This window comes from Maribellus sp. YY47 (genome assembly GCF_023111095.1).
In the GTDB taxonomy this organism is placed as follows: Bacteria; Bacteroidota; Bacteroidia; order Bacteroidales; family Prolixibacteraceae; genus Draconibacterium.
The window spans coordinates 1-57,671 of record NZ_JALGYW010000009.1 but is presented as its reverse complement, the minus strand read 5'-3'; the positions used below and the strand labels follow the sequence as shown (position 1 = coordinate 57,671).

The window sequence follows — 57,671 nt, the reverse complement described above, 5'->3', positions numbered from 1 at the left end:
AATTTTGAGTTCGAGAACAAGCAGTTATACATTGCCGGTTACGGATTAATTGTTTTCATTATCCAGGTAATTGTACAAGTTATCTTTCATACTTATCTCCTTCAGGATAGGGCGGACGAGGAATACAATCCGATATGGAATTCGCTTTATTACTTTTTACTGGTTGCTTTAACCAGTGTTGCTTTTGTCTTCTATCTCAGGTATGTGGGAAATACAAGCATTACGTTTAACCTGGTTCTGCGGGCTGTGGTAATTAGTGTGAGTGTGCCAGTTACCTTGCATTTGAAAAATACTCTCTCGTTCATAAATGGAAAAAACAAGAAACTGTTAGACGAAACCAGGTTGATGAAGGACCAATTAAATCAATTCACTGAACGCAATACCAACAAATTTATTGAACTGAGTTCTGATAATGAGGGAGACAATCTGATAATTCAGGTATCAGAGATAGTTTTTGTTAAATCGGCTGATAATTATGTGGAAGTTGGATTTAAGGAAGGAGGAGAGGTTCGAAAAAAGATGATCCGAAATACCCTGAAGAACATCGAGAATCAACTAAAGGAATTTAATGTTTTTACGCGCACACACCGCTCTTGCATTGTCAACATGCAGCACATCGAAAAGTTAAATAAGAATTTTAATACCTATTGGTTAAGCCTTGCCGACACCCAAGAAACCGTTCCTGTTTCGCGTCAGTATTTAATGGCGGTAAAGGACTTGCTGTAAGGCAGGGGCGAATGACATTCGTCCGGGAAGTCTAACACTTGTCCTCTCAATCCAAATTCTATCCCAAAAAAACTTTCGCCAGTCCCTTTCATTTTATCCCGGTAAAATCCCGTCGTAAATTTGGATGATCTTCTCATTTTCTGAGAGATACAAAAATAAAATCAAAAAGCAACCTGTGGATTGGAATGAGCCAATCCATTTAAAAAATGATTGTATGAGAGTGTTAATGATATATCCAAAATACCCCGATACTTACTGGAGTTTTAAACATGCGTTAAAGTTCATCTCCAAAAAGGCTGCCGTACCTCCTTTGGGCCTGATCACTGTTTCGGCTATGTTGCCGGAAAGCTGGCAGAAAAAGCTGGTTGATTTAAATATTGAAGAGCTGAAAGAGGAAGAGTTGGATTGGGCTGATTATGTTTTTTTAAGCAGTATGTATGTTCAGAAAGAATCGGTTGCTGATATTTTGGCTCGTTGCCGGGAACACGCTGTGAAAGTAATTGGCGGAGGACCGCTGTTTACGCAAGAGTACGACAGTTATCCACAAATAGACCACTTTATTTTGAACGAGGCAGAAATTACGCTGCCTCTGTTTTTATCCGATCTGGCAAACGGAACTCCTTTAAAAAGAATTTACAAAAGCGATGAATTTGCCGATTTATCGGAATCTCCAGTACCGGACTTTTTCCTTCTGAATAGAAAAGCTTATGCTTCCATGAGCATTCAGGTATCGCGGGGATGTCCTTTTTCATGTGATTTTTGTGAAATAACAACATTGCTCGGCCATAAAGTAAGGATGAAAAGCAAAGAGCAGATCATTAAAGAACTGGAGACCTTGTACAATCTGAATTGGCGTGGGCTTATATCGGTAGTCGATGATAATTTTATCGGGAATAAGAAAGTGATAAAAGGTGAGTTTCTTCCTTCTATGATCGGGTGGATGAGGCAGCATCGCCATCCGTTTAGCTTTAACGCACAAACATCGATAAACCTGGCCGATGACGACCGGCTGCTCACAATGATGCGGGAAGCAGGATTTACCTCCACTTTTATCGGGATTGAAACACCGGTGGAAGAATCTTTGCAGAGTTGTCATAAAATTCAAAATGAAAACAGGGATTTACTCGAAAATGTAAAGCAAATTCAGAAAGCGGGCCTCCAGGTGTCGGGGGGATTTATTGTAGGTTTCGACAGTGATACTCTTACCGTGTTTCAGCGGCAAATCGAGTTTATTCAGAAAAGCGGCATTGTATCGGCAATGGTCGGGTTGCTCAACGCACCCAAAAATACAAGGCTGTACAAACAAATGGAAGCAGAGAATCGGTTGACGGTTGACCCAACCGGAAGTAATACTGATTTTACGATGAACTTTATTCCAAAAATGAATAAAGAGAAACTGCTCGATGGATACCGGCACATTATTGCCAACATTTATAAAGAGAAGCCTTATTATAAGCGAGTCAGGGAACTGTTTCAGAATTACCAGCCGGTAAAAATGGGTAAAAACGGTATCGAATATAACCGGATTAAAGCCTTTGCCAAGTCAATTTTTGTGTTGGGGCTGTTAAACAACGGCAGGCTGGAATACTGGAAGTTTATGGCATGGACGGTACTGAACAAACCCAAACTAATGGTCGATGCAATTACTTTTTCTGTGTATGGTTATCATTTCCGTACGGTTTACGGACTTCGAAAAGTACGAAATCCTAGCAATTACAATAATCAGGAATAAATGCAGCTGGTTTGAAACTCTACATTAAAAATATGGTTTGTATTCGCTGCCAGGCGGTAGTGAGGGGAGAATTAGAGAAGATTGGCCTTCGGTATTCGTATGTTAAAATAGGGGAAGCCGAGATTGCTGGAAAAGCCCGGCCTGAGCAGTTAATTCAATTGGCATTAGCTTTAAAAAAATCAGGGCTTGGTTTAATGGATGACAGGAAGAACATTTTGGTGGAGAAAATTAAAGGCGCAATTATCGGTTTGGTTCATTACACCGAAGAACAGATTAGGGTAAATCTTTCCGATTATCTGAGCGAGAAACTGAACTACGATTATACCTATTTGTCCAATCTTTTTTCGGAAGTGCAGGGCATGAGCATTGAGAAATTTTACCTCACACACAAAATCGAAAAGGTGAAGGAGTTGATTGTTTACAACGAACTAAATCTTACAGAGATTGCTTACAAGCTTCATTACAGCAGCGTTGCTCATCTGTCAAACCAATTCAGGCAATACACCGGGTTAACGCCATCCCGTTTTAAGAAATTGAGGCACCCGGAACGGCTTACACTGGAAAATGTGTGAGTAATTCAAATTAAAAATGAAGCAGAACTCAATTGTTTTGGTTAACTTAAACGGTAATAAATAAAAAGCGAAGGAGGGACATTTGATCAACGATAAGAAATATTATTTGGAAGAGATCTTTTACCGGTTTATCCAGCCTTATTTTTCGATAGAAGATTATATTATTTATTTTGAATGGGATCGTATCTCCAGAAGCTATCGGTATGTAGTTACCCGCAATGGGAATAAAAATAAGTTCATTAGTTTCTACCTTCGCGAATCAAAAAGTATTTCTGAGTTCGAATTGGTTGTGATATATACCAGTGTGGGAGAATTTAATTTTCACAATACTCAAAAGATCCTGTTTTTGCTGGGCTATGATAACCTGGAGCGGTTTAATCAGTTCTACCAGGAACTTATAGAAGAGCTCAACGAAAAGACAGTGAAAGATTCTCCATTTGATTTCTTTATTCCTTTTTTTATGGTTGATCGTGGAAAACAGGAGTAAACGCAAAACGTATTTATACTCTGAGTTATAGAAAATTGACGGGATCGATCAGGATAATTTCTCTAATCTTAATTTTAAAGGCTTATTTTTTCGGTACTCTTTTCGCATAAAAAATGCGGAGGAGAACGATAAATGCTGCCAGTGGTAGTAGGATATCGATATACCTAAATGATTCAAATGCAAAATAAGCGACGATCCATAGAAGCACCAACAGGCCTGCAATAATGTATAGCGAGTTTTTCATGGGATGGTAATTTTTGAGCAATAATTGTATGCCCGATAACTTATTGAAGATACTTCAATACGGGGAGTAAAGTGTTACACAATTCGGGGGAATAGTTACATCATTCACACATTCCGCGGTAATAGCTCAGTTAAAGAAATAAACGAATGATTTTAGCTTGTCGGGAGTCGGGACTGAACGAGTTTTTTATGGACCTTCTCATTCTTTAGTGTCAAATTTACTTCGTCAACATGAGTGTGTTTTTTTGATAATCGGATATTATGTTCGAAAACAAATGCCGGTTAAACAAATACAGACAATAACGGATTTTTGTATACGGGTTTAACTCTTTTTTCTCGATCTCAGCAATTTGTTTAACGGTTGGCAGATGAGTTTGCAGGGCATCGTTTAATTCGCTTTCCGTAAACCTTTTTTTATTACTGAGGATTTCCTGGACGAATCCATCTACCTTGAATTCAATAAAATTATAGTCGGGAAAATATTTTAATGCAACAAACAAAAAGCGGAAAACATCGAGTGGCATGTTTTTCTCAACAGTGAGACCTTTTTTTAAGCGGTTATTTATTCGTTTTTCTTCGTTGCTGATTTCATCGTTTATCCGTAAAAACTCATCATCAGCAATCTCAAACAATGCCGACAGCCGGTTTATCCTTCGCTTCAGACTTTGCGGGATACTCTTTTTGTATTTGATTTTATGGTCCAGAACACTCCAGGCATCCTGGATAATGGTCCTGATTTGAAGTTCAAACTGAATATTTGCAAAGCGAAGGTATTCGGTTTTTTTCGCGTATTTCGCATTCAATTTAAGGTCCAGATGCAAACTTTTATAGCCAAACTTATCATCGGTGCTTTCCATCTGAATCGTTTTGTCGGTAATGGAAACCTCTCTGAAGTACTTGTTTAGTTCTTTTCGGATAATACGCACATCTTTAAGGTACGGGCAAACAACGCGTATTCCCACAAAGTCAGATAAGAAATTAATGATCTTGTAATTAACGTTCGAAGGGGGAATAAGCGGTAGATACTTCCGTTTAAATTTGCTTAGGCATTCTTCGTATTCTTTAATCCTGCCTGTAACATTCTCAACGTTCGGGAAGGGGGCAATGAGTTTTGTGAAGGCTGACAATGCCAAATGGTAAAATTCAAGATTAGAATCATAATCGTTTTTGAATTCATTTATTTTTAAATCGATATCAGACATAAACCGGGTTGATGTGTAACCTGTATTTCCACCGAATGGCAGATAAGAATCTTTCATCTTCCCACATTGAGCCATTTGAAAAAAGATGAAAAAATCCCGCATTAAGCGGAATTTTAGATCTATGATGTTTGAACGAATTAACCTCGTTTAACATTTACGGCGTTTAGTCCTTTTTGTCCATTTTGCAACTCAAAAGTTACAGTATCGGCTTCTTTTACAAAATCAACCAATCCTGATGAATGGACAAAATACTCTTTCTCTGAATTTGCATCTTTGATAAAACCAAATCCTTTTGCTTCGTTAAAAAACTTTACAGTTCCTTTATTCATGATATTATATTAAAAATATTAGTAACGTCTTCTGTTAAAACCGCCGCCACCGCGGTTATCTCTGCCACGGTCGTTTCTTTCTGTTTTGGGGCGGGCTACATTTACAACGATAATTTTACCGTTAAACTCTGTTTCATTTAAAGCCTCGATGGCTTCTTTACCTTCCGCATCGTTCATTTCAACAAAGCCAAATCCACGCGATTCTCCGGTGTATTTGTCCATGATAACGTTGGCAGAACTAACTTCTCCGTATTCTGCGAATAATTTTTTTAAGCCTTCACCTGTTGTGTTATTACTTAAATTTGATACATAAATATTCATCTGTTTTTTATTTAAATGGTGAATAAAATTTTTACTTAACGGGTTCGATTTTTACAGCATTTGTGCCTCTGATTCCTTTGATCAGTTCAAACGAAACCCTGTTTCCTTCCGTAATGTCGGGATAAGCATCGGTAATATGGAAAAAGTATTTTTCGGTGTTGATTGCATCTTTTATAAAGCCATATCCTTTGTCTTTTTTAAAATACTCTACACGTCCTTTTAAAATCACTGCTTCCTCTTCAAGCTTCTTGGGAGTGGATACGGCTATTTTTGTTGCATCCACTTTCTTTTTATTTGGATCGGGTTGGGTATCGGTGATTACCCCGTTTTCGTCCACATAAGCGATCATATCGTCAAGTGATCCGCTGCCACCGCTGGCCTTGCGTTCCTCTTTTCGAAGCTGTTTATCCTTTCTTTTCTTTGCTCTTTTTTTCTCCAGTTCTTTTTTGTTAAAAGATATTGATGATCTAGCCATTCATATTTATTTTTAATGTTATTCCTGATTTACTGTTCAAATACCGGGTTCAGTTTTTTCCCCGTTAATCGCTGGATGTCGCGCACCATTGAATGTTCGTCCGGCGAACAAAACGACAGGGCTGTTCCGCTTTTCCCGGCTCGTCCGGTACGCCCAATCCGGTGTACATAAGTTTCGGCCACATCGGGCAGGTCGTAGTTGATTACGGTCTCCAGGTTGGCAATGTCAATACCCCGGGCGGCAATGTCGGTGGCGACAATCACCCTTGTTCTCCGCGACTTGAAGTTCTCAAGCGCCCGCTGTCGTGCTCCCTGCGATTTATTGCCGTGGATGGCCTCGCAGCCAATTCCGTTCCCATTCAGTATACGGGCAATTTTATCGGCACCCCGTTTGGTACGCGAGAAAACCAGCACCGAATTATTCTGTTCGTTTTTCAGCAGGGATACAAGGAGTTGATTTTTCTTCGGTCGTTCCACATAGTACAGGTGTTGCTCAATCATCTCGGCCGTTGAGGCAACCGGATTTACCTTTACCCTAACCGGGTTACGCAGGATCGATTTCGAAAGCGTGGCAATGGTAGCCGGCATGGTTGCCGAAAAAAACAAGGTTTGTTTTTGTTGGGGCAACATGGGCAACAGGCGTTTAATGTCGTGGATAAAACCCATGTCGAGCATGCGGTCGGCTTCGTCCAGTACAAAATGGCAGATGTGTTTAAGCGAGATGTATTTCTGCTGGATGAGGTCGAGCAAACGTCCGGGGGTGGCGACCAGAATATCGATCCCTTTTTGCAGCTTATCAACCTGCGGGCCTTGTTTTACGCCGCCAAAAATTACGGCATGGCGTACACCGGTGTATTTTCCGTAGTTGTAGATACTTTCGCCAATTTGAATGGCCAGCTCCCGGGTGGGAGTGAGGATCAGCGCCTTAATTTCGCGTCTCTGTCCGTTTGAAAAAGACCCGCTGAGCTGCTGAATAATGGGAATGGCGAAGGCAGCGGTTTTCCCGGTGCCGGTTTGGGCCAAACCCAGTAAGTCGTTGCCGCTGAGTGCGGCCGGAATCGCCTTCTCCTGTATCGGAGTAGGATTTTCGTAGTTCTTGTTGATTAGAGCTCTGAGTATGGGCTCTGAAATATTTAATTCTTTAAATGTCATAATTTTAATGGCTGTTTCATATACAGCTTTCTTTTAATTGTTAATAGGCGTAAGGAAAAATGCAGCGATTTCAGGAATTTAATTCAGAAACAGATTATTTCGAAAAATGCTATTGCACAAAGCCGTCTTTGGATAAACGGTTTTGCACAATGGCAAATCCTTACTAAATGTTGAACACTGTTGTTCAGACACTTGCTTTTTTGCGTTGGGCCGGGATCAGTTCAGGTGAGTGCGTGGACCACATCAGATCAAAGGGCATACCACGGCCTGAGGGTGTTAATACGGTGTAAAACGATTTTGTCATATTATTTAAAGTGTGTCACGATGTATTGCGTAGCACACTTCGCGACTTGTTAATCTAAACAAGAAAGTTGATTTTGTATGTCGATTTGACGATGAGAAGATTCGCTAACCAGCGGCGAAGCAAAGCATTGCTAATGTCGATTCAATAAAAACCCGATTGTCGAGGGGGCAAAGGTAGGAATTAATTCCGGATAAAATACTTATTTACAGATATTACTGTCTTAATTTCACATTGGGTGACTCAACGGTTCTTTTTTAGGAGAATGCGGTTCAGCTTTTTTATGGCTAGCCCGAGGCGTATTTTTATAAACCCAGAGATGGGTAGAACAGGCCATTTCGCTTCGCAATTACAACAAATCGAGTATGTTGGCCTTGTCCGTCAGCTGACGGACGAAAAGCGAGTGAAGGCGGCGTTAAAAGAGCTCGGCTGTTTGACCCCGGGTACTCGGGGGAGTTCCGAACTCTTAGCCGGCAACACGTACCTGCCTGCCGGTAGGCAGGGTTTTTTCGTGCGAAGCGGGCGCAGCCTTGGCTTTTCTGTTTACTCTTTGTGCCAAAACAAAGAGTAAAATCCGGCTGATAAGCCAGAAGTCAGTAAAAACACTCGCCACATTCGAAACGTTTCTCTTTATAGACGATTTAGGGCCAGAGTATTACTGAGTAAATAATTTTCCCATTGGCAAATTTTTAACAGAACGGACATTTGGGGTATCAGCAAGCGAAATTTTTTGCCTAGCAATGGTACAATGGCGAAAATTCTTCATCTTCGTAAAAAATAGACGATGATACTTTTGTGGTTACTTATATTGGCCGGGTTTGCGGTACTTATACTGGGAGCCAACTGGTTGGTGGATGGCGCTTCGGCGCTGGCAAAAAAATACCGGGTTTCCGATCTGGCTATTGGGTTAACCATTGTGGCTTTCGGAACTTCGGCGCCCGAGCTGGTGGTTAACCTGGTGGCTTCTTCGAAAGGTTTATCCGACATTGTGCTCGGAAATATAGTGGGCAGTAACAACTTCAATTTATTCGTAATTCTGGGTATATCGGGCTTGTTGTATCCCATAACGGTTCAGTCTTCAACGGCCTGGCGCGAAATACCTTTGTCGATTGCAGTATTGGTATTGCTCATTTTTCTGGCCAATAATTTTTTTATTGGAAGCGCAGCGTTATCGCGTATCGACGGCGTTATTCTGCTGGCGCTGTTTTTTGGTTTTCTGTATTATGTGTTCAGGCAAATGAAAGCCGAGAACCCCGAAGAATCGAAACCGGTGGAGTATTCGGTAAAAAAGATAGTACTGTATATTGTATTGGGTTTGGCCGGGTTGATTGCCGGCGGACAACTGGTGGTGAACAACAGTGTTAAAGTGGCTTCGTTGCTGGGAGTGAGTGAAAAAATTATCGGTTTAACCATTATTGCTGCCGGAACTTCGCTTCCCGAGTTAACTACTTCGGTAGTTGCTGCGCTAAAAAGAAACAGCGACATTGCCATTGGGAATGTGATTGGGTCCAATATTTTTAATGTACTGCTCGTGTTGGGGGCCAGCGTGCTGATTCGTCCGGTAAAATACGCCGTTTCGTTTAATACCGATTTGGCCATAATAACCGGGGGAACGGTATTTCTTTTTGTGGCCATGCTTACCGGGAAAAGGAAAACACTCGATCGTTGGGAAGCAGCCCTGCTACTGGTCTTTTTTATGGTTTACACAGTATTTTTATTTCAACAGGAAATAGGGTAGGGCAATGTGCTCTTTTGCTGTATGGGCTTTGGAAATATAAAAAAGCACCTCTCTCACAGAACGCCTTTCATCGGATTAAGTTGCCGCGCGTGTTATGCTTCACCAACAACCGGACTATTTTAGTCCGCTGAATTGCTTCTTCCGGCACGGGCGGGCTGAGCGTCTTTGTAGTATTTATGTGCTGGTTAAGTTCGCTGATAAATGCCTGCAATTCGGGAGTATCCATTTCCAGTTCAACCAAAGCATTGGCACGTTTAACCAGTTTTCGTAAGCAGGGGCGATCACGTTGCGGGCCGCTTTTTAATCGCCACTGCTTTTATTGGCCAGTTTCACATTTCGTTCATCGAGCAGGGCCACAAAATCGATGTTTTACTGTTTAGTGCATTTACCCAGTTTGTGAGGCCCATTGTGGAGCAGAATCCGGCATTTTTCGGTTTTTCCAGGTGTTCGATCAGGTTGGTAAGGGCTGTCCACCACTTGTGGCGAGCGAAAACATACTTTGAAAGCTATAATTGTCACCTGTGTAGACTCTTGTTATCAACAGCTTAGATGATTTTTGGGGTTGTGTTCTTTGGGTAAGCCTTTACCGCCGCTGATGGCAAAGTCTTATCCCGGTACAGGCTACTCAATAACATGTTTTACAGTGGAAGCACTTATTCTTTTTATGTTTATTTTTAGAGAACCGAAAAGTAAAGACCTTGAATACTCGCCCGCAAATAAAACTCGAATATGGTACTCACCGCCAGGAGGAATTCGTTCTTGTGCGCTTCGAATACATTCAATCTCTAATAAACCAATTAAAGGCGAACTTCGACGCACGTTGGAGCCGATCTCACGGTTGCTGGCTGATTGCAAGGAAGGATTTCGATCTGGGCCGTTTTTTCGGAAGCATGAAAGAGTTGGGCTACATTGATTATTCGGCGCTGAAAATAAACAAAGAGTCTGCTTATAAGTCAGTGGTAAAGCGTGATTATTCTCACCGGGAAACTCAAAAACTTCCAAACGGTTACCTCGAAATGCTGCAACAAAAGCGATATAGTGAAAATACGATTAAAACTTACATCGCTTATTTCAAGGATTTTATCTACTATTTTAATGAGAGAGAGCTGGCAGAAGTGAACGGCGAGGAAATTAATGCCTATTTGCTGGAACTGATTAATAAATGGGAAATTACGATAAGCGAACAAAACCAAAGAATAAATGCCATCAAATTTTATTATGAAAAAGTACTCCGAAAAGCACGGCAAGTATATGAAATAGAGCGTCCGCGAACAGAAAAAATATTACCCGATGTACTCAGCAAAGCTGAAGTTGGCTCCATATTAAAAGCCACCAACAATATAAAACACAAAACACTGCTCTCGGTAATTTATTCATGCGGACTTAGAAGAAGTGAGCTTATAAATTTGAAAATCGCGGACGTAGACTCTAAACGTATGATGATAAAAATAACAGGTGCCAAAGGTAAAAAAGAGAGGTATGTTCAGCTCTCGGCGGGATTATTGGATTTACTGCGTCTGTATTATAGCGAATACAAGCCCAGGATATGGCTTTTTGAAGGGCAAAAAGGTGGGCAATATACAGTAGGAAGTATTACGAACGTGCTAAAAACAGCAGCACACAAAGCAGGAATTTTAAAAAGGGTTTATCCCCATATGTTACGGCATAGTTTTGCTACCCATCAGCTGGAACAAGGAGTTGACATACGTTTTATACAGGCCTGGCTGGGGCACGAAAGCGTAAAAACCACACAGCGCTATACGCATGTTTCGGAACATAATTTTAAGAACTTTAAAAACCCGCTAGATGAACTACTTTAGTGCAAAACTATACATACACACCGAAATTGGTGTTATAAATACAATCGACAATAAGGATATAAATGCAATTGTGTATTTCCACATACGTTGTGCGTCATGTTGAAAAAAACGTTACTGCTAAATTTGAACATAAATAAAACACAAGAAAATTGAGTAATCGAGATACAATATTTATTGGACATGCCACTCCTGAGGATAATGAATTTACTTTATGGTTACAGTCAAAATTAATTGGCGAAGGTTATAAATGTGAATGTGATTTATCTTTTCTAATTGGTGGCGAAGCTGATTATTGGAAAAGTTTGCAAGATTTTCTTGAAAATCAAACAATAAAATACATACTTGTAGTCTCAGATATCACTTTTGAAAAAGGAGGAGTCCTAGATGAGTGGGAACAATGCAAAAGTATTGAGAAACAATTCAACCTAAGAGATTTTATTATTCCAGTCAAAATTGACAAAGCACCTTTTAATGCAAGAATAGGACTTAACCGAAGAAACATTGTAATTTTTGAAAATAATTGGGCAACTGGTCTAAAAAGACTTCTCAAAAAACTCGGGAAAGATAATGTTCCAAAAAACGATGAAAACACAACGCCACTATCAGACTGGTATGAAAATGTTTACACGAACTGGTCTGGTGTTGATAAAAAATATAATGACAGGTTTTATTCTAACTGGATTAAAATTCCACGAATACCTTCAACTATTTATTTTTACAAATTCCATAACGAAAAACAAGCTGGAGAAGTATTGAAAAATAATATGGTTTATCCAGCATATAGGCATGGAAATATAATTGTTTCATTTCAAAAAAGCCTTGATTATTATCTAACGGACAAAGGATTTGAAGTAACCCCATCTGAAATAATCTCCAAAAATACAAGTGATGCGTTCAATTGGTACGATGATGATGAATTTCCAACCTATCACGATTTTAGGAGATTGCTTGTACGACTTGTAAACACATGTTTTGACATGTACCTACAAAGCTTGGATTTACAAGAGTATGAGCTATCAAACTCAAAGTGCTACTATTTTGAGCATAAAGAAAACGAAAGAGTAAAAGGCTCTTTTAATGTTGGTGCAAATACACATAAAATTGGAGTAACAGGTAAATATTATGACGATTTCTGGCATTATGCAATTAGTTTTAAAACATTACTTGCTCCTGAATTTTGCATAAGTATTAAAAATCATATCATTTTTACCTCAGATGGAAAAAAAGCATGGGATGATAATAAAAAAATGCACAGTGCAAGAAGACGGAAAGGAAAAACCATGTATAATAAAGAATGGAGGAATCAGCTTTTAGCCTTCTTATCTTCACTTTCAAATAATGATAATTCTATAATGTCTGTAATTGTTGCAGAATCAGAAACAATCGAACTCTCTACAACTCCAATACTCTTCAAAGCTAGTTTTGGTTATGAAGAGCCAAATGATGAAAAACGATTAATGCCAATTGATAGTTATCTTGAAGAAGAAGAATATTATCAAGAATTGGATAATGCTACTGAAGATGCCTAAACTACGCCACATAAAAGAACCTTTTTTATTATTTAACTATAATCAAAAAGTAGTTGACCCTCGTGATGGACTTTCTTTATTTGGTCCGTTTAACAAAGACAAAATAAATAATTTCACAATTGGAATAATTGGGACTCCTTTAGGGATTAAGAGAATGAAAAATTGGATTGCTAAATTCATGAAGCCAATATTCCCTTTGAAAAAGGATGTCTCAAAGCCAATTTATCCTGGTTTCGAATCTATTTTTGGAGTTACTATTAATCTTAATTCAACCATTGAATTAGAAATTGAAGAAGATAAATTAAAACTTTTTTATCGGTATTCAGACAAGCATGTAAGAGTTGCGAATATGGTTGATTTATATGTTAATAGTTTAGTCGATTATAAGCATGATGATGATAGACCGCCTGTGAACCTTTGGTTCGTGGTCATCCCTGATGACGTTTATTTGTATGGTCGTATAAAATCAAAGTCGGCGGCAGATACAATTAAAATTGGGATAAAAGACAAGTACGCACGTACAAACAAAGGTTTGTTTGATGACATTGACCCTGAATATGTGAAATTAAAAGAATGCTACGATTACGAAAATCATTTTCATAATCAATTGAAATTAAAATTGCTGAAACACGAAGTACTGACACAAATAATAAGAGAATCTACAATCGCATATAATGAGCATCCATACTTAAACAAAAATGGAATGCCCAAAAGAGATTTATCTTCAATGGAGACAGATATTGCATGGAATATTGCCACATCTGTCTACTATAAAATTGGTGGATTACCATGGAAATTGGGGAGTATAAGGAAAAATGTTTGTTATATAGGCTTAGTTTTCAAAATTGATGAAAGACAATTAAATAGTAAATATGCCTGCTGTGCTGCTCAAATGTTTTTAGATAGTGGAGATGGAATGGTTTTTAAGGGAGCAGTTGGACCATGGTATAATGAAGACACAAAAGAATACCATCTAACAAAGGATGCAGCTTATGACCTTTTAACAAAAGCATTAAAAGCGTTCACCAATTCAAATGACAAGAATCTACCAAAAGAGATTTTCATTCACGGCAAGACTCAATTTGACAATGAAGAGTGGGAAGGATTTTGTGAAGCAGTTGAGAGTCATGAGATTTCACTGATTGGAGTAACCATAAAAGATGAGAAAGTATTTAAGTTATACCGTGATAAAAATTTTCCAATCTTGCGGGGAAGCTTTTATGTGAAAAATAGAAATAATGCATATTTATGGACTAAAGGTTTTATCCCAAGAATACAACAACCATTAGGAATGGAAACCCCAAATCCTTTGACAATAAAATTAGTTAGAGGTAAAGGGAATATTAAAATTGAAACTGTTTGTTCTGATATATTGGCATTAACTAAGTTAAATTACAATACATGTAAATATGGCGATGGATTACCAGTTACATTAAAATTTGCAAATGTGATTGGAGAAATTCTGACCGCTGGTAAAATTGACGATTTAAGACCGGCATTGCCTTTTAGATATTATATTTAATTAAAAATAAAACACGAACGCACAACAAATTGTAAATTGCATTGCGGGGTTCGTGCGGTGTCGTTCGCTGGATTCTCGCAACATCGTTCCGTCCTACCGGACAGGAACGCTCTCCGAAATCCGCACCGACAACTTACAAGTGACCGTTAGGCACAAGGTTAAAATGACACTCAAAACATAATGATTACACAAATTGAGATTATTGATTTTGAAAAAGTTTTCGAGGGTGAAAACAGTGAGGACTACCTGAAAAAAATTGAAGATATTCCTAAAAGATTATTGGTCGAGGTTGCATCCTATTTTGTAAGTGCTAATCCAGATAATGAATTAGTTAAGGACTACAAACATTTTTTATCAAAGTTATTTGGGAAAGAAAACAATAAGCTCGCGAATGAAATCAATGATAAAATAGTCGAATACAAAAAGGAAAAATCAAAAAATGTTGGAATATTAAATCCTCGTACTAGTCTTAAACTATTTGAAACTGTTTTGACTCAAAATCAAGAAGATATAGAAATCAGCGACAAAGACCTTGAAATTCTGATATTTAAAATTTATTTGGCATTAAATACTCAACTGAATAAAAATGACAATTTAATTATCGAATCAACCAAAAAGTTTAGCCAATACCCTGATTTAATCTGCCTTGCCATCGGTAACTCTTTACCAATTTCGGATATCTCAAATTATAATTTAAAATCAGTATTTGTTGGTCAAATTCTAAAAGCAATATTCTTATTTGAGTTTTTAAGTACACAAGATTCATCGCAAACTCTTTTAGAAAATTTTTATGCGAGATTTAGGGTCACAGATTATAAAGGTTTTCTTCAAAAAATATTTCCAATTGCATTCTTCGTAATTTCAGCTAAACATGAGGGGTCGATGACGTTGGAAGTAAAAAAAGATGAAAACTATGAATCAAACATTGACTTTCTTGACAACCTCGTAGTTTCTAAAATCGATTATGTGGATAATGACATCGACTATTTAACACTTCGAGCCAATCCCTTATATAAATTAAGCGATACAAGTTATCGTGTAATATCTCCTCTATTTGCAATTGAAAAAATATTTAATGGGCTCTATTTCTTACTAAAGGAGATTAATGATGCATTCGATAAAACATCACAAATCAAACTTAGACAGTTAATCACTTTTGAATTTTCTGAAAAATATTTGCTGTATAAAATTATCGAGCGGACTTATGAAAAGAAATATTTCAAATTATCGGGAGAACAAATGAAAACTCCTGGAGCACCAGATTACTACATTCGAAATGGGAACAAAGTATTTCTTTTTGAATCAAAAGATATATTGATAAGAGCTGATATAAAAGAAAGCTATGACTTTGAACAGTATGAAAGAGCCTTAAAGGAAAAACTATATTTTGAGACAAATGGAAAAAAGGAATCTCCGAAAGCGGTTCGTCAACTGACTAATTTTGCCAAAAGCCTTCTTAATGGTAATTTCAATGAAGACAAAAATTACAAACCGAATTCAATTAGAATCTATCCAATAATTTTACTTCATAATAGGCAACTTGACATTTTGGGATTAAATAACCTTATCAACATCTGGTTTGAATTAGAAAAAGACGAAATTGAGAAAACTGGATTATCAACCAAAAATTTTAGGAAACCAACAATCATACATATTGACACTTTATTAGTTATGCATGAGCAACTTGCTAGTGGAAAGTACCAATTGGATGAATTACTTGATGAATACCAAAACGTAATTAATGGTAATCAAATGAAAAAGAAAAAATTTAAAACGGAGCAAGAAATGATGCAGGCTGTACAAGACCAACTTGCTTCATTTAACATGTTTTTTGATATAAAATATGGATGGACATTACCATCATTATTTGAGGAAAAAGGAATTGAAATAGCAGAAAAACCCAGTGCCTAACAATGTACATATTGCAGGGCGGGGTTCGGTGGTACGCCAACTGCGGATTCTCGCATCGCAGTTCCATGTCCTTCGGACAGGAACGCTCTCCGAAATCCGCCCCGACAACATGTACCAACCGTTACCACAAATTTTAAATGAAAGAAATGAAAAAGAAAATACCACTTATCGTTCTCGAAACTTTAGAAAAATATGTAAAATTAAAAGGTGAACAATTTGAGGTTATTTCGCCCGACAAGTTTCTTATTAAAGTGGTTGACAAAGACACCGATTCCGATTTCTATTTTAATATTGAAGACTACAAAATGGAAAACGGATTAAAACTTCTCATTGACTGGAAACCAGCAAACAAAGAATCAATCTCAAATAGTCGTGCGTGGAGAGATGGGAAACAATTAGATGGTTTTTTTAGTAATTGGGTAAGTCTTTTAAAGAGATATGAAACTGTAAATTCATTTTTTGATGACCCAATTTTAGAATCATTTGCTGAAGAATATTACGCTGAATTTGAAATCATTGATGAAGATGCAGAAACAAAACCGTTGAATTCAAAACAAATTTTAATGCTTGATGAGCATTTAGAATTTATTAAAAAGAACATTGAAAATTTTAAGACAAAAAATAATGAAGAGCAGTTAAACGAAATAAAGCAAGATATTGAGACATTAAGAGAAAAATTGACTTCAAAATCAAAAAAATGGGTGATAAAAAATCTTTCTATTATTTGGGCAAAGATTACGAAACAAGGAACGTCATTTATGAAGGAATTTCTTAATGAGGCTAAAAAGACTGCAATAAAGGAAGGATTGAAACTAATGATTGAACTTGGTTCAAATATGATAAACTAAAAAATAAACAAACTATGACCGAAAAACAAGTAAACTCAATTATTGGAGTCATTTATTCTATTGCTGCAATAATGGTTCTCGCTGGCGCATTTTTTAAAGTTCAACATTATCCAAATGGACTATCAATATTGTTATATGGGTTTATGCTTGGTACAGTGACCAGTACTTTCGATACGATTAGATTAAAGAAAAAAATTAAACACTGGAAGAACAACTAAATCAAAAAAAGGAATAAAAAACGTGTGGTAACAAGGTACATATTGCAGGGCGGGGTTCGGTGATACGCCAACTGCGGATTCTCGTTTCGCAGTTCCATGTTCTTCGGACAGGAACGCTCTCCGAAATCCGCCCCGACAACATGTACCAACCGTTAGGGCTAATTATAAAGACGCAACTAATGAGAGAGTTAAATCATCTTACTGAAAAAAATCAACTATGAAAACGACTGGTAATTTAAATCTTGCTTTAATCTTTCTCTTTTTGACAACATGCTTTTCATGCTCAAAAGAAAATGAGAATGAACCTCCGACTTTTAGTAAAGAAATTCTTTATTATTATGGAGATAGTATCATTCATTTAGACATTAATCCACAAATGATTCTTGTAGCTTTTAACGAAGCTGACTATTCAAAAAATCAGGCGATTATGACACTTGAGCAGTATTCAGAAATTGACTTAGAGAAAAGTACTATAGAAAATTATTACCGAACTTATATTTTTTTAAAAAGCGGAATTACTGAGACAGAATATCTAAACTTACTAAAAAGACTCAATTCAATAGCTTCAGTTTATTATGCAACACCTTCTTTTTTTACTGACGGAGGCATTGGATTTTTGACTAACAAATTTTTCATTAAATCAGCAATGACAGAAACTGATTTTGACGAATTTCTTGCGGATAACTCATCAAAATTCACTATGGAAAAAGAGTATTCATCAGGAAACTTACTATTCACTGTCAACAAAATAGAGGACGGTTTCGATGCGATGAATCTTGCAAATGAAATCAATGTATTAGACGGAATAGATTATTCGAGCCCAAGTTTTTCTTATTTACTTGACCAAATGGAAAATGAATGAAATAACTAGCCCTAACAAATTGTATATGGCAGGCGGGGGTTTTAGCGGTCTGACAAGTCAGACCTCGTACCCACTTTCCTGCGGGTCTGACAGGATTTCTTTTCGAAATCCCGCCCGACCACATACAAGTGACCGTTAGCAGCAAACATAAAATCGCATTTAATGAAAGTTACTTTACTATTAATCGGAATACTGCTTTATCTAAATTGTAATGCATGTAGATGCCCAAAAGAAGAACGGGACAGTACTGTTCATAAAGCGATACTCAATTCAGACTTAATTTTTACTGGAGAATTAATCTCATGCGAATACGATGACCCATTTGTTAAAGCCTATCAATTCAAAATCAATGAACTTTTCAAAGGTGACTATCAGCATGATATAATTAATGGATGTATAACAGGAATGTGCTCCGAAATTCCAAAAGAACCTGGACTATGGATAGTTTACGCATCACAAATAAATGATTCAACAATTGAAATAAATAATTGCAGTCCGACAATTTCTCTGACAAGAACAAATATTTTAATTCCGCCAGCTTCAATATTTCCTGAGTTTAAAGACCAAACTTCAGATTCATTAAAAGTGAAAATTTATAAACTTGAAAGAAAAATTGATGGATTAAATTATTGGTTGTCTGACTTAGAAAAACTTCGAAAATATAAGAAAGAACACAGTATAATAATCGAGACAAGAAATGAAAACAGACAAATCTATTTGATAGCTTTTCTTGCATTGATGAATTTAGTCTTACTGACAATCGTATTTATAAAAAAAAGAAAATAATGTCAGCTGCTAACACAGTACATATTGCAGGGCGGGGTTCGGTGGTGCGCCAACTGCGGATTCTCGCATCGCAGTTCCGTGTCCTTCGGACAGGAACGCTCTCCGAAATCCGCCCCGACAACATGTACCAACCGTTATGGGTAAGTTTAAAAAAGAAAAACCAAACAATAAAAACCAAAAATTATGAAAAATTCAATTCTCTTTCTGGTTTCATTAATTTTCCTTTCTGGTTGTGTTTCAAAGACCAGTTACACTGATTTAGAGAACAAATGCAAATCGATGACTGAAGAAATAACGAAACTAAAAGCACAAATCGATGAATTAGAAAATGGAGAAGAAAGAATAGTAAATCTTGCAAAAAATTCAATCGATGACGGCAAATATTTGTTAGCTGATAAGTATATAAAACAGCTATCTGATAAACACCCTGAATCGAAAGAAATAGCATATTTTAAAAAACTTCAACCAACAATCGACAAAAAAATTGAAGAAGAACTTGCTATAAAGGAAAAAGCACGACAAGACAGTATTAAACTTGCAAACATTAATAATCTGGGGTCATGGGACATTGGATATTATGTTGATGATTTTGGAGAACGAACTGGTGAATTTTTTGTGTCAATGTTTGTCAATGGGACATTCAGTAATTCTGCAACGACAAATTCTGACCTAAAAGTTAGATTTATGATTGATAAAAATAGTTCTCGTATCCAACTTTATGAATATGCCAGAGACCATCCTGTAAAAGGAGAAGGATTCATTTACTTTAAAATAAGAGACAAAAACAATAAGGAATTCGAAATACGTGCTTACAATAGCGACCATGGAAATACTACTATTGAAGACGAATATGACAAGAAACTGAGAAATATTTTACTTAATGGTGGTGAAATAAAGTTTGTAGCAGAAGCTGACAAATACGGTTCTCCAAGTACCTATAAATTTGCCATTGACAATGCTGATTGGTTTGAGAATGCGATTACAAAAATGAAACTTAAGAACGAGGAAAAGAAATAACTTGAAAATGAAAAAAACCAACCCATAACAAAGTACATATTGCAGGGCGGGGTTTGGTGGTACGCCAACTGCGGATTCTCGCATCGCAGTTCCGTGTCCTTCGGACAGGAACGCTCACCGAAATCCGCCCCGACAACATGTACCAACCGTTATCGGCTATATTAAAAATAAAATACTATGGAACCAATTACACTAACCTTATTAGGTTTCCCTTTAAGCATTTTCGCAAATATTACATATGACCAAGCCAAAAAGATAAAAGAAAGACTTGGCGGGAAGGTTTCACTTGAAAAATTGTATTTAGATTCATTTTATAAATCTATTGATACTCACAAACAAAATTATGATGAATTTGCTCGTCAGGTTACTAATAAGTTCAAGAAAGCAATTAGAAAGGATGAAGAAAAGTTTTTAAGAATAATATGTGACGAGAGATATTTTTCTTTTACAAATTTTACAAAGAGTGACTATATCGAAAAAATATCCGAAAATATTATTCAAGAATATGATCTTCACTCAAACTATCCTAAAGTAGTAAAACAAATATTAGAGGATTGTTTTAGCTATTATATAAACTCATTCTTTAACCTAATAAATGAAAAAGATGGAATAAAAACGATTTTAATAGAATGTCTTAAACTTGATCAGATAATTGATTTACTAAAAAAGATTGATCAACAGTTAATTAAAAAAGATGAATTTGATGAGTTAAGAAGAATTGTTTTTGAAAGTTATACACAAGATGATAGGCTGTATCAAAAAACAATTAAAGATTATGACAATTACATAAATAATAAATTTAAATTTCTCGAGTTAAGAGGCTTCTCTCCAAAAATTGCAGGGAAAGAAGTGCAAATGGAGTTAGATGACATTTTCGTTCCTCTTTCAATAAACAAACAGACCGATTTAGTACCAAATATCCTTGACGAAAATTTGGAATTAGGAGAAGATAAAAACACTTTTAAAAGTATTGAAATTTTAAATCATAGAACTCTTGTAATTCTTGGCGATCCTGGTTCAGGGAAATCAACCCTTCTCAAATATTTGTCTACCCTTATTAGCACACTTAGAGATAGCGAGCATATATTAAAAAATATAGTACCGGTTCTCTTTAGACTCTCAGACTATTCTGATTATTATAAAAAATATAAAAAATCAATTTACGAATTCATTACTAATCATATTGATATTCAGTATCAAGACATATACAAAGAAAGTTTTGAATATTCGAATTTGCTAATATTAATGGATGGGCTGGATGAAATAACAGAAACTTCATTAAGGCTAAAAGTAACAGAACAGGTTACGGATTTAATAGCTAGGTACCCAAATAACCGGTATTTTGTTACTTCTAGAATTGTTGGATATCAAGAAGCAAAACTAGGACCAACATTTTCGCATTATAAATTATTATCATTTAGAGAAGAAGAAATTGAACTGTTTGCGAACCAGTGGTATAAAAGTATTGCAGATCATACTGACAAAGATTATGAGCATGCAGATTTATTGGCGGATACTCTTTTTAATTCTATAAAAAGAAATCCCTCTGTACTAAAATTGGCAACGAATCCATTGCTAATGACCATTATTGCAATGATACATTACCAAGGGAAAAAGCTGCCAAGTAAAAGAATTGAATTATATGAAATAAGTACTGATACTTTTTTAGAGCATTGGGTTCATCTTCGCATATCGGATGAAAGTCAATTAAAGGATAAGTCAGAGATTTTAGAAATATTAGCACCAATTGCCTTCGAGATACATAAATCAAAGTCAAATGCGTTAATAGAAGAAAATGAGTTTAAAGATATCTTTTTAAAAGTATATCAAGAGATTCATACCAATTCAACCTCTTCAGAAGCAAAAACTAGTTGTAGAGAGTTTATCAAATTTATCCGCCAACAAACAGGATTCATTTATGAAAAGGGTGTTGATGACCAAGGAAATAGATTTTATGGTTTTATGCACCTTACGTTTGAGGAATACCTTAGCTCAATTGAGTTTGTTTCGTTATGGAGTGAAGAAGAGTTAGATTTAAAAGACTATATTTTCCAATCACGTTGGACAGAAATAATAAGGCTTTCTGCGTCACAAATTAGGCTATCTTTTAAAGGGAAAGCTGGTCGCACTCAAACATCAAAATTTATAAAAGACATTTTGGAAGTTGATGATAACTTTCCAGATGCTTTCCGTCCACTTCAACTTGTTTGCTTAATAGTTGCTGATGATATTGCGATTAATGATTCGATTTTTAATGAAATCCTTGATAAAATATTCTACATTTTATCAAACTTCAAATATCAGTCGTTAATCAATTCTTTTATTGAAGTATTTAGAGAATTATTATTGTCCGAAAAACAAAAGTTTATCATTGAGAGAATTATAAAAAGTTTAAATACAGATAACGATCTGTTATATGACAACTTGGTAAAAGTTTTAATGCATAATCATGAAATTCCTGAAATTAGAAAAATACTTATTGAACAAATTCAGAATACTTCGAAGCAAAAGAGGATATTTTATTTATTTATATACAATGAATCATTACTTAGGGATGAGTTTTTCAAGCCACTCTTTTTTGACTACCTAGATTCTCTTTCACCTAGCAGTATTAGCAAAAATGATTTAAGGCTTATAAGAAATTACTTATTATCAACAACAGGTATCCGATTTTTTTCAGGCTTGAATGATACAAAAGCAAATTTGATTAAATCAACTTTAAAAAGCTTTGCAAAAAATAAGCATTACAACACAGTCCTCAAAATATTCTTAGAAGTCATATTATCCGATATTTCTGAAATTTCAATCCATCTATTAGATGAAATAAAATCATTTACAAGAAATGATTTCCTGAACAAATTATTAATCTCAATTAAATCAAAAAAGGAAAGTATTTTAGAAAATAGAAGCTCCTCTAGTACAATGTGGGTAAGTTTAAAAAATTATGATGGGGTTCTGAAAGGATATAGGGATAACCTACGATTATATTTGTGGGATAAAAAGTTTGAAACATTTCATGTTTTCAACTTTGAAGAAACAAAATACAATCATTTTTTAGAAAAAATGCAGTGTATGTTGTCTTCTGAGGAAATTGGACAATTAGAATTTTCTATTCTATACATAAATGGGCCAGAGGGGACAGAACTCGATCTTGAAAGATTTATCAAATACTCTGCAACAGATAACACTAGGTTACTTGACTTTTTTGGTTGGGAAGATTTTCCATTACTTAATATTCACAAAGAACCTCAAATACTTTCAGAAGTTATTCTTAAACACCCGTTAAGATATTTATCTAATGGATCACCAATAAAAAGGAAATACAAGGAAAAAGTTGAACTGACGGAACCCGATAACAAAGAAATTTTAGCGCCAATAAGATTAATTTCTTTACAAAGAGCAAAACTTGCTTATAATCAAGAATTAATCGAAGAATCACTTGAGTTTTACCAAAGCTGTTCGTCAGATTTAAAGGAAGGTGTTTTTGAAATTCTTTACCGAGTATTGAATCCAATAAATACAGCCGATAACAATGTGTAAAAATAATAGCCGGGTCAGTAATAATTTCAGGTATTGTAGCACGCTTCTACTTTTTGTAACCTGACAGGAAAGTACCACGCAGTCGGCTACTATTCTTACACCAACCGTTAACGGTAATGCTGAAAAAAACTCTTGCCAAATGAAGAATTTTATTGAAGAAATTGAAAATCAAACGAAGGTCTCAGAACATGACATTTCGGATATATTGAGAAAATATGTTCCTGAGAATGATGTGATTCCATTTGAACTACACGCAGAAGCATTAGCTTTCGGTTTTGTAGAGAATCTCTCTGGAGAAAAAAATGAATGGAATACATACTACAAACCTATGATTGTTTGGAAAAATGATGATGGTTCAATAACTGAATCTCCTTCAATTGCCCAAGTTAATCAGGACATATTAAACTATTGGCATAAGCGAAAAGACGAAAGTCGAAATCCATTACTAAAAGCTCGTTATTGTGGTTTAATTTGGGATTTTACTAAAAGCGTCACAAATAACAATCCTGAATACAAAGTTGGTATCTCATACGTAGAGAGCCTAATAAATACCGTAGAGAACAGATTATTTCATTATGAGATTGAATTAGTTATCAAAATTAAAAGAGCTGTTAATGTTGCATGTTCATTGAATCAACCAGAACTAATTGAAAAAGCGAAAAAAATTACAGTTGAACTTGAAGAGGAATTTTCAAAAAATGAGAAAAATAATTTGTGGGGATTCTCTTTTGACTACTTGCTTGGAAATAAGAGAATAGTTCTTACAAGCGAGGAAGAACTTGGAATTATTAATAAATTACACGTTCGCTTTAACAAATTATCATCAAAAGATAACCTAAATCCTTGGGATGCAGAGTATGCTGCCAAAAGACTTTGCGATTATTATAAGAAAAAAAATCGAACAGATATTATTAAGGAAATCATGCTACAACTTGGTGCAGCTTTTGAACTAAAAGAAGCAGATAGTAGTGCGATGCAAATTTCTTCATGGCTAAGGCATTTATACAAAGTTTATACAAATTATGGTTTAAATGAAGAAGTAAAAAACTTGTTAAGAAGATTACAAGAGCTTGGTCCTAAGATAAATGATGAACTCTCACTTACGGAGTCATCATTTAATATTCCCAAAGAAAAAATGGATGGTTTTGTAGACTTAATGACAACTGAAAGCAAAACAGAAATTATAAACAATATTATTAATCGATTTATTCCTAAAAAAGATGAAGTAAGAGAACGCATGTTTGAGATGGCTAAAAAAACACCATTTAATTATATTGTTCCAATAACACTTCAAGATGCCAAAGGGAGGGTTGTTGCGACAATCGGTTCACTTGAAGATGATATTGATGGGAGACTAATTATGGAACTTTCTGAGGATTTATCTTATGAAGCCATTTTTTTAAGACATGTATTTTATAAAATAACAAGCTCCAAATTATTAGACACAAATGATATTTTGGAATTCATTGAAAAGTCACCAGTTTTTGAGGAATCTAGACTCAAAATTATAGCGCGTGGACTCGATGCATATTTCAGCGACGACTTAATAGTTGCAATACATTTACTAATTCCACAAATTGAAGAGGCTATTAGAAATCTTATCGAAATGTCTGGAGGAATAATATTCAAGGCTGCAAGAGACAAAGGTGGATTTCAATTAAAAACATTTAATGAGTTGTTAGGAGATGAAATAGTTAAAATGGTATTTAATGAAGATATTCAAATTTATTTACGTGTTCTTTTTACAGACCAAAGAGGTTGGAATATAAGAAATGATGTATGCCATGGAATTTGCGATATTAATTCATTCACTTATCAATCGATAGAGCGGATTATTCATATTTTAATGATATTAGGAGTATTAAGAAAAAAATAAGCACATACCGTTAACACAGTACATATTGCAGGGCGGGGTTCGGTGGTACGCCAACTGCGGATTCTCGTTTCGCAGTTCCATGTCCTTCGGACAGGAACGCTCTCCGAAATCCGCCCCGACAACATGTACTAACCGTTACCACACATTTTGAACGAGATGCAGAAACTAACATTCATATTATTAATAATCCTGTTTTCTACAAGCATTATCTACTCTCAGGATTTTAAAGAAAATTCAATTGGAGTAGCTACAGTAAAACTGGACTTAGAAACAGAATATGAAATTGAAATTGTGTTTCCGTACAAGACAATTTCTAACTATGAAATCGAAAGACCGATTCTTGAATGGAAAGACGTAATTACCAAGTTTGTAAATAACTCACCAATTACATTGTTTGACGACAAAGGAGAAATAGCGACATTAAATTTTAAAGACTCAATAAAAATTGAATTTTGGTGTGAAAATGATGGTGGTATTCAATTCAGACCAACATTTACGACAAGGATAAAAAAACAAAATTTAAAGAGAGAATTAAAGACAAACCTTCAAGTTGACAATGTTTCGTGTTTTGTAATTACAAACTTAAATAGAGAAAAAATAGAGCCAATTTCAGAGAACATACCAATTGATAAAATAAAACTAAAAGGAGATTTGGATGGAAACGGAAATTTAGAGGCGATAGTTTGGGCAGAGACAGACGAAACAGGAATCTGTGATTTGTCTTTTCATTTATCCTTTGGAGAAATGGACTATTACATAAACTGTTGTGGACCATAAAAACTTAAAAGAACATGCAATTTCATTTCAAAATAATTCTCATTGTAACAATAACTATTCTTATTGCGAGGGAATTACATGCTCAAGAGACAAAGAATAGTTTATCAAAATGCAATATTGAAATTGTACTTGAAATGAGTGAAAACATCGAAAACTGTAATGACGAATTGATAGTTAAATTTCTGCAATCATTTGGAAGAGAGTGTAAGAACAATGTGGAATATAGTGAGTTCAGCAATGAAGTTTTGTTTAAACTACTACAAAGTCAACCAGAACAATTTTCCAAGGTGCTGACCAAACATAAAGACAGCATTGATTTTGATTATCTAATCCAGGAAATTGAAAATCCCTTACTTGATTTGGTTGACCTTGAAAATATTCAAGAAAGAGTAGTAAAATCAATAAATGACAAAGAATTAAAAAACAAACTGAATACAGCTTTAAATAAAGCAATAGAGAAAAATAAATAAAAAACGTGTGGTAACAAATTGTATATGGCAGGCGGGGGTTTTAGCGGTCTGACAAGTCAGACCTCGTGCCCACTTTCCTGCGGGTCTGACACGATTTCTTCCAGAAATCCCGCCCGACCACATACAAGTGACCGTTACCGCCAAGTTTAAGAAAAATAAATTGGTGGTTATTTGACAAGTCCGTTCTTTGGTTTTCTGCTCGCCCCGAAAGTTGCTGTCACAAAACTTGCAAATAAAGTTTAGTGCTGTTGCCAATTTTTGCAGTTTGACAATTTGTAAAACCGTTTTGCAACCTGACTGTGAAGCACTTTTTAGGAACAGCCAGTAGTTATTCAGGCTGTTTGAATTTTGGCTTTTCGGTACTTAGGCTGGAATAAAAAAAATTGGCGGACAGTTTTGTACTCGCAAGTTTTCCGCCAGCGGCATAAATTAGGAATGGTTAAGCTCACGTTTCAAATTCCTAATCGGCGGCAGTTACTTGCAACCCACAAACAACTTTGACTTTTGGGGGTAAGAAAATTTTAGATACCAAGTGGTTACTTGGAAAATTTATGTGGAAATTGATACTTTTATACTGTTAACAAACTGACGATGAATAAAAACCAGGCGGTAACAAAGTGCAAATGTAATGCGGACGGGCGTAGTTTTTCAGCGTTTTCGCCCTGTTCAACTACCGCCAATCCGTCTTTGACGGATGTCGGTTTTAAAAATATGTTTAATAAAAAGCCGGCTTGGCTCTGTGGCAGCTTGACAATGATGTTTTTCAAAGTCCCGCACTCCACTTGCACTGGCCGTTGGGCGTCATTTTAAAACAAATAGCTTATGGATAAACAAACACTGATTAATTTAATACCTCCAACAATAACCCTAATAGTAACTTCTCTATTTGGATTATTCGTCGGTATATTGGTTGAGAGATTCAAGAATAGATTTAGAACTCTCAATTATGAAATAAAAACACAAAAAGTAACACCGCCCTTATCAAATAATCTTGGTGGACAATTGAGAATAACACTTAATGAAAGAGTTGTAACTACATTGAAAGTGGCAACAATTGAATTAGAGAATAAAAATTCAATTGACCTTGAAAATTTATCAATTCGTTTTACTTTAGGACTCGGAGCAATCTTTCAGGGCAACGAGGGATTTATCGTTAGTAGCTTTTCACCTCTGCTCTGGACCCAACAGTTCTCAAATAGTTTTAACGACGTATTGAGCCATTATTCAGAACTTCCTGACGACCCTGATAATGAAAATCTAAAAATAATACCTAGAGAATTTCAACCGAGTATTGACTTTGTTACCTCTAATCGTGATTATTTTATTCCTGTTTTAAATAGAGGAGACAAGGCAATTTTCAACTTTTTAATAGAAGACCCCATTGATGGTACGAATGCAGGCATTTATCCGACAATCGTACATAAATCTGTAACACTAGTTGAGAAAACGAATGAAGTTAAACAAAGACAAAGAGATTTATGGATTAGCATAGCCATTGGGTTTATATATGTCTGCATCGTTGTCGGATTCATAATAAAATCAAATCAAGAATCAACAGCATTGATTGTTTGGTCGGCTTTAATTGGATTATCCTATTCCATTGTAGGATACTTCATTTTAATTGGATTTAAAAAAATAAGAAAGTTCTTTAGATAAAAAACGAACGCCCAACAAATTGCAAATTGCATTGCGGGTGCAGTGGTGTGCGTTGTCTCTGCTCCTTTCTTGACCGTCATATCCTATCGGACACTGACGCTCTTCGAAATCCGCAACGACAACTTGCAAGTGACCGTTAGCGGTTATTTTGAAAAGACAGAAAAATGTCAAGAATTAGGTATCGACATATCAGAAAAAAAGTAAAAGAATTGGCAAGTAAAATAAACGTACCTGACAATTTATTACCATACTACAAATATTCAAATGGAGAACAATCTCCACTCATTGAGATTGACAGAAATGGGAATCTTCATTATGTTCTCATTGAAAGAGGAAAGGAATTCGAAAGAAAAACAACTGAGGATTCTGATGAACTTTTGTATTGGATTTTTTCGAGTATTACTGCAATAATGTCTTTTAAATACGAACTAAAAAATAGAATCGAAAACAAAGATGTTAGAAGAATTGCATTTGAAAAACAGATAGAACTACTTTCAATACTTGATGAATCCTGGAGTAAAAAAGAATATGAGGAACATCTGAAAATTCTTGAAAAACACCCTTTCGATGATTTATCAGGACTCAGGGCAACATATTGCAGAGAATTACGGGAAAAAGGATTACAAGAAGAACAAATTGAAAAATTAGCTTTTGAAAAATATTCATTAAATGAAAAACAAGACTTATCAAAAATAAAAATTGATTTGGAGAAAAATGTAAAGGATAAAAACGTGCAAAATATCGTTGATACATTTTCAATTTTTCATGATGGAATTATCACAAAATGGACCGGCAATAAAACAAATCTGACTTTGACAATTGAATGTCAATATTTAGCAAATATTATAGATAGTTCATTTGAGTTATTCTTTGTTGATTTAATCAATATCGAGAAAATTAGTTTTAATGCTTGGATGAATCCCATTAATCTACCCCAAAAAGTTTTTACCGAAATAGACCAAGTTTTTCAAGCAAACCTCGAAATTCTCTCAGCCGAAAATTTTGGAGACGAGGTTGTAATTGACTGTAACCAGCATGACACAAACTTTGACTTTTGTGGGGGAAAGTTGAGTATTAAATGCGATGACATCATAATAAAAAATCAAAATAACAAGATTCTAACAATTGACGATTTAGATAGAATTTCAAATGAATATTGGAATAATGTAAATGACAAGAAACAAAAAAACAACCGCTAACAAATTGCAAATTGCATTGCGGGTGCAGTGGTGTGCGTTGTCTCTGCTCCTTTCTTGACCGTCATGTCCTACCGGACACTGACGCTCTTCGAAATCCGCAACGACAACTTGCAAGTGACCGTTAGGGCTAATTATAAAGACGCAACTAATGAGAGAGTTAAATCATCTTACTGAAAAAAATCAACTATGAAAACGACTGGTAATTTAAATCTTGCTTTAATCTTTCTCTTTTTGACAACATGCTTTTCATGCTCAAAAGAAAATGAGAATGAACCTCCGACTTTTAGTAAAGAAATTCTTTATTATTATGGAGATAGTATCATTCATTTAGACATTAATCCACAAATGATTCTTGTAGCTTTTAACGAAGCTGACTATTCAAAAAATCAGGCGATTATGACACTTGAGCAGTATTCAGAAATTGACTTAGAGAAAAGTACTATAGAAAATTATTACCGAACTTATATTTTTTTAAAAAGCGGAATTACTGAGACAGAATATCTAAACTTACTAAAAAGACTCAATTCAATAGCTTCAGTTTATTATGCAACACCTTCTTTTTTTACTGACGGAGGCATTGGATTTTTGACTAACAAATTTTTCATTAAATCAGCAATGACAGAAACTGATTTTGACGAATTTCTTGCGGATAACTCATCAAAATTCACTATGGAAAAAGAGTATTCATCAGGAAACTTACTATTCACTGTCAACAAAATAGAGGACGGTTTCGATGCGATGAATCTTGCAAATGAAATCAATGTATTAGACGGAATAGATTATTCGAGCCCAAGTTTTTCTTATTTACTTGACCAAATGGAAAATGAATGAAATAACTAGCCCTAACAAATTGTATATGGCAGGCGGGGGTTTTAGCGGTCTGACAAGTCAGACCTCGTACCCACTTTCCTGCGGGTCTGACAGGATTTCTTTTCGAAATCCCGCCCGACCACATACAAGTGACCGTTAGCAACAAGTTTAAAAAAACACGTCACAACTAATTAAGAGTGAAAAATATTCCAGACCAAATACAAGAATACTATAATCAGCTAGAGTCGATTACCAAATTCGACAGATGGGAATTAATGAAGCAACTAAAACCCATGACTGAAATGTTCGATTTTGAATGGAATAATTTATTAAATGCAGAACATATAAGTTTACGATTCGCATTACGAGAAGGACAGCTTATTTCTGATTTTTACTCTGTTGATGAAAATGGAAAAGAAATTGGGTTCCCTACCCCTGACGTATATTCAGAGGAACAGATAACTTATCTTAAGGAACGAGCACAATTAGTTAAAAATCCAGTATTAATTGCACGTTACAATCACATTCTATTTTATGTTGATAAAAACCAGAAATATGGTATCAATGCGATTAACGCTTATAAAAAGCTTTTAAATCTTAAGTTGGAAAATGATGCTTACGATAGATTTATTCCAGCAATTGAAGCTATTATTAAACTTACTGAAAAAATAAAATATTGTGTAGAAACGACAAAGAAAGAGCTAGTTGTACTTATCAATGACAAACAAATAGAAATTTATCAAAAACATATTATTTCAACTCTTTTAATCAATTCACCGCTTTTTAAATCTAATGAACTTACTTTTTTCCCTGAGCTTGCGTTGCAGTGGATAGGTCATTCCAAAGAAGCAGGATTTTTTAATAACAAGGAAATTTTAAATAATGCTATTCGGGTTTGTAATAATAACGGAATTGATACTTCAATATATTTTGAAAAGCTTGCCGAGAATGAATTAATCATTTTAAATGAACACCCTGATGAATCTGATTTTATTAGAGCTCAGGCTTTAGGAGAAATTGTCGAATATTATAAAAAGGCTAAAAACACTGAAAAATACGAACTGTATTTAAAAAAATACACTCACGCAAAATCTCAGATTGAACTTCATGCTATTGATGTTTCACCCGATAAAGATGCGCAACGAATCTTAAATGAAGAAATCAATAGGCGGGTAAAAGCAATTTTGACATGGGAGGTTGATGTAATATTCTATCATTTCTCTATTCATACTCACTTGTTCCCTGACATTGACAGTGTCGTCGAAATTGCTACAAAGAATTATAGAAAATCATTCTTACAGCATGTTACAAGTAGTGTGTTTGACATCAACAATAATATCAAGACTTTGTCAGATGAAGAAAACCTTGAGAAAGAGATTTATACTAACTATTCGTATTCATTAGGATTAGGTGCATTAATTGAGCTCATCAGGGTTCTTCAAGTAGGAGCATATAATAGAAAAATTACTTACCATCACCTTTATGATTACTTAAATAGAAAGTCTTGGTTTGGGCAAAGCATTGAAGAAACAAAAATGCGCAGTAGTTCTGACAACAAATCTTATACATGGCTTAATCTCTTAGCTCCTGCTTTGCATAGCTTTATGATTCAAATGGAAACATCTTTCCTTGTTGGCAAAGGATTAACATATACCAATTGGGTTCTGCCCTTAGATTCTTTAACTCTTAAATTTGAAGGTGCTTTACGAGATTTCATAAGAATTGTAGGTGGAAACACGAGTGTTGTAAAAAGAAATGAATTGCAAGAAATGCTTTTAGATGACTTGCTAAACTGTGAAGCTGCCAAGAAAGTATTCTCAAAGAATGACCTTACGTTATTTAAAATGATTTTCACAAAAAAAGGGGATAACATTAGGCACAGTATTGCTCATGGCTTCTATCATCCAGGCGAATATACAATGGAAAAATGCTGTAAAGTATTTTTATGTATTTTACGACTTAGTGCTTATCGATTGACATCAAAAAATGAAACAAATGAATAAAAACCTGTTGCTAACACAGTACATATTGCAGGGCGGGGTTTGGTGGTACGCCAACTGCGGATTCTCGCATCGCAGTTCCTTGTCCTTCGGACAGGAACGCTCTTCGAAATCCGCCCCGACAACATGTACCAACCGTTGTACGCAAGCCACCAAGACAGAAACATCGTACTAATTTGATGAGAAAAAGGAAAATTGAAATACTAAGTAACCCTAACGCACAAAGCATAAGTTTGTCAGCTCATCCCTGCAACCATCCCTTCGCTGCCAAACACATGCTTTTTTTACCACCGCACCAGTGTAAATTTAAAGTCACCAAATACTAATAATCATGAATGACGAAAGAGGTTCAATATGGAGGAAGTGGGATTTACATATCCATTCACCATTTTCAGTTTTAAATAATGGTTTTGGTAATGACTTTGATAATTATGTAAAAGAAATATTTAAAAGAGCAATTGAAAAAAAAATTGCTGTAATTGGAATAACTGATTACTTTACAATTGATGGATATAAAAAAATTATAAATGAATATTTAAATAGTGAAGAGAAACTAAAGGAGTTGTTTTCGGACTCAGAAATACAAAGTATTAAGAAAATATTGATATTACCTAATATCGAATTTAGACTACATGAGTTAGTAGAAGGTAGACGAATAAACTTTCATGTAATTTTCTCAAACGAAGTTCCTATTCGAGATATTGAAGAACATTTTCTGCATGAACTTGATTTTGTACACGAATCATTGCCTTTTGAAAAAGATAACCAACGAAAATTAAAGGAAAGCAATTTAATCGAATTGGGTGAAAAATTACAAAATGAACAAGCTGAGTTCAAGGGGCAAAATCCTTTATTTACAGGAATGCTTACAGCAACTGTACAACACAGCGATATTTCTAAAATATTGGATGATTCAAGATTTTTGAAAAAATATTTAATTGGTGTTCCATCTGATGAAGATTTGTCAAAAATCAAATGGACTGGACAAGGTCATATGATTAGAAAATCAATAATTCAAAAATCAAATTTTCTATTTTCATCGACTCCAAATACAATTGAATTTGGTCTTGGTAAAAAACATAAAAACCAAGACGATTTTATTAAAGAATTTAAGTCTCTTAAACCCTGCATTTGGGGTTCAGATGCTCATGCTTTTGAAAAAATATATGAACCAGATTTTGAGCGATACTGTTGGATTAAATCTGATACAACCTTTGAAGGGTTAAGACAAATAATTTTTGAACCAGAAGAAAGAATTTTTATCGGCAAACGCCCTCAATTTCTAGATACTATTAATAATAGTCCTACGAAATACTTCAATAAACTTATAATCAAATCAATTGATACATATAAAGGCAATAATGGTAAATGGTTCGATAATACAACTATCGAATTTAATAATGGGCTATGCGCAATAATTGGAAATAAAGGTAAAGGTAAAAGTGCAATTGCGGATGTACTAGGATTATTAGGCAATTCAAAAGTTTCAATTACAGACCAGAAGGATAAACTATTTTCTTTTTTAAATAAAAGTAAGTTTTGCAAAAAAGGTTATGCAGAGAACTTCGAAGCAACTATTTTTTGGAATGACGGAATTAAAAAATCGAAATTATTATCTGAGAATATTGACTTTTCAGACAATGAAAGAATAAAATATATTCCACAAAAATTCTTTGAAGATTTATGCTCAACAGAGGAAGATACGAATTTTAGAGAAGAATTAAATAACGTGGTATTCTCAAGGGTTGAAAATAAGGATAAACTTGCTAAGAACACTTTTCATGATTTTATTGCATATAAAACTGAACTTATTAATGACGATATCAATGATTTTATTATTAAGTTGAAGGAACTTAATATTGAAATATTAGAATTAAGTAAAAAGCAATCAACAGATTATAAGACATCAATTGAAAATAAAATAAAAGGGAAACAGGAAGAGTTAGATGCACATCTCAAAATTAAGGAAGAAATCTCGGTAATTAAAAACCCATCAGAAGACAAAGAACTATCTGAAGATCAGAAATCTAAGTCTGATAATATATCCAAACTATTATTACAGATAAATTCCTTGCAAAATGAAATAGAAGAAAATTCTAAAAAGCAAGAAATATTAGAAATTGAAAAATATGTGCAAATACCGACCAAAGTGTGCACCTGTACCGATTTAAACTGTGCAGCTTCGCCGATTTAAAGTGTGCAGGTATTTCACAAGGTCAAAAACACGAACCATTTCTGCTGTTTTGATTAGGTAAAATTAACTTTTTTGGTCATTGACCATCTTCTTTTTTCTTCGCATAGATTCACCGGTCAATTCAATCCGGTGTGATTGATGAACCAGTCGGTCCATGATGGCATCAGCAATGGTTTTCTCACCGATTAAATCGTACCATCCTTTGACCGGTATTTGTGAGGTTACCATTACCGAGCCTTTCCCATTACGGTCTTCAATAAGCTCCATTAAAATCAACTGGTTTTGGTTGTCTAATGGTTGCAATCCAAAATCATCCAGTATAATCAGGTGTTGCCGTTCAAGCTTTGCCATCTCTTTCAGGTACGATCCATCGGCTTTAGCCATCTTTAACCGGGCAAACAATTTGGTGGTATTAAAATACATCACACGATAGCCTTCAATGCAAGCCTGATGTCCCAACGCCGTAGCGATGTAGCTTTTTCCAACGCCCGTACTTCCGGTGATAAGCACGTTCTCATTCCGGTTTAAGTAGTCGCAGTCAGCCAGGCGGATGATGCTGTTGCGGTTAATGTTCCGGCTCTCATCGTAGATGATTTCTTCAACCGAAGAACTGTAGTGAAAGCGGGCATTTTTCACCATTCGTTCTGTTTTGCGGTTATTCCGGTCATCCCATTCCGACTGGATAAGCATCGCCATAAACTGGTCATTGGTGTAGTGATCGGTTTTACCCGTCTCGATGGCCGTTTTAAAAGCTCCGTGCATGCCGTAGAGCTTGAGTTGATTCATTCTCGCTAATGTTGATTCATTCATCGCTTTTGGTGTTTAATTGTAATACTTATTACCCCGTATGTTTGTGTGAAAAGGTAAGCGGGGCATCTCATCTTCTTCTTGTTCTCCCATGGTATCAAGGCCTTTTTGCAGGATTGTTTCGATAGTCCGGTAGTTGTAGATTTCGTAGTCCAGGGCTCGTTTACATGCAGCCGTTAAACGCTCGTCTCCGACCTTTTTGGCAAATGAAAGTACTCCCAGGCAACTCTTGTAAGCCTGCTCGGGATGTACACGCTGCTCCAGCAGCCGGATGATAAACTCCTTCACGTACTGGTCGATTGAAGCGCCCCAGTTAATGAAGCGTTGTGGTGTCCATTCTGTAACAAACTGGTGAGTACTGGCCAGGTGTTCGGGGTTGGTTGTGTAATGGAACGGCTTAGGCTCGCGCTTATGGACTGCTATCTGGTTGTACTTGTGATAAATGACAACGGTTGATACCGAGTAGAGCAGTTTCACTTTTTTGCGGATGTATTGAAACGGGACACTGTAATAGTGCTTGTCTTTACTCAACTGTACATGCCCATTCTGTCCAACTGTAGCTATGCTCTGGTATTTTATCTCATAGGGTTTCTCCGGCAACGGAGACAGCACATCTTTTTCAACGGCATTAAACATCTGCATTCGCGACAAAGGCCGACCTGTGAGCTTTTTATTGTTGTGCAGCTCCAACTCTTCCCGGATTGCTTCATTTAATTCTTCGATGGAATGGAATACGCGGTTACGAAGAGCGGTATAGATTCTTTGATAAAGGATTTTTACGGCTCCTTCAACCAAAGACTTATCTCGTGGGCGATAAGCCCTTGCAGGTAATATGGCCGTCTGATAGTGCTCGGCAAAGTCTGCAAAGGTTTCATTAATGGTCGGCTCGTACTTACTGCTTTGGGTTACGGCCGATTTAAGGTTGTCGGGAACAATAGCCTGGGGTACACCTCCATAAAACAACAAGGCGTTTTCTACCGAAGCTATAAAATCTTCTTTCTGCTGCGAAGGTGTGGCTTCGGCATACGTGTACTGGCTGGAACCCAGGATCGCAACAAAGAACTCAACCTCGCTGATCTCACCGGTTTCTCCATCGATAACATGGAGCTTCTGTCCGGCATAATCAATAAAGAGCTTGTCTCCGGCTTTATGCTCCATGTGCATCACCGGGTTAACCTTTTTACTCCACTGGTTATAAAGGTTCTTAAACTGGCTGCTGCGCAATCCGTCGGGGTGCAGGGCAAAATACTCTTCCCACATCAATTGTTTGGTTACGCCTTTGCGTTTGAGTTCTTTTTCCACGTAGGGAAAGAAGTCATAAAGGGCTTGTAGTTTAGGTGATAACTCGGTTTGATTATGGCTTGAAAACAGCGCGTCCAGCTCAGCATCGCTTTTGCCGGTTATCAGGTCAATGTCCTGCCCCAGTATTTTGAACAGGTTGATGTACTTCTGAACGGTCGTTCGGGAAAGTTGAAGGTAGCGACTGATAAAGGACTTATCCCGTCCCTGGTGATATAATAAAATTGTCTTTCTTACTTTATTCATGTCTGTTCGTTTATTGGCCATCTTTTCGCTTTTTATTGCGAAAGTAGGCCTGCAACAGCCGTGAAAAAGTTCGATGTTTTTAGCTGACCACTTTGCGTCGGTTTGCCTGACCAGTTTGAATCGGATTCACTGACCACTTTGCGTCGGCAGACCTGCACACGTTCCTTCGGTATCGGGTGACCACTTTAATCGGATTTTGCATGATGTCATAGTTTTTCTAAATTCAGCCGGTTAATATTATTGATTTATTCCTAACGCCACCTGTATTGCCTGTCATGGCACAGGTGGTTTTTATTGCCTTTTATGGAAACACTTTGAGCTTGGCCGGGCTATCGCAAAATTTTGTTTTTGAAGAAAAGGTGCTCTCAGGTATTTCATTTTCAAATTACGGCTTTATGAGCAAAATTTCAAGTTAAATGCTCTAGAACAACTTTTTGGAACAACTACTTATTCAGAATATAGATTCCTAATTATCAGTGAATAAAACAGTCGTGATTCTCAGGAATCACCAACAAAAATGAACGTAAAAAATTTTACTCCTATCGCGGAATTGTTCTTAGTTTTTAATGCAGAATATTCAACGTAGAATTCCCAATATCCCATTTTCAAGATTTTGTTGGATATTTTACATTCAAAATTGAGAATTGGTTATTTTGAAATAATAATCGTTCAATACGAGTGTTGCTCTTTCAGGAGTCTCATTTTATGGGTAAATTCAACGTTCAAAATCGGCATTAATCGAACATTCTATTCAACTAAAACCAATAACAATGAACAAAAAATTCAATCGACGAAATTTTATCGGAACCACTGCTGTTGCTGCAGCCGGTTTCTCCATTGTTCCGAGCCATGCTGTGTCGGGAATGGGGCACATTGCACCAAGTGATAAATTAAACATTGCCGGAATTGGCATTGGCAGCAAGGGAGCTGTTAACCTGAAAAATATGCCCGGGCAAAACATGGTGGCCATGTGCGACGTGGATTGGAGCTATGCCGATCCGGTTTTCAAGACCTATCCGAAAGCAACAAAATGGAAGGACTACCGGGAAATGCTGGAAAAGCAAAAAGATATTGATGCGGTGGTTATTGCCACGCCCGACCATACCCATGCGCTGCCGGCTGCTGCTGCCATGCAATTGGGAAAACATGTTTACCTGCAAAAACCACTAACGCATTCGGTGTGGGAATCGCGGTACCTGACAAAGCTGGCCAAAGAAACCGGGGTGGTTACTCAAATGGGTAACGAAGGCCACTCGAAAGATACGGTTTATGAAGTGGCCGAGGTGGTTCATAGCGGATGTTTGGGAGAAATACGCGAAGCCCACGTTTGGACCAACCGGCCCATTTGGCGGCAGGGAATGCCCAAACCCCTGAAAGAAGAAAAAGTACCCGACACTTTGGATTGGGATTTATTTATAGGACCTGCAAAAATGCGGGCGTACAATGCTGAATACCATCCGTGGATATGGCGCGGCTGGTGGGATTTTGGTACCGGCGCGCTTGGCGATATGGGCTGTCACCTGCTTGATGTTCCCAACTATGCCCTTCAGCTGGGTGCCCCAATAGCGTTCCAGGCCAGTTCGTCGCTGGTAAATACCGAAAGTGCACCGGTATCGGCAAAGGTTTCGTATCTTTTTCCGGCAAGAAAAAATCTGCCGTACTGCGCTCTTCCCGAACTGGAACTAACCTGGTACGATGGCGGATTAATGCCCGCACGGCCTTTCCATTTGCCGGTTAATGCACCGATGAATCCCGGCGGAGGTTTTATGTTTATTGGTAGCAAAGCTATTCTTATTGCTGAAGCCTATGGCGACAAATGGAAGGTATACCAAAATGGTGAGGAAATTGTGCCCGAAACAAAAGTTACGCTCGAAAGGATTTCAGATGATCCGAATGGCGGAGGACGGCACGAGATGCATTTTGTTAATTGCTGTAAAAATGGTGGAAAACCAGCTTCCTGTTTCGAATATGCCGGCCCGTTTAACGAAATGGTGGTAATGGGAAACCTGGCGGTACGGATGCAGTCGCTGCAGAAAACGCTGCTTTGGGACGCCGAAAATATGAAAGTCACCAATATTGCGCCGGATGAAACACTGAGGACAACAGAACTGTTCCCCTTCACTTCGGATGTAGTTACCCAGTCAGTGGAAAGCGAGTCGAAGAAAATGGTGAAATGGAATGCGCAGGAAATGTGTGCTGAATGGATAAAACATACCTACCGCAATGGGTGGAGCTTGTAAATCGGTTTGTATTCAGGATAATAAGTACTGATAAATAAAGAACATTTTCAGGTTGACTATTCCTTTCTTTGCTAAGGGGTAGTCAACTTTTTTTTCATTTAGTTTCGAATCAGATTTATATCTGGTAAACTTCAGCAAGCATTATTACTTTGCTGAAGTTGTACAACTTTACGATCTGATTAAAAGCAGAGCAGGGAAGATGTTGATCAATTAGCCTGTAACTTTTCCAGAAGCAATTGTGTTTTTACCGGTTTTGTGAAAAAGTCGTTGCACCCTGCCTCGCGCGCATTCCGCTCATCCTCGGGCATGACGTAAGCGGTTTGAACAATGATCCTTACCTGGCTGTCGGTTTCACGTATTTTCCGGATGACTTCCAGTCCGCTCATATCCGGAAGGCCAATATCAATTAAAATAATGTCGGGAGCTTCCGATTCGAACAGTTCCAGTGCTTTGGCTCCGTTTTCTGCAAAAAACAGGTTGGAGTAAATTTTTCCGAGTACCTGCCGGAAATAAAAAAGACTGGCGATGTCATCTTCCACAACCAGGATCTTCGTTTCGGTGTTTTTCTTTTTTGCTTCGTGAGTTTCTGTTAGCTGGTTGTCAGTGGTGGTTGGTGCGGTGCTGAGATCGATCGACAGACAGGGAAGTTTGAACCAGAAGCGTGTGCCTTTGTTGGGCTCCGATTCGAGATGAATTTCGCTGTTCATCATTTCGAGCAGTTTTTTCACAATAGCAAGTCCCAGCCCTGTGCCTCCGTAACTTCTCGAAGTCCCTGAGTCTGCCTGCGTAAAACGTTCGAAAACGAGTTGTTGATTTTCTTTTTCAATACCCACGCCTGTATCCGAAACAAAAAACTCAAGTTCAGTTTCACTTACCGAAGAAACGCCAAAGCATATTTCTCCTTTGTGAGTAAACCGAATGGCATTATCAAGTAGGTTTGAGAAAATCTGCGTTATTCGCTCTTCGTCTCCTTTTATAAAAACGGGTTTTTCGGGTTTCTTTGACAGCAGTTGAAAACCAATGTTTTGCTTGCTGTCAGACAGGCGCTTTTGGAATATGGAATTTATATTATCCAGCATACCACCAACTTCGAACGGTTTTTCATCGATGGTTGTTTTGCCCGTTTCCAGCCTTGATATGTCGAGAATATCGTTAATGATTTTCAGCAAGCCTTCAGAACTTTTGTTAATGATCTGAGCAAACTCGGCTTTTTCGTTCATCGGCAGGTTTTCGTCGTGGGCGAGGATGTTACTGAAGCCAACAATACCGTTGAGTGGCGTTCTTATCTCGTGGCTTACATTGGCCAGAAAAGCCGATTTCAGGCGCTCGCTTTCTTCAGCTTCTTCTTTTGCTGCCACCAATTCCCGAAACAATTGTTTTTTTTCGGTTACATCGTGAATAATGCTGTGTAATATCTGTTTTCCCCGATAGTCTATCCTGTTGCTGAAAACTTCAACATCTTTAATTTCCCCGTTTGCCAGTCGGTGTTTGAAATCAATACTTAGGCGTTTACTCTCCAGTGTTGTGTTGATGTAGCCCAAAACATTCGTTTCGGGCATACAGTTAATCTGGGTGATCTTCATATTCTGAAGTTCATCGATGCTCCATCCATAAAAATCAGCTGCAGCCTGATTGGCTCTTACAATAGAGCCATCCTCCGGATCGATGAGTAATTTTACTGCAATATGATTTTCGAAAAGTAAACGATAGGCGCTCTCGCTTTCCTGTAGTTCTTTCTTCGTCCGAATCCGTTGTGTAACATCGGGAGCAATGTTTAGCATTATCCTTTTACCACCGCTTATGCCAAGAGGGGTATGGTAAAAATACCAGATTCGTTTAGCGCCGCTTTTAGCGGTAATCTCATACTCACCGCTAAATACAGTTTGGGGTTTATCGTACAGGCTATTGATGAAATTTTTTCTTTCTTCGGCCTGGTCTCCAAATGCTTTTTGTGTCCAGGTATCCAGGTCAGGCAATTCATCAAGTGTGTAACCCGAAAAGTGTGTCCATCCTTCACTCAGGTTTAGTATTTTACCGGTTTCGTCGTGAACCATGATGGGAATGGGAGCCATAAGGATTGAATTCCGAAATCTTTCTTCACTTTCTTTGAGTTGCTGTTCAAACCGTTTTCGATCGGTAATGTCCTGTATGGTACCGATTATCCGTAATGGGTTTTGAGAATCGTCAAACTGACATTCTCCCTGCCCGTTTACCCAGCGTTCCTCTCCGTTGTCGCTGCGGCTGATTCTGTATTCCAAATCAAAAAAGGTCTGCTTTTCGGCAACACGATTCTTAAAGTACTCGGTCATCATTTTTCGATCATCCGGATGTATCAGATTCATCCAGGTGGCTGTCGTTTTTTCACTATCTGCTTTTATTCCGAATATATTATCGAGTACTTCAGAAGAAGTCCAGCAGTCTTCCCGGATATTGAACTCATAGGTGCCGATTTTCCCGATTCGTTGCGATTCCCTTAACCAGAATTCGCGTTCGCGGTACCTGGCTTCACTTTTTTCAAGAATTAATTGTTGTTCTCTTTCTGCTGATTGGTCTCTGAAAACGAGAACAACTCCGATGATTTGATTTTCTTTATTTTTTATGGGAGCTCCACTGTCGGCGATGGGGATTTCATTCCCGTCTTTTGAAAGGAGTAGGGTATGGTTGCCCAGTCCAACAATTTTCCCTTCGCTGAGCACTCTTTCTACCGGGCTTTCGACCTTCTCTCTGTTGAATTCATTGATAATCCGGAAAACTTTTTCCAGTTCTTTGTTTTCTGCTTCCGAAAATTTCCATCCGGTCAGATTTTCAGCTACCGCGTTCATTTGCGTAATTTTCCCATATGCATCTGTACAAATTACAGCATCACCAATGCTCAGTAAAGTAGTTCTGTAAAGTTCTTCAGCAGCTCTGATTCTTTGCTCTCCGTATATGTACCTGTCGATGACCTGGAATAAACGGGCAATAAAAGCAAATATTAAAGGAAAGATTACCAGAAACGGAGCCCATATCTTTTTAAAAAGCTGAATGGGTTCTATCGGGAGCATAAATTGGCTGACCATCACCACAAGTTGAGAAACCAGACCAATACCAATAAAGATGGAGAGGTTAACTTTGTATATACGGTCGCGCAAATAGTAGCGAAATATCAATCCGGTTAATCCGGATAATACAATGGTTGTTACGCCCACATATATCCCGATACCCCCAATATATATCCGGTAAGCTCCTGCAAGCACAATTGAAATGAGGACAGGAATGCCACCTCCCCAAAGCCCGGCCAGGGTCATTACAACCGAACGTCCGTCGTAGATTGTACCGGTCTGGTACTGATAGGGCATCATCATTGCAGCAATAGCTACCAATCCAAACCACGTTCCGTTGATGAGCCGATAATAAATGTCTTTTTTGGGGCGATAGAATTTGATGGTTCCACTCAGAAAGGATAAAGTGAGCAACAATGCTGCATTCTGGATGAATATTTTGAACATTTATAAGCGGTAAAATAGGTTAGTTTTTTATGAAATTATGCCTCTTATTCAATTTGGCATTTTTACCTTTTTCGACGGGCGAAATTTCATTTTTTTTCTTAGTTGTTAGATTGAATAACGGAGCCATAAAACAAATGTTTATTCTGTTTTTAATTTTAGCAAATACTGTTCTACTATTTTGGCAAATGCTGAGGTTTTGTTTTCTTCGCTAAGTTTGTTGTATCGTTCGCTAATAGTAGCTGAATCAAGGATTTCCATTTCGCGGCTTAAAGCATAGGCGTCAAAAAACTCGTAAATACGATGGACTTTTATCCCGTAGTCGGTTAATGCGCCTTCGGCTGTAAGTGCATCGCGGTATTTGCCGACAACTTCTTTTTCCACTACTCCGGAATGCTGTAGCTCTTTTAAAACCAGGTAACCATTCAATCCCGGAAAAACGATCGACCGGAGAAATTCTGTTTTTTCGTTTTCGAGGTTTTGCACTTTTTCGCGGTACGAAATCATTTTCTGATCGCGGCCATCATCGTCAGCAGGAGTTTCATTCAACTCTTTTAAAAGATCTGCGTTCAGTTGTTTTTCCAACTTTTTGAACGTGTAATATTTATTCAGGTCGTCCGAAATCTCAGTTCCTGAAAAGCTGGGACCGGCTTGTTTGTCAGGCTGTAATTTCAAATGATCGCCATTGCGCAGCATACAAATCAGTTCGGTTTTTTGATCTTCACCGAAAACCAGGCAGAACGGTTCAAGTCTTTCGTCGCCGTTTTCTCCCGCGAAGGTAAACTTTCGGTGATTGGTTTGCGTGGAGTCAATCAGGCTCGCTTCCGGATAAAGCCGATAGAGAAAAACCATTGATTCGGATTCAGCCGTTCCTTTGATTTCCCAGTTTTTTTTATTGCTATCGCACGATTGAAACAGTCCGGCTACAACAACCAGAAAAAGTACCTGTATGATTCTGAAGTTGTTCATTTCTTTCGATTTAATGATTTCTGCTCCTTATGGAGCTTCTGAAGTGATTACCTGATTTTACCCAGGCAAGTTATAACTAATTTTTTGTTTCTGATTTTTGCCCAAATTAATTTGCTGACAACGAGGTATTTTTTACAGAGAATTAAGGTGTAATTCAGAATAAGCGTTCAGGAAGGGGAGGCATTCAGGCCTGCTTTTTCTGTCGTGCCGTCCAAAGCCATGTTTTCGGTTATCAGTTCCCAACCCACCGATTCAATTAATTCACGCATCACGGCAACTGTGTCGTTGGCCTGCTGGCGGGCGATTAGAATTAGATGACTGTTTTCTACTTTTTCACGGATCAGTTCTTTGGATCTTTTCGTCATGTTATTCAGATCGTTTTCCGAGAATTTATTGATCAGACCTTTTTGTATATCGTAATATTCCAGGTCGCTATCGATGCTTAATATTTCGGGCTGGGGAAAACCAGAGAGGCGCACCTGTTTTTTGGGTGCATTTATTTCGATGTTGATCTGTGTGAGATCGAAGCCGATCATTACTTTGGCTTTGATGATCAGCAGTGCCTTTTTCTTGGCCTGGAAAAGTTTAAAGAACAGTATTTTTTCATCGCGGTGGGTAAAAATCTCAGAGAATTCGCCTTCTACCGTGATCAGCTTGCACACTTGTTTTATTTTTTCGAGTAACAGAACCGACTGGCTGTGGAGCTGTTTTTCTGTTCTTGATTTGTACACAAAGTGCGTTGCGGCAACGCCTGCTGCGAGGCCGATGATCAATCCTAAAAGAATAAGGGTTTCCATAAAAAGTTTAGTTACCTCACTAATTTAAAACTTTTTACAGAAACCCTTTACTATTCGCCTGTTTTAATGTTATTCGCCAGGCGGTTAATCATGCTATTGCTTTTCTTCTGTTTCCGGCTGAATTTCGGGAAGGAAAGGGGCTGCCATCGAAAAAACCGGAGTTTCGTCGAGCGATGCAGTTACATTGCAGGTAAAAGCCACCACCAGATCGTATTCAGGGTACATAATCAGCGATCCGCCGCCTCCGGGCACGCTTCCCTGTCGACCGTAAATTAGGCGTCCTTCTCTGTCGTTGTATATCACCCAGCCGTTAGCCATATTGGCTTCCTGTCCATTTTTTAAAACAATTTTTTTGAAAATTCTATCACGTACACCGCTGAAATATTCGGAATGAAGGATGGCATTTCCAAACGTTGCCAAATCTTCAGCATTTGAAAGCAGACCTTCGGAAGATACATTTTGTCGTAAATCGTAGAACATGCTGTTTGTGACCTGCGAGACCAGGTTCAATTCAAAAAAATTGCTTCGGTTTTTGATCGATGTCAGCACATTGTCGATTTCGGTGTTTTCCAGGTTCAAAGTATCGGTAACATATTCCGTTAACAACTTGCGATAGTTTTTCCCGCTTGCTTTCTCCATAACAACTCCCAGTAAGTTGTAGTTGTAAATGCTGGGAATCTGGTATATGTTGGGTTCAAGCGAGAGCGGAGTATCCTTGAAACGGTCGATCGCTTTTTCGAGGCTTATGTTTATGCCTCCCCTGTATTTGTCTTCTGACATCGGAGTTGTAATCCCCGCTGTTTCGTAGGCCAAAAGTTGCGGCGTAATGGTACTGCTTTTTACGGGAAATTGCGGATAGTATTTCTGGATGGCAGAATCTTCGCTTAGTGTACCTTCTTCCAGTAGTTTATTGTAAATGGCGCTGGTGAACAACTGAGAAAGTTCGCCTATCCTGAATTTGGTTTTCCGGGTAACGGGTACGTCCAAGTCGGAAGAGGCCAGGCCAATTCCTTCCGAATAGATCAACTCACCTTTAAAGTAAATGGCTGCACTTGATCCGGGAATGAAATTCCGGGCGGTAAAGAAGGTTGCTTCCTTGCGCGCTTCCTTTATTTCTTTGACGTATTGCTTTTTGTAAAAAATGTTGGGTGTGGTCTTTTTGCAGTTGGTAAGACCAAACAACATCAAAATAAGCAGTGTTACTTGCAGGTTTTGTCTCATACTGTTTAGATTTAGATTTTAAAAACAGCCCCAAAAATAAGGATTTCGGGAAAAGTGGGAGCGTAATTCAAAAAAAGGTTGAAATGATTTTTGACTTTATCGGGCTGAAGGTCTAAATAAAATTATTTTTATTCAGCAGGTTAAAGAATGCCACTTTATAAGTACTGCTAACCGGTATCAGTTTTTTCCGGATTTTAATGGCGTGATTTTCGATGTAATCAATTTTATCGAGCGCGATGATGTAGGATTTATGTACTCGCACAAATTTTTGCGGATCAAGTAATTCCTGCATTTTCTTGAAATTCAGCAAGGTCATGATTTTGCTGTCTTCGGTATGAATTTGCAGGTAATCACGCTGCCCCTCGATGTACAATATTTTGTTAAAATACACTTTAACGGTTTTACTCCCCGATTTGATAAACATATAATCGGGCTGATCGCTGTGGGGCTGGTTTTGAATTGGATTTACCTGTGCTACCTGGCGTTGGTTCTGATCTTTCAGAAAGCGGGCATACACTTTTTCGACGGCTTTTACAAAACGATCAAAGGGGATGGGTTTTAACAGGTAATCCACCACGTCAAGTTCATATGCCTTAAGTGCATATTCGTTGTAAGCGGTTGTAAGGATAACGTAAGGCGGATCTTTGATGGTTTCGAGCAACTGAATGCCGGTGAATTCATCCATCTGAATATCGAGAAAAATCAGGTCGACCTGGTTTTCACGCAGAAAAGAAAAGGTGGAAAGCGCATTGTCGAACGTTCCCAAAAGATTCAGGTAGTCGATCTTCTCGGCAAATCGTTGTATCTTTTTTAAGGCCAGAAGCTCGTCGTCAACGGCAATGCAATTCATTTTCATTTCAGCGTTCGTTTAATTGGAACTTTGATATTCACTTCAAATTTATCCATATTCCGGTTGATATCAAAAGTGAAATTGTCGCCATGCAGCAGTTTTAAACGTTTTTCAACGTTTTTCAAACCGGTTCCCGAGCCATTGTCAGGAAGTTTGAAATCGTTTCGTTTTACATAGTTGCTGGTGCGTAATTCAATACACTCATCACTTATTTTGAATTCAATTTCAATTCCCGGAACAGGCGATTGCTTGTTGCAGTGTTTTACCGCGTTTTCGATGATTGGGATAAAAAGCAGGGGAGGAACTTCTTTGCCAACGGCGGTTCCCTGCATTTCGAAACGCACAAAATCGGGGGAGCTAAAACTCAATTGAGCTAATTCGAGGTAATCGTGTATGTACTCCATTTCTTTCTCTAGATTTACCTCTTCGCGTGTCGATTCCTGAAGCATGTACCGCATAATTTTCGAGAGGAGCACTATGGCGTTCGATGCTTTTTCGCGGTCTTCAAAAATCAGCGAATCGATGTTGTTCAATACATTGAACAGAAAATGAGGATTGACCTGCGAGCGCAAAATTCCCAATTCCGATTGCACCGTTTTTCTTTCTAGTTCTGACTTTGTTAACTGAATATTGTAGGAATAGCTAAAGAGCTTTAAGGCAGTGGCGGTGCCAATAATCATAAAATTATTCAGCAGCGCGTAAAACAATTCGGTTTGCAGCGGACGGCGCATTACCCAAAATCCCAGGGCCGGTTGTATGTTGTATTTTATAAATTGAGAAATAAGGATGTTCAGTGCGATAACGGCTACTGTTCCTAAAAAGTAAATGATCAGTTTTCGTTTTTTGAAGACATATCTTGGAATCAGGAATTCAATCACAAAATACACCCCGACAATGTCCACCGGAATATAAATAAGATTGATAAAGGCTTCCAGTACAAACCCGTACGAAAGCAGGTAGGGAATGGTGTAAAACGTAAATATCGCTATCCAAAACAGGATATGATTGAGTACTCTATACTTAAAGATCTTCATTGCAGTTTCTCATTTGGCGAATTTCAAACCTTGTTAAGCTTATTCCGGAACAAGGCTTGTTAACCGCTCTTTTCTGCAATTGTACATTAAATATTTGAATAAATAGCTGATTATCTGCGAACAAGAAATAAATTTCGGCCAAATTCAGGTGGTAGGCTACAGACAGTATTATGTCGGTTAAAACGGGTATTTAGCAGATGAAACCTGGTGTTTTGCAGAAAACAGTGTCGATGGCTATCCCAGTCCAACGTTGGTTGCTTCGTTTTCTGAACGGGCAACGGTAACAGCACCACAACTGTCGCTCCAAACGTTTATGGTAGTCCGCATCATGTCAAGCGGAAGATCAACCGCCAGTATCAATCCGATACCTTCCAGGGGTAAACCTGCTGCCGTGAGAATTACGGTAAGCATTACAAGCCCGGCCATGGGTATTCCGGCTGCACCAATTGAGGCCAGCAAGGCGGTAACAACAATCAGCAGTTGCTGGGCAAATGAGAGATCGATTCCGTATACCTGTGCAATAAACATGGCTGCCACGCATTCGTATAAAGCGGTACCGTCCATGTTAACAGTAGCTCCGAGCGGTAGCGTGAAACTTGTAATTTTATTCGATACTCCACTTTTGTGTTCGACGGCTTCCATACTTAAAGGCAGCGTTGCACTTGATGATGCTGTTGAAAAAGCAGTAAGTAGTGGTGTCGCCATATTGTTGAGGTGTTTATATGGCTTTGCTTTGGCGATAAAACGTACAATCAGAGGAAGGGTAATAAAAGCATGTATTGCCAATGCTAGGATAACCGTTAGCATATAAACCGCCATGCCTCCGGCAATATCCGCCAGGTTCGCGGCATTTCGCGCTACTTCGCGTGAAACGATCCCAAAAATTCCGAGCGGAGTAAACTTGATAATAAACATGGTCATTTTCATCATCACTTCAAACACGGCTTCAAAAAAAGTGGTCAGGCTTTCTTTGTATTTATCGTTTACCTGGGTAATGAAAACACCGAACATGATGGCAAAAAATATTATGGGCAGAATTTCTCCGTTTACCATCGACTGAAAAATATTTTCCGGAATGATGCGCATCAGAATATCGTTTACAGAACCGGCTTTCTCGGTCAATCCTTCAACGGTCTGGCTAAGGCCCATTTCAATACCAACTCCGGGCTTGATGAGGTTTACCAGAAATAATCCGGTGAAAATTGCCAAAGTACTTGTTGATACGTAATAAAGTATGGTTTTCCCCCCAAGTCTGCCAAGATTCTTACCGCTTCCCATGCTGGTTACCCCCGAAACGATGGAGCTTAGTATTAACGGTACAATTACCATTTTTAAAGCGGTCAGAAAAATTTCACCCATCCAGGCAGTGTATTTTATGCCTTCAGGAAAATAGTATCCAAAAAGTACAGCTAATGCGAGTGCGATAAGGATTTGCCAGTGGAGCTTGATTTTCAGTAACTTCATGGTAGCGATCTGCGTTTTTCTTTTTCAGAGGCACTAAAGTATTCTTTTTTAGCCGATTTGGCAAAGGTATGTTCTGTGGTTTATTAAAATGAAACGAGCATGTAAAGTATTCACATCCAGTAGAATGTTTGAAATACATGCGAGTTTCATACTATACCTTTGAAAGAACAAATCTAATAGTATGAAAATGGTGAATATCTAATTACAAGATACTCACCATTCCATTTATTAATGTGTTGGAAACTAGATTGTTCCAACTCTTATTTTATTACAAAGGAATATTCCCGTGTTTTTTGGGAGGATTCGATTTGCGTTTGTTCTGTGTCATATCCAACGCGGTGATGATTTTTTTCCTCGTTTCGCGCGGTTGGATGATTTCATCGATATATCCCAGAGAGGCAGCTTTGTAGGGATTGGCAAATTTGTCACGGTATTCCTGTACTGCTTTTGCCTTTTCTTCTTCATTCATCACGTTGCGGTGGATGATGTTAATGGCGCCTTCCGGTCCCATTACCGCAATTTCAGCTGTTGGGTAGGCGAGGTTTACATCAGCTCCAATGTGCTTGCTCGACATTACATCGTAGGCGCCACCGTAAGCTTTACGCGTTATTATCGTGATTTTCGGTACCGTTGCTTCAGCATAGGCATACAATAATTTTGCCCCGTGTTTGATAATACCTCCAAACTCCTGGCTGGTTCCGGGTAAGAATCCGGGAACGTCGACAAAAGTTACAAGCGGAAGGTTGAATGCATCGCAGAAACGAACAAAGCGGGCTGCTTTTACCGATGAGTTGATATCGAGAACACCGGCCAGATGACCCGGCTGATTCGCAACCACGCCCACGGGTTTACCTCCGAAACGGGCAAATCCAACAATAATATTTTGCGCATACTGCGACTGAACTTCCAGGAAGTGTTTGTTATCAATTACAGTCTGGATGATTTCGTGCATATCGTATGGCTTGTTCGGGTCTACCGGAACAATTTCCTGAAGGTTTTCATCTACCCTGTCAACCGGATCCATGTTCGGTTTTACCGGCGGATCTTCCAGGTTGTTTGATGGAAGGAAGCTCAAGAGTTCGCGAATCATCATTAAGGTTTGGTCTTCGTCGTTCCCGTTAAAATGCGCAACGCCACTTTTGGTATTGTGGGTGTGTGCCCCTCCCAACTCTTCTTTTGATACGTCTTCGTGTGTTACCGTTTTAATAACCTCGGGCCCGGTCACAAACATATGGCTCTTTTCGTTCACCATAAAAATGAAATCGGTAAGTGCCGGAGAATATACAGCGCCACCCGCACAAGGGCCCAGAATGGCAGAAATCTGCGGAATAACACCCGATGAAATGACGTTGTTGTAGAAAATATCGGCATAACCTGCAAGGCTTTCAACGCCTTCCTGGATACGCGCGCCACCCGAGTCGTTCAAACCAATAAGCGGAGCGCCCATTTTAAGCGCCAACTCCTGAATTTTTACAATTTTGTCGGCATTGGCACGACTAAGCGAACCTCCGAAAACTGTAAAATCCTGGGCGAAAACATACACCAGACGGCCATTAACTTTGCCGTATCCCGAGATCAGTCCGTCGCCCAGTACCTTTTTGGCCTCCATTCCAAAATCGTAGTTTCGGTGAGTCATCAATTTGTCAATCTCGTTAAAAGTGCCCGGATCGAGTAGCTGGACAATTCTTTCCCTTGCGGTTTTCTTTCCCGATTCATGTTGTTTATCAATGCGTTCTTGTCCGCCGCCGAGTTCTGCCTGTTGGTTAAAGGCTTCGAGTTGATCGTATTTTTCCTTTAAATTCATTTCTTGTAATTTGTCTTTTGGTTAGGTGAAATTGTCGTTATCAATTAAAGCATTTACTGCTCATGAAATTTTTAACTACCGAAATGTGTTACTCCAATTCAATTAAAACCTGGTTGCTGTCAACGGTGTCGTCGGCTTTTACAAACACCTTTTTAACCACGCCGTCTTTGGGAGCTTTGTATTCACTTTCCATTTTCATGGCCGAAATAATAACAACGGTTTCTCCCTGTTGTACCGGGTCTCCTTCCGATACCAATACTTTAACTACTTTGCCCGGCATCGGCGATGTGATTTTACTTTCAGCAGCTGCTGCTCCGTTGGCATTCCGGTTTTGCAGGTAGCGTGCTTCGGCATCAATCACTTCCACATTGTGCGTTTCGTATAGGGTGTAAGCGGTGTATTTTTTTGGTGTTTCATCCGGTACCAACTCAATGTCGTAAGAGTGACCACCCTCAAGAATCGAAAATGTTCCGTCAGCGGTGTGCATCAGGTCAACTTCGTATTTTTTTCCGTCCACTTCCACTTCCAGTAAGTTGCCGTCTTGTTTTAACAAGTTTACCCAGGCAAGCCTGTCACCTATTTTTATTTGTACTGCCATAATCAGAACTTAAAAATGATTTACGTAAGGGATTTTTTTCCAGCGGCTTTGAGCCGGAACAAACTCTTTTTGATTGGTAGATACTGCCGATAATTTATCGAGGTAGTCGATAAATGCTGCAATTATTACCATGTCTTCCGGATCTTTGGTCTGGTCTTTCCCCATTAACTGTTCCTGGTTTTTTTCGATAAAATGCGTGTCGTAATTACCTTGGATGAAATTTTCGTTTTTCATCACGCGTTCCAGCATTTTAATCGATGTTTTCACTCCGGTAATCTTGTATTCGTACAAGGCCCGGCGCATTCTTCCAATCGCTTCGTCGCGGGTTTTTCCCCAAACGATCAGTTTTGAGATCATCGGGTCGTAGTAAATCGGAATCTCGTAACCTTCGTACACATAACCATCGGTACGTACTCCAAATCCCAGCGGATCGGATATTTTGTAGACTTTACCGGCACTTGGCATAAAATTATTGTCCGGATCTTCGGCGTACACACGGCACTCGATGGCATGTCCCTGCTGTTTCAGGTCTTCCTGTGCAAAATCAAGCGGTTGCCCTTCGGCGACGTGAATTTGTTGTTTTACCAGGTCGATTCCCGTAACACGTTCAGTAATGGGGTGTTCCACCTGCAAGCGTGTATTCATTTCCAAGAAATAGTAATTCAGGTCGTTGTCTACCAAAAATTCAATGGTTCCGGCGCCAACATAGTTCACTGCTTTCGCAGCTTCTACAGCAGCTTGTCCCATTTCGTTTCGCAATTCAGCAGTCATTAGGGGAGATGGAGTTTCCTCGATCATTTTCTGATGACGTCGCTGAACCGAACATTCCCTTTCAAACAAATGAACGGTATTTCCATGCTGATCGGCCAGGATCTGAAACTCAATGTGGTGTGGCGAAGTAATGTATTTTTCGATGTAAACGGCATCGTCGCCAAAAGCGGCTTTTGCTTCAGAGCGTGCCGCCCGAACCGATGAAACAACATCTGCTTCGTTTTTCACCAGTCGCATTCCTTTTCCGCCACCACCGGCGGAAGCTTTTATCATTACCGGAAGTCCGATTTCCTTAATTATTTCCAGGGCTTCCTGCTCCGATTTTATTTCGCCTTCGGTTCCCGGAACAACAGGTATTCCTGCTTTTTTCATTGCATCGCGCGCCTGAATTTTATCGCCCATCTGAACAATAACTTCAGGCGAAGGGCCTATGAAAATGATGCCTTCAACTGCACACCGACGTGCAAACGATGCATTTTCCGATAAAAATCCGTATCCCGGATGGATGGCATCGGCGCCACTTTTTTTGGCGATTTCAATGATCTTTTCAATGTTAAGGTAACTTTCCGACGAAGGAGCTTTTCCTACATAATAGGCTTCGTGCGCATAACGAACGTGAAGTGATGTCCGGTCTGCTTCCGAGTAAATGGCAACAGTTTCGATATCAAGCTCACGGCAGGTACGCATAACACGAATCGCAATTTCCCCCCGGTTTGCGATCAGAATCTTTTTGATTTTATTCATATGAATTTTCAAATAAAATTAAGCTGTCTAAAATTCTGCTATAAATAACTGTTTGAACTAAAAATTGTTTAATTCCTAAAATTTCAACGCCGAAAAATATGGGATGGCTCCTTATGCTAAAACGGAATAGTGTTAATAAATGTAAATATGCCGATATTCTCATGTATTTTTAATCTTCGATTTTGAAAAAAATGCAGAATGAGTCAAAAAGTGAAAAAAAACTTAATTGATTATTTTGTTAATTACAAAACAAGTTTAAATTTGTAATGGATTAACGACCAGCCATTTTTGATAATTACTTCAGGCCCTTAAATCGACAAATGACAACCAAGCCTGCGTAATCGTAAATGGAATAAGGAACACATTTGGATACTACTACCTTTTTTGAAATGTAATTTATTCGTTATCAGCATTTAATTGATTTGGATGAGGATATCTGGTATCAATATTATTAAATTGACATTGTTGTTGTTTATGGCACATGGCGCTTCTGTTGCTTTGGCTCAAACTGCAAAACTGTCGGGAAAGGTCATCGATGAGAAAACCGGTGATCCGATACCTTATGCCAACATCACGCTCAAACCCGATCAGGATACAACCCGTCTGTTGGGAGCTATTACCGATAATAATGGGCTTTTTACGGTTAGCGAGGTGGATTACGGAGACTACCGTCTGAAAGTTAGTTTTATTGGTTACGATGCCAAGGTTATTCATCCCTTTGTTGTTAATCAACCTTTTTTCGATTTGGGAACCAGTGCTTTGTCGGTTTCGGCGAGAGATTTAGATGAAATAACGGTGAATTCAAAAAATTCCGGAATTTCGTATGGGGTTGACCGGAAAATCATTAATGCCAAAAGTTTTCCGGGTGCAGACAAAGCCATCGATTTGCTCGAGAATGTGCCATCGCTGCAAGTAAATGTTGACGGGCGTTTGACCTACCGCGGCGACGGAACGTTTTTGGTTTATGTGAACGGACGGCCGGAACTTAACGGAGAGGAAAAACTGCGCCAGATTCCTGCCAATCAGATTCAGTATATTGAAATTATTACCAATCCGACAGCGAAATACGATGTCCAGGGAACCGCCGGAATTATTCAGGTGATTCTAAAACGCAACCGTTTGGAAGGCTATGCCATAAACACCAGCGCGAAAGTTTCTACCTTAGGTTCGTATGAATGGCTTTTTTCGGTCGATCAAAAAGGAACGAAAGGAGGTTGGTATATTCAGGGGCAACTCGATGATTTTGTCCAGCGAAAATTTACCACTACATCAGACCAGATGATCACAGAAGGTGAAAGCCAATACCAGACTTTTTCTTCGTTAACTAAAAAAGAACGGGTAAATAACAGTTACATCGAGTTTGGTTTGAATTACGATCTTTCAGAGAAAGACTATATCGATTTTATGTTAAGCGCTGATCCTGTACAACGCAATAATATTTATTATGACCGCGGATATTATAACGAGTCGGAATTTCTTTCGGGAGAATTGCAAAGTTCTGATCGATATGACTATGACGGCAATTTTGAAATGTATTACCGCTATTTGAGGGCAGTTACGACCTACGAGCATGCATTTAAAAAAGACCGTTCGCGTTTATTAAAGGTGTATGTCGATTATTCCACGTATTTACAACCTTTAAAAGAGAGTAAAATAGATACCAAAATATTTGCCGATGGTTTCGAAAAGCTTGGCTATTTGGCGAGAGAACACAACGAAAGGATTTTTGAAACCAATGTATCCTATAAAGACAAGTTATCTGATAAGTCAACACTGGAACTTGGAGCTGAAGTCAATCTTGATCATATTCCGAAAGTTACAACGCAGAGTGGATCTTTTGATGAAGAGAATTATTTTATTCTTTTCAGGAGTGAAAATCAGCAGCAAAAAGTCGAATTTCAACAAGATGTAATATCGGGTTATGCGACTTTCGAGAGTAGTTTCGGAAAGCTGGATTATAAGTTGGGGCTGCGAATGGAGCATACCCGCAGAAAATCGAATTACAGTTATGTGTCTGGGAATAACAATGAAATAGAAGTACCCGCCGAAAAAAACTTCAGGGATTTCTTCCCTTCGGCACATATTGTTTACAATTTTACCGACAAGAACCAGCTATCTCTGAGTTACAGCCGAAGAATAAGCCGGGCCGATTATTTCGAGCTAATACCTTTATTGCGTTACGAATCACCCAGTATTTATTATACCGGAAATGAAAACCTGATGCCATCGTACTCCGATGCCTGCGAGATGGGGTACATCCGCTCCTGGGGAGATAATTTTTTTTCGGCTGAAATTTTTACGCGCACAACCGACAATTTAATTCAAAGCTACTACCGGCCGGGAGGAAACAATTCGATCATCTGGACGAAAGAGAACGTTGGAAAGTCGCTTAGTTCAGGAGCCGAGTTGATGGTGGGTTACGATATTTTAAAATGGTGGAACCTAAACGTGTCAAGCAGTTTGTATCATTATCGCTTAAAGGTTGATCTCGCTGATCATAAAAGTGAGCAGGCCCAAATGCGTGGAGATATTCGGTTAAACAATACTTTTAAATTAGGAAAGACTTTTTCTGTCAGGCATTTGTTTGCCTATGTAAGTCCGCTTGTAAGCGCCCAGGTTGAGCGGGATGGTTATGTGCATTCCAATCTGGTCTTTCGGAAATCATTTATGAAAAGAAAATGGGAGGCCGAAGTTTCCTGGGCAAACGTATTCAATTCGATCAAATACAGTACGGTCACTAATGGCGATAATCTGTACGTTGAATCCCATTTTAAGCGCAGTCCTTATTTCTCTTTCCAACTTTCTTACCGGTTCAATAATCAAAATTAATCCTCTAAAACTTTTTTTAATAAGGATTGTAAGTTGTTTATTTGCGGCGTGAAAATTCAGAATTATATACCTTTTTATAAGCGAAATCTACATTTGGCTCTTCCAATTGTTTTATCGCAAATTGGTCAGGTTATGGTTGCCCTGGTCGATAACATGATGGTGGGGCACGTGGGCACTACCGAACTGGCCGCTGCAGCATTTGCCAACAGTGTGTTTATGATTGGGATGGTTTTTGGCATGGGGGTTACCTATGGAATCACTCCGCTGGTGGGAACTGCTTTTGGAAAGAACGACCGGAAATCAATGATCGTTTGGCTGAAAAACGGTACATTTTCTCATGCAATAGCATCTGTTGCACTTACCGGAGTGATGTTTAGTGTGTACTTTTTTCTGCCTTTAATGGGCCAACCAGAAGATGTTCTGCAACTGGCCAGGCCTTATTATTTGTTGTTGTGTGCATCGTATTTGCCGTTTATGGCTTTTTTCTCACAAAAACAGTTTTTTGAAGGTATCGGGAATACAAAGATGGCGATGCACATCACGCTTTTATCGAATGTGGTAAACATTGTTGTGAACTACCTCTTTATTTTCGGGAAGTTTGGAATGCCCGAATTGGGCTTGTTGGGTGCGGGAATCGGCACGCTGGCTTCTCGTATAATTATGCCTTTGTTGTTTGCCCTCTATGTGAGAAGGAATCCCGCTTTCAGGTCTTATTTCTCGGAGGCAAGGCTTCAGCTGGTTTCGCGTAAAAAAGTTATTGAAGTATTGAAAATCGGTATTCCCATCGGTTTTCAGCTGATCGTTGAAGTTACGGCTTTTGCCATAGGCGCAGTAATGATGGGGTGGTTGGGCGAAACCGCTTTGGCTGCACATCAGGTTGCCATCGGACTGGCTTCGACAACTTATATGATTTCGCTGGGCGTTTCGCAGGCCAACACGATAAGGGTCAGTCATCAAATGGGGGAGAAGGATTATGTGGCGATGAAAACCGCAGCTTTTGCATCTACTCACCTGGTACTTGCTTTTATGTCGCTGGCTGCTTTACTGTTTATTACCGCCCGAAAAATATTGCCGTATTTGTTTACTACCGATGTTGCCGTAATTGAAGTGGCAGCAGGGCTTTTAATTATTGCCGCCATATTTCAGCTGTTTGATGGCTTGCAAGTGGTAATGCAAAGTACGCTGAGGGGAATGGCAGATGTAACACAACCTATGTTTATCTCTTTTATTGCTTATTTGCTGGTTGGTATTCCAACCAGTTACGGTTTTGCTTTTCTTTTGGATTTTGGCCCGCAGGGAATTTGGTTTGGCTACCTGGTGGGGCTGCTAACGGCAGGTATTTTGTTTTATTTCCGTTTTAAAAGAAATCTTCGCAGACTTGATCTTCGTTAAGAGCAAAAAAAAACGGGTTATCCTTTTGGCCGATAACCCGATTGTTCATAGTCTAGTTTAGTTAGATCAGAAAACTTATTGGTCTAATAGAGAAAAGGTAGTGTATAAGTTTCTAATTCATATTCATTAAGGCTTCGCTAAGATAGTATAAAATTGATTGAAACCTGAATCATTTTTAAAAATTAATTAATATTTGTTAAAAAGCTCCTGTTTTATACTGTTAATTGTTTGATTAACAGGTTATATAAAAATTGCAACATGTTATAGAATACCTGTGCACTTTTGGGGATTGTTTCCGGAATCTGGTTAAATAATAAGATGGATGAATAGTATGATAAAAATCATGCTTCCGGATGTGCGAATAACAGATTGATGAATATAGAACAGCTATAAAAACATTGTGGCTACCTTGACAGCCACAATGTTTTTAATCAAAGTAGAAAGTGTTTCTTTCTTTCATTAGATATACCAGTTGATCAATTGCTCAATCAATTCCTGTTTGCCACTGATCTGTGCGGGTTCTCCCAGTTCTGCTGCTGCATTGTACAATGCTTCCAGGTCAAGTTTCCCCGATTCGTACTCTGCTCCTTTGCCGCTGTCGAACGATGCATATCGTGTTTTACGCATGGCCAGGTATTGCGAGTCATTGAGAATTTTATCGGCAATTACCAGCGAGCGTGCGAAAACATCCATTCCTCCAATATGGGCAATGAAAATATCCTCCAGATCGGTTGAATTACGACGTGTTTTTGCATCGAAATTGATACCACCATGCGTAAAACCACCAGCCTGAATGATTTCCAGCATTG

Annotated in this window: 44 protein-coding genes and 1 pseudogene (1 of these 45 running past the window's edge); 27 read left to right on the top strand and 18 right to left on the bottom strand. The window is 38.0% G+C overall.

What is annotated here, in order from left to right; genetic code table 11:
* The 4 genes from MR764_RS09035 to MR764_RS09020 all read left to right on the top strand — a co-directional run.
* Positions 1-726, top strand: the 3' portion of a protein-coding gene (locus tag MR764_RS09035) for a LytTR family DNA-binding domain-containing protein (RefSeq protein ID WP_247979087.1). Its footprint begins 120 nt before the window's first position; 726 of the gene's 846 nt are visible here — the last part of the coding sequence; the start codon falls outside the window, past its left edge; it ends in the stop codon at positions 724-726.
* A gap of 214 nt (positions 727-940) precedes the next feature.
* A complete protein-coding gene (locus MR764_RS09030; protein WP_247979086.1) occupies positions 941-2,458 on the top strand; it encodes a B12-binding domain-containing radical SAM protein in 1,518 nt (505 codons plus the stop codon).
* 11 nt (positions 2,459-2,469) lie between these two features.
* Positions 2,470-3,030: a helix-turn-helix domain-containing protein gene (locus tag MR764_RS09025; protein ID WP_247979085.1), complete on the top strand. Its 561-nt coding sequence runs from the start codon at positions 2,470-2,472 to the stop codon at positions 3,028-3,030.
* A 106-nt stretch (positions 3,031-3,136) separates the two neighbouring features.
* Complete coding sequence (locus MR764_RS09020; RefSeq protein WP_247979084.1) at positions 3,137-3,517, top strand: hypothetical protein; 381 nt, start codon at positions 3,137-3,139, stop codon at positions 3,515-3,517.
* Between the two features lie 461 nt (positions 3,518-3,978).
* On the opposite strand, the gene MR764_RS09015 is transcribed toward MR764_RS09020, so the two are convergent.
* The 5 genes from MR764_RS09015 to MR764_RS08995 form a co-directional block, all read right to left on the bottom strand.
* Entirely contained in the window at positions 3,979-5,019 is a 1,041-nt protein-coding gene (locus MR764_RS09015; protein WP_247979083.1) for a hypothetical protein, read from the bottom strand.
* An 80-nt stretch (positions 5,020-5,099) separates the two neighbouring features.
* Positions 5,100-5,291 carry a cold shock domain-containing protein gene (locus MR764_RS09010; RefSeq protein ID WP_247979082.1) on the bottom strand — a complete coding sequence of 64 codons (192 nt, stop codon included), beginning with the start codon at positions 5,289-5,291 and terminating at the stop codon, positions 5,100-5,102.
* 18 nt (positions 5,292-5,309) lie between these two features.
* Positions 5,310-5,612, bottom strand: a complete 303-nt coding sequence (locus tag MR764_RS09005; protein WP_247979081.1) for an RNA-binding protein — start codon at positions 5,610-5,612, stop codon at positions 5,310-5,312.
* A 31-nt stretch (positions 5,613-5,643) separates the two neighbouring features.
* Positions 5,644-6,087, bottom strand: a complete 444-nt coding sequence (locus MR764_RS09000; RefSeq protein ID WP_247979080.1) for a cold shock domain-containing protein — start codon at positions 6,085-6,087, stop codon at positions 5,644-5,646.
* Positions 6,088-6,116: 29 nt separating this feature from the next.
* Complete coding sequence (locus MR764_RS08995; RefSeq protein ID WP_247979079.1) at positions 6,117-7,238, bottom strand: DEAD/DEAH box helicase; 1,122 nt, start codon at positions 7,236-7,238, stop codon at positions 6,117-6,119.
* A 1,085-nt stretch (positions 7,239-8,323) separates the two neighbouring features.
* Here MR764_RS08995 and MR764_RS08990 point away from each other — a divergent pair.
* The 20 genes from MR764_RS08990 (at position 8,324) to MR764_RS08895 (ending at position 34,312) form a co-directional block, all read left to right on the top strand.
* Positions 8,324-9,277, top strand: coding sequence for a calcium/sodium antiporter (locus tag MR764_RS08990; RefSeq protein ID WP_247979078.1), 954 nt, complete (start codon positions 8,324-8,326; stop codon positions 9,275-9,277).
* Between the two features lie 698 nt (positions 9,278-9,975).
* Entirely contained in the window at positions 9,976-11,097 is a 1,122-nt protein-coding gene (xerA, locus tag MR764_RS08985) for a site-specific tyrosine recombinase/integron integrase (protein ID WP_247979077.1), read from the top strand.
* A gap of 149 nt (positions 11,098-11,246) precedes the next feature.
* The gene (locus MR764_RS08980) at positions 11,247-12,626 is read left to right on the top strand and encodes a toll/interleukin-1 receptor domain-containing protein (RefSeq protein WP_247979076.1); all 1,380 of its coding nucleotides are present in this window, start codon (positions 11,247-11,249) and stop codon (positions 12,624-12,626) included.
* Positions 12,619-14,148 carry a hypothetical protein gene (locus MR764_RS08975; RefSeq protein ID WP_247979075.1) on the top strand — a complete coding sequence of 510 codons (1,530 nt, stop codon included), beginning with the start codon at positions 12,619-12,621 and terminating at the stop codon, positions 14,146-14,148. The genes MR764_RS08980 and MR764_RS08975 overlap by 8 nt, the downstream gene beginning before the upstream one ends.
* A 180-nt stretch (positions 14,149-14,328) precedes the next feature.
* Entirely contained in the window at positions 14,329-16,059 is a 1,731-nt protein-coding gene (locus tag MR764_RS08970) for a hypothetical protein (RefSeq protein WP_247979074.1), read from the top strand.
* A 146-nt stretch (positions 16,060-16,205) separates the two neighbouring features.
* Complete coding sequence (locus MR764_RS08965) at positions 16,206-16,907, top strand: hypothetical protein (RefSeq protein ID WP_247979073.1); 702 nt, start codon at positions 16,206-16,208, stop codon at positions 16,905-16,907.
* A 14-nt stretch (positions 16,908-16,921) separates the two neighbouring features.
* Positions 16,922-17,125, top strand: a complete 204-nt coding sequence (locus MR764_RS08960; RefSeq protein ID WP_247979072.1) for a hypothetical protein — start codon at positions 16,922-16,924, stop codon at positions 17,123-17,125.
* Between the two features lie 217 nt (positions 17,126-17,342).
* Positions 17,343-17,987 (top strand): hypothetical protein, encoded by a 645-nt coding sequence (locus MR764_RS08955; protein ID WP_247979063.1) that lies wholly within the window; start codon positions 17,343-17,345, stop codon positions 17,985-17,987.
* Between the two features lie 162 nt (positions 17,988-18,149).
* Entirely contained in the window at positions 18,150-18,773 is a 624-nt protein-coding gene (locus MR764_RS08950; protein ID WP_247979071.1) for a hypothetical protein, read from the top strand.
* Positions 18,774-18,956: 183 nt separating this feature from the next.
* Positions 18,957-19,790 (top strand): hypothetical protein, encoded by an 834-nt coding sequence (locus MR764_RS08945; protein WP_247979070.1) that lies wholly within the window; start codon positions 18,957-18,959, stop codon positions 19,788-19,790.
* Positions 19,791-19,967: 177 nt separating this feature from the next.
* Entirely contained in the window at positions 19,968-23,330 is a 3,363-nt protein-coding gene (locus tag MR764_RS08940) for an NACHT domain-containing protein (protein WP_247979069.1), read from the top strand.
* Positions 23,331-23,469: 139 nt separating this feature from the next.
* On the top strand, positions 23,470-25,206 hold the full coding sequence (locus MR764_RS08935) for a DUF4209 domain-containing protein (RefSeq protein WP_247979068.1): 1,737 nt from the start codon (positions 23,470-23,472) through the stop codon (positions 25,204-25,206).
* 156 nt (positions 25,207-25,362) lie between these two features.
* A complete protein-coding gene (locus MR764_RS08930; protein ID WP_247979067.1) occupies positions 25,363-25,983 on the top strand; it encodes a hypothetical protein in 621 nt (206 codons plus the stop codon).
* Positions 25,984-26,117: 134 nt separating this feature from the next.
* Entirely contained in the window at positions 26,118-26,453 is a 336-nt protein-coding gene (locus tag MR764_RS08925) for a hypothetical protein (RefSeq protein WP_247979066.1), read from the top strand.
* A gap of 822 nt (positions 26,454-27,275) precedes the next feature.
* Positions 27,276-28,109 carry a hypothetical protein gene (locus MR764_RS08920; RefSeq protein ID WP_247979065.1) on the top strand — a complete coding sequence of 278 codons (834 nt, stop codon included), beginning with the start codon at positions 27,276-27,278 and terminating at the stop codon, positions 28,107-28,109.
* Positions 28,110-28,273: 164 nt separating this feature from the next.
* The gene (locus MR764_RS08915; protein WP_247979064.1) at positions 28,274-29,308 is read left to right on the top strand and encodes an Imm63 family immunity protein; all 1,035 of its coding nucleotides are present in this window, start codon (positions 28,274-28,276) and stop codon (positions 29,306-29,308) included.
* Positions 29,309-29,494: 186 nt separating this feature from the next.
* Positions 29,495-30,139, top strand: a complete 645-nt coding sequence (locus MR764_RS08910; protein WP_247979063.1) for a hypothetical protein — start codon at positions 29,495-29,497, stop codon at positions 30,137-30,139.
* A 176-nt stretch (positions 30,140-30,315) separates the two neighbouring features.
* Positions 30,316-32,121 (top strand): DUF4209 domain-containing protein, encoded by a 1,806-nt coding sequence (locus MR764_RS20360; RefSeq protein ID WP_247979062.1) that lies wholly within the window; start codon positions 30,316-30,318, stop codon positions 32,119-32,121.
* On the top strand, positions 32,114-32,293 hold the full coding sequence (locus MR764_RS08900; protein WP_247979061.1) for a hypothetical protein: 180 nt from the start codon (positions 32,114-32,116) through the stop codon (positions 32,291-32,293). Before MR764_RS20360 ends, MR764_RS08900 begins: the two co-directional genes overlap by 8 nt.
* A gap of 156 nt (positions 32,294-32,449) precedes the next feature.
* Positions 32,450-34,312: a TrlF family AAA-like ATPase gene (locus tag MR764_RS08895; protein WP_247979060.1), complete on the top strand. Its 1,863-nt coding sequence runs from the start codon at positions 32,450-32,452 to the stop codon at positions 34,310-34,312.
* A 63-nt stretch (positions 34,313-34,375) separates the two neighbouring features.
* Here MR764_RS08895 and istB read toward each other — a convergent pair whose 3' ends face one another.
* Positions 34,376-35,098, bottom strand: coding sequence for an IS21-like element helper ATPase IstB (gene istB, locus MR764_RS08890; protein WP_247979059.1), 723 nt, complete (start codon positions 35,096-35,098; stop codon positions 34,376-34,378).
* 36 nt (positions 35,099-35,134) lie between these two features.
* Positions 35,135-36,664: an IS21 family transposase gene (gene istA, locus MR764_RS08885; RefSeq protein WP_247979058.1), complete on the bottom strand. Its 1,530-nt coding sequence runs from the start codon at positions 36,662-36,664 to the stop codon at positions 35,135-35,137.
* Positions 36,665-37,434: 770 nt separating this feature from the next.
* Between istA and MR764_RS08880 the strand changes: the two genes are divergently transcribed.
* Positions 37,435-38,904 carry a Gfo/Idh/MocA family oxidoreductase gene (locus MR764_RS08880; protein WP_247979057.1) on the top strand — a complete coding sequence of 490 codons (1,470 nt, stop codon included), beginning with the start codon at positions 37,435-37,437 and terminating at the stop codon, positions 38,902-38,904.
* A gap of 206 nt (positions 38,905-39,110) precedes the next feature.
* Here the strand turns inward: MR764_RS08880 and MR764_RS08875 are convergent, their stop codons facing one another.
* The 10 genes from MR764_RS08875 to accC form a co-directional block, all read right to left on the bottom strand.
* Positions 39,111-42,392: a PAS domain S-box protein gene (locus tag MR764_RS08875; RefSeq protein WP_247979056.1), complete on the bottom strand. Its 3,282-nt coding sequence runs from the start codon at positions 42,390-42,392 to the stop codon at positions 39,111-39,113.
* Positions 42,393-42,530: 138 nt separating this feature from the next.
* Complete coding sequence (locus MR764_RS08870) at positions 42,531-43,358, bottom strand: hypothetical protein (protein ID WP_247979055.1); 828 nt, start codon at positions 43,356-43,358, stop codon at positions 42,531-42,533.
* A 167-nt stretch (positions 43,359-43,525) separates the two neighbouring features.
* Complete coding sequence (locus tag MR764_RS08865) at positions 43,526-44,155, bottom strand: DUF4230 domain-containing protein (RefSeq protein ID WP_247979054.1); 630 nt, start codon at positions 44,153-44,155, stop codon at positions 43,526-43,528.
* A 93-nt stretch (positions 44,156-44,248) separates the two neighbouring features.
* Positions 44,249-45,376 (bottom strand): serine hydrolase domain-containing protein, encoded by a 1,128-nt coding sequence (locus tag MR764_RS08860; protein ID WP_247979053.1) that lies wholly within the window; start codon positions 45,374-45,376, stop codon positions 44,249-44,251.
* Positions 45,377-45,488: 112 nt separating this feature from the next.
* Positions 45,489-46,232, bottom strand: a complete 744-nt coding sequence (locus MR764_RS08855; protein WP_247979052.1) for a LytTR family DNA-binding domain-containing protein — start codon at positions 46,230-46,232, stop codon at positions 45,489-45,491.
* Complete coding sequence (locus MR764_RS08850; RefSeq protein WP_247979051.1) at positions 46,229-47,260, bottom strand: histidine kinase; 1,032 nt, start codon at positions 47,258-47,260, stop codon at positions 46,229-46,231. The genes MR764_RS08855 and MR764_RS08850 overlap by 4 nt, the downstream gene beginning before the upstream one ends.
* A gap of 234 nt (positions 47,261-47,494) precedes the next feature.
* On the bottom strand, positions 47,495-48,724 hold the full coding sequence (locus MR764_RS08845) for a dicarboxylate/amino acid:cation symporter (RefSeq protein WP_247979050.1): 1,230 nt from the start codon (positions 48,722-48,724) through the stop codon (positions 47,495-47,497).
* 268 nt (positions 48,725-48,992) lie between these two features.
* Complete coding sequence (locus MR764_RS08840; RefSeq protein ID WP_247979049.1) at positions 48,993-50,528, bottom strand: acyl-CoA carboxylase subunit beta; 1,536 nt, start codon at positions 50,526-50,528, stop codon at positions 48,993-48,995.
* Between the two features lie 88 nt (positions 50,529-50,616).
* Positions 50,617-51,126 carry a biotin/lipoyl-containing protein gene (locus MR764_RS08835; protein ID WP_247979048.1) on the bottom strand — a complete coding sequence of 170 codons (510 nt, stop codon included), beginning with the start codon at positions 51,124-51,126 and terminating at the stop codon, positions 50,617-50,619.
* Positions 51,127-51,135: 9 nt separating this feature from the next.
* On the bottom strand, positions 51,136-52,641 hold the full coding sequence (accC, locus tag MR764_RS08830; RefSeq protein WP_247979047.1) for an acetyl-CoA carboxylase biotin carboxylase subunit: 1,506 nt from the start codon (positions 52,639-52,641) through the stop codon (positions 51,136-51,138).
* A gap of 426 nt (positions 52,642-53,067) precedes the next feature.
* Here accC and MR764_RS08825 point away from each other — a divergent pair, with 426 nt between their 5' ends.
* Both MR764_RS08825 and MR764_RS08820 read left to right on the top strand, forming a co-directional pair.
* On the top strand, positions 53,068-55,470 hold the full coding sequence (locus tag MR764_RS08825; protein ID WP_247979046.1) for an outer membrane beta-barrel family protein: 2,403 nt from the start codon (positions 53,068-53,070) through the stop codon (positions 55,468-55,470).
* Between the two features lie 48 nt (positions 55,471-55,518).
* A complete protein-coding gene (locus MR764_RS08820; RefSeq protein WP_348773076.1) occupies positions 55,519-56,862 on the top strand; it encodes an MATE family efflux transporter in 1,344 nt (447 codons plus the stop codon).
* Between the two features lie 459 nt (positions 56,863-57,321).
* Here MR764_RS08820 and MR764_RS08815 read toward each other — a convergent pair.
* Positions 57,322-57,671, bottom strand: a pseudogene (locus tag MR764_RS08815) (xylose isomerase); the annotation flags it as partial.

Coding starts and splice junctions, on each gene's coding strand:
- MR764_RS08960 (WP_247979072.1), top strand. CDS start 16,922: ATGACCGAAAAACAAGTAAACTCAATTATTGGAGTCATTTATTCTATT.
- accC (WP_247979047.1), bottom strand. CDS start 52,641: ATGAATAAAATCAAAAAGATTCTGATCGCAAACCGGGGGGAAATTGCG.
- MR764_RS08935 (WP_247979068.1), top strand. CDS start 23,470: ATGAAGAATTTTATTGAAGAAATTGAAAATCAAACGAAGGTCTCAGAA.
- MR764_RS08835 (WP_247979048.1), bottom strand. CDS start 51,126: ATGGCAGTACAAATAAAAATAGGTGACAGGCTTGCCTGGGTAAACTTG.
- MR764_RS08850 (WP_247979051.1), bottom strand. CDS start 47,260: ATGAAGATCTTTAAGTATAGAGTACTCAATCATATCCTGTTTTGGATA.
- MR764_RS08840 (WP_247979049.1), bottom strand. CDS start 50,528: ATGAATTTAAAGGAAAAATACGATCAACTCGAAGCCTTTAACCAACAG.
- MR764_RS08875 (WP_247979056.1), bottom strand. CDS start 42,392: ATGTTCAAAATATTCATCCAGAATGCAGCATTGTTGCTCACTTTATCC.
- MR764_RS09015 (WP_247979083.1), bottom strand. CDS start 5,019: ATGAAAGATTCTTATCTGCCATTCGGTGGAAATACAGGTTACACATCA.
- MR764_RS08930 (WP_247979067.1), top strand. CDS start 25,363: ATGCAGAAACTAACATTCATATTATTAATAATCCTGTTTTCTACAAGC.
- MR764_RS09000 (WP_247979080.1), bottom strand. CDS start 6,087: ATGGCTAGATCATCAATATCTTTTAACAAAAAAGAACTGGAGAAAAAA.
- MR764_RS08855 (WP_247979052.1), bottom strand. CDS start 46,232: ATGAAAATGAATTGCATTGCCGTTGACGACGAGCTTCTGGCCTTAAAA.
- MR764_RS08955 (WP_247979063.1), top strand. CDS start 17,343: ATGAAAACGACTGGTAATTTAAATCTTGCTTTAATCTTTCTCTTTTTG.
- MR764_RS08975 (WP_247979075.1), top strand. CDS start 12,619: ATGCCTAAACTACGCCACATAAAAGAACCTTTTTTATTATTTAACTAT.
- MR764_RS08870 (WP_247979055.1), bottom strand. CDS start 43,358: ATGAACAACTTCAGAATCATACAGGTACTTTTTCTGGTTGTTGTAGCC.
- MR764_RS08940 (WP_247979069.1), top strand. CDS start 19,968: ATGGAACCAATTACACTAACCTTATTAGGTTTCCCTTTAAGCATTTTC.
- MR764_RS08915 (WP_247979064.1), top strand. CDS start 28,274: ATGTCAAGAATTAGGTATCGACATATCAGAAAAAAAGTAAAAGAATTG.
- MR764_RS08845 (WP_247979050.1), bottom strand. CDS start 48,724: ATGAAGTTACTGAAAATCAAGCTCCACTGGCAAATCCTTATCGCACTC.
- MR764_RS08925 (WP_247979066.1), top strand. CDS start 26,118: ATGAGTGAAAACATCGAAAACTGTAATGACGAATTGATAGTTAAATTT.
- MR764_RS08945 (WP_247979070.1), top strand. CDS start 18,957: ATGAAAAATTCAATTCTCTTTCTGGTTTCATTAATTTTCCTTTCTGGT.
- MR764_RS08950 (WP_247979071.1), top strand. CDS start 18,150: ATGAAAGTTACTTTACTATTAATCGGAATACTGCTTTATCTAAATTGT.
- MR764_RS08995 (WP_247979079.1), bottom strand. CDS start 7,238: ATGACATTTAAAGAATTAAATATTTCAGAGCCCATACTCAGAGCTCTA.
- MR764_RS09010 (WP_247979082.1), bottom strand. CDS start 5,291: ATGAATAAAGGAACTGTAAAGTTTTTTAACGAAGCAAAAGGATTTGGT.
- MR764_RS08900 (WP_247979061.1), top strand. CDS start 32,114: ATGAATAAAAACCTGTTGCTAACACAGTACATATTGCAGGGCGGGGTT.
- MR764_RS08970 (WP_247979074.1), top strand. CDS start 14,329: ATGATTACACAAATTGAGATTATTGATTTTGAAAAAGTTTTCGAGGGT.
- MR764_RS08880 (WP_247979057.1), top strand. CDS start 37,435: ATGAACAAAAAATTCAATCGACGAAATTTTATCGGAACCACTGCTGTT.
- MR764_RS08860 (WP_247979053.1), bottom strand. CDS start 45,376: ATGAGACAAAACCTGCAAGTAACACTGCTTATTTTGATGTTGTTTGGT.
- istA (WP_247979058.1), bottom strand. CDS start 36,664: ATGAATAAAGTAAGAAAGACAATTTTATTATATCACCAGGGACGGGAT.
- MR764_RS08865 (WP_247979054.1), bottom strand. CDS start 44,155: ATGGAAACCCTTATTCTTTTAGGATTGATCATCGGCCTCGCAGCAGGC.
- MR764_RS08965 (WP_247979073.1), top strand. CDS start 16,206: ATGAAAAAGAAAATACCACTTATCGTTCTCGAAACTTTAGAAAAATAT.
- MR764_RS09005 (WP_247979081.1), bottom strand. CDS start 5,612: ATGAATATTTATGTATCAAATTTAAGTAATAACACAACAGGTGAAGGC.
- istB (WP_247979059.1), bottom strand. CDS start 35,098: ATGAATCAACTCAAGCTCTACGGCATGCACGGAGCTTTTAAAACGGCC.
- MR764_RS08895 (WP_247979060.1), top strand. CDS start 32,450: ATGAATGACGAAAGAGGTTCAATATGGAGGAAGTGGGATTTACATATC.
- MR764_RS08910 (WP_247979063.1), top strand. CDS start 29,495: ATGAAAACGACTGGTAATTTAAATCTTGCTTTAATCTTTCTCTTTTTG.
- MR764_RS09030 (WP_247979086.1), top strand. CDS start 941: ATGAGAGTGTTAATGATATATCCAAAATACCCCGATACTTACTGGAGT.
- MR764_RS08920 (WP_247979065.1), top strand. CDS start 27,276: ATGGATAAACAAACACTGATTAATTTAATACCTCCAACAATAACCCTA.
- MR764_RS08990 (WP_247979078.1), top strand. CDS start 8,324: ATGATACTTTTGTGGTTACTTATATTGGCCGGGTTTGCGGTACTTATA.
- MR764_RS08825 (WP_247979046.1), top strand. CDS start 53,068: ATGAGGATATCTGGTATCAATATTATTAAATTGACATTGTTGTTGTTT.